54 protein-coding genes and 2 tRNA genes (1 of these 56 running past the window's edge) are annotated in these 57,671 nt (G+C 57.6%); 26 read left to right on the top strand and 30 right to left on the bottom strand.

Going from position 1 to position 57,671, the window contains the following annotated elements; translation table 11 throughout:
* Both H7B90_RS06580 and H7B90_RS06575 read left to right on the top strand, forming a co-directional pair.
* A protein-coding gene (locus H7B90_RS06580) for a ParA family protein (RefSeq protein WP_185135066.1) crosses the window boundary here: on the top strand, window positions 1-758 show its 3' portion. It extends 307 nt beyond the left edge of the window; 758 of the gene's 1,065 nt are visible here — the last part of the coding sequence; its start codon lies beyond the left edge, outside the window; its stop codon occupies window positions 756-758.
* On the top strand, window positions 758-1,438 hold the full coding sequence (locus H7B90_RS06575) for a hypothetical protein (RefSeq protein WP_185135065.1): 681 nt from the start codon (window positions 758-760) through the stop codon (window positions 1,436-1,438). The genes H7B90_RS06580 and H7B90_RS06575 overlap by 1 nt, the downstream gene beginning before the upstream one ends.
* A gap of 780 nt (window positions 1,439-2,218) precedes the next feature.
* Here H7B90_RS06575 and H7B90_RS06570 read toward each other — a convergent pair.
* Together H7B90_RS06570 and H7B90_RS06565 are read right to left on the bottom strand one after the other, a co-directional pair.
* A complete protein-coding gene (locus H7B90_RS06570) occupies window positions 2,219-3,055 on the bottom strand; it encodes a sulfurtransferase (protein ID WP_185135064.1) in 837 nt (278 codons plus the stop codon).
* 46 nt (window positions 3,056-3,101) lie between these two features.
* Complete coding sequence (locus tag H7B90_RS06565; protein WP_185135063.1) at window positions 3,102-4,301, bottom strand: MFS transporter; 1,200 nt, start codon at window positions 4,299-4,301, stop codon at window positions 3,102-3,104.
* A gap of 186 nt (window positions 4,302-4,487) precedes the next feature.
* Here H7B90_RS06565 and H7B90_RS06560 point away from each other — a divergent pair, with 186 nt between their 5' ends.
* Window positions 4,488-4,934 carry a GNAT family N-acetyltransferase gene (locus tag H7B90_RS06560; protein ID WP_185135115.1) on the top strand — a complete coding sequence of 149 codons (447 nt, stop codon included), beginning with the start codon at window positions 4,488-4,490 and terminating at the stop codon, window positions 4,932-4,934.
* 38 nt (window positions 4,935-4,972) lie between these two features.
* Here the strand turns inward: H7B90_RS06560 and H7B90_RS06555 are convergent, their stop codons facing one another.
* Both H7B90_RS06555 and H7B90_RS06550 read right to left on the bottom strand, forming a co-directional pair.
* Window positions 4,973-5,299, bottom strand: a complete 327-nt coding sequence (locus tag H7B90_RS06555; protein WP_185135062.1) for a TFIIB-type zinc ribbon-containing protein — start codon at window positions 5,297-5,299, stop codon at window positions 4,973-4,975.
* Between the two features lie 84 nt (window positions 5,300-5,383).
* Window positions 5,384-5,677, bottom strand: a complete 294-nt coding sequence (locus H7B90_RS06550) for a 4a-hydroxytetrahydrobiopterin dehydratase (RefSeq protein WP_185135061.1) — start codon at window positions 5,675-5,677, stop codon at window positions 5,384-5,386.
* A 153-nt stretch (window positions 5,678-5,830) separates the two neighbouring features.
* Between H7B90_RS06550 and motA the strand changes: the two genes are divergently transcribed.
* A complete protein-coding gene (gene motA / locus H7B90_RS06545; protein WP_185135060.1) occupies window positions 5,831-6,640 on the top strand; it encodes a flagellar motor stator protein MotA in 810 nt (269 codons plus the stop codon).
* Window positions 6,641-6,735: 95 nt separating this feature from the next.
* Here the strand turns inward: motA and H7B90_RS06540 are convergent, their stop codons facing one another.
* Window positions 6,736-7,332, bottom strand: coding sequence for a glucosaminidase domain-containing protein (locus H7B90_RS06540; protein ID WP_185135059.1), 597 nt, complete (start codon window positions 7,330-7,332; stop codon window positions 6,736-6,738).
* Between the two features lie 425 nt (window positions 7,333-7,757).
* On the opposite strand from H7B90_RS06540, the gene tadA reads away from it, so the two are divergent.
* Window positions 7,758-8,216: a tRNA adenosine(34) deaminase TadA gene (gene tadA / locus H7B90_RS06535; RefSeq protein WP_373315988.1), complete on the top strand. Its 459-nt coding sequence runs from the start codon at window positions 7,758-7,760 to the stop codon at window positions 8,214-8,216.
* Here the strand turns inward: tadA and H7B90_RS06530 are convergent.
* Window positions 8,178-8,417, bottom strand: coding sequence for an aspartyl-phosphate phosphatase Spo0E family protein (locus H7B90_RS06530; protein WP_185135057.1), 240 nt, complete (start codon window positions 8,415-8,417; stop codon window positions 8,178-8,180). The genes tadA and H7B90_RS06530 overlap by 39 nt on opposite strands.
* A gap of 221 nt (window positions 8,418-8,638) precedes the next feature.
* Between H7B90_RS06530 and H7B90_RS06525 the strand changes: the two genes are divergently transcribed.
* The 4 genes from H7B90_RS06525 (at window position 8,639) to H7B90_RS06510 (ending at window position 13,975) form a co-directional block, all read left to right on the top strand.
* Window positions 8,639-9,331: a response regulator transcription factor gene (locus H7B90_RS06525; RefSeq protein WP_185135056.1), complete on the top strand. Its 693-nt coding sequence runs from the start codon at window positions 8,639-8,641 to the stop codon at window positions 9,329-9,331.
* On the top strand, window positions 9,319-10,629 hold the full coding sequence (locus tag H7B90_RS06520) for a sensor histidine kinase (RefSeq protein ID WP_185135055.1): 1,311 nt from the start codon (window positions 9,319-9,321) through the stop codon (window positions 10,627-10,629). Before H7B90_RS06525 ends, H7B90_RS06520 begins: the two co-directional genes overlap by 13 nt.
* 74 nt (window positions 10,630-10,703) lie before the next feature.
* A complete protein-coding gene (locus tag H7B90_RS06515; protein ID WP_185135054.1) occupies window positions 10,704-11,393 on the top strand; it encodes an ABC transporter ATP-binding protein in 690 nt (229 codons plus the stop codon).
* Window positions 11,390-13,975 (top strand): FtsX-like permease family protein, encoded by a 2,586-nt coding sequence (locus H7B90_RS06510; RefSeq protein ID WP_185135053.1) that lies wholly within the window; start codon window positions 11,390-11,392, stop codon window positions 13,973-13,975. Before H7B90_RS06515 ends, H7B90_RS06510 begins: the two co-directional genes overlap by 4 nt.
* Window positions 13,976-14,185: 210 nt before the next feature.
* Here the strand turns inward: H7B90_RS06510 and H7B90_RS06505 are convergent, their stop codons facing one another.
* Window positions 14,186-15,208, bottom strand: a complete 1,023-nt coding sequence (locus H7B90_RS06505; protein ID WP_185135052.1) for a LacI family DNA-binding transcriptional regulator — start codon at window positions 15,206-15,208, stop codon at window positions 14,186-14,188.
* A 125-nt stretch (window positions 15,209-15,333) separates the two neighbouring features.
* On the opposite strand from H7B90_RS06505, the gene H7B90_RS06500 reads away from it, so the two are divergent.
* Together H7B90_RS06500 and H7B90_RS06495 are read left to right on the top strand one after the other, a co-directional pair.
* Window positions 15,334-15,410 (top strand) — tRNA-Arg (locus tag H7B90_RS06500).
* 180 nt (window positions 15,411-15,590) lie between these two features.
* Window positions 15,591-15,917 carry a hypothetical protein gene (locus H7B90_RS06495; RefSeq protein WP_185135051.1) on the top strand — a complete coding sequence of 109 codons (327 nt, stop codon included), beginning with the start codon at window positions 15,591-15,593 and terminating at the stop codon, window positions 15,915-15,917.
* 63 nt (window positions 15,918-15,980) lie between these two features.
* On the opposite strand, the gene H7B90_RS06490 is transcribed toward H7B90_RS06495, so the two are convergent.
* From H7B90_RS06490 to H7B90_RS06460, 7 genes are all read right to left on the bottom strand, one after another.
* Window positions 15,981-17,390, bottom strand: coding sequence for a hypothetical protein (locus H7B90_RS06490; RefSeq protein ID WP_185135050.1), 1,410 nt, complete (start codon window positions 17,388-17,390; stop codon window positions 15,981-15,983).
* 1,652 nt (window positions 17,391-19,042) lie between these two features.
* Window positions 19,043-20,026: a DUF4238 domain-containing protein gene (locus H7B90_RS06485; protein WP_185135049.1), complete on the bottom strand. Its 984-nt coding sequence runs from the start codon at window positions 20,024-20,026 to the stop codon at window positions 19,043-19,045.
* A 65-nt stretch (window positions 20,027-20,091) separates the two neighbouring features.
* On the bottom strand, window positions 20,092-20,535 hold the full coding sequence (locus H7B90_RS06480) for a hypothetical protein (RefSeq protein WP_185135048.1): 444 nt from the start codon (window positions 20,533-20,535) through the stop codon (window positions 20,092-20,094).
* 25 nt (window positions 20,536-20,560) lie between these two features.
* Complete coding sequence (locus H7B90_RS06475; protein WP_185135047.1) at window positions 20,561-21,376, bottom strand: hypothetical protein; 816 nt, start codon at window positions 21,374-21,376, stop codon at window positions 20,561-20,563.
* Window positions 21,377-21,462: 86 nt separating this feature from the next.
* On the bottom strand, window positions 21,463-21,855 hold the full coding sequence (locus tag H7B90_RS06470; RefSeq protein ID WP_185135046.1) for a hypothetical protein: 393 nt from the start codon (window positions 21,853-21,855) through the stop codon (window positions 21,463-21,465).
* A 48-nt stretch (window positions 21,856-21,903) separates the two neighbouring features.
* Window positions 21,904-22,185 (bottom strand): hypothetical protein, encoded by a 282-nt coding sequence (locus H7B90_RS06465; RefSeq protein ID WP_185135045.1) that lies wholly within the window; start codon window positions 22,183-22,185, stop codon window positions 21,904-21,906.
* 38 nt (window positions 22,186-22,223) lie between these two features.
* Window positions 22,224-23,312: a hypothetical protein gene (locus H7B90_RS06460; RefSeq protein WP_185135044.1), complete on the bottom strand. Its 1,089-nt coding sequence runs from the start codon at window positions 23,310-23,312 to the stop codon at window positions 22,224-22,226.
* A gap of 73 nt (window positions 23,313-23,385) precedes the next feature.
* Here H7B90_RS06460 and H7B90_RS06455 point away from each other — a divergent pair, with 73 nt between their 5' ends.
* On the top strand, window positions 23,386-24,117 hold the full coding sequence (locus tag H7B90_RS06455) for a M48 family metallopeptidase (protein ID WP_185135043.1): 732 nt from the start codon (window positions 23,386-23,388) through the stop codon (window positions 24,115-24,117).
* A gap of 1 nt (window position 24,118) precedes the next feature.
* Here the strand turns inward: H7B90_RS06455 and H7B90_RS06450 are convergent, their stop codons facing one another.
* The 6 genes from H7B90_RS06450 to H7B90_RS06425 all read right to left on the bottom strand — a co-directional run bounded on the left by H7B90_RS06450 (window position 24,119) and on the right by H7B90_RS06425 (window position 33,683).
* Entirely contained in the window at window positions 24,119-24,673 is a 555-nt protein-coding gene (locus H7B90_RS06450) for a DUF6438 domain-containing protein (protein WP_185135042.1), read from the bottom strand.
* Window positions 24,670-27,606, bottom strand: a complete 2,937-nt coding sequence (locus tag H7B90_RS06445; protein WP_185135041.1) for a type I restriction endonuclease subunit R — start codon at window positions 27,604-27,606, stop codon at window positions 24,670-24,672. Before H7B90_RS06445 ends, H7B90_RS06450 begins: the two co-directional genes overlap by 4 nt.
* Complete coding sequence (locus H7B90_RS06440) at window positions 27,603-28,928, bottom strand: restriction endonuclease subunit S (RefSeq protein ID WP_185135040.1); 1,326 nt, start codon at window positions 28,926-28,928, stop codon at window positions 27,603-27,605. Before H7B90_RS06440 ends, H7B90_RS06445 begins: the two co-directional genes overlap by 4 nt.
* The gene (locus tag H7B90_RS06435; protein ID WP_185135039.1) at window positions 28,921-30,408 is read right to left on the bottom strand and encodes a type I restriction-modification system subunit M; all 1,488 of its coding nucleotides are present in this window, start codon (window positions 30,406-30,408) and stop codon (window positions 28,921-28,923) included. The genes H7B90_RS06440 and H7B90_RS06435 overlap by 8 nt, the downstream gene beginning before the upstream one ends.
* 186 nt (window positions 30,409-30,594) lie before the next feature.
* On the bottom strand, window positions 30,595-30,999 hold the full coding sequence (locus tag H7B90_RS06430) for a hypothetical protein (RefSeq protein WP_185135038.1): 405 nt from the start codon (window positions 30,997-30,999) through the stop codon (window positions 30,595-30,597).
* Between the two features lie 593 nt (window positions 31,000-31,592).
* The gene (locus tag H7B90_RS06425) at window positions 31,593-33,683 is read right to left on the bottom strand and encodes a phage/plasmid primase, P4 family (protein WP_185135037.1); all 2,091 of its coding nucleotides are present in this window, start codon (window positions 33,681-33,683) and stop codon (window positions 31,593-31,595) included.
* Between the two features lie 64 nt (window positions 33,684-33,747).
* Between H7B90_RS06425 and H7B90_RS06420 the strand changes: the two genes are divergently transcribed.
* Window positions 33,748-34,062: a hypothetical protein gene (locus H7B90_RS06420; protein ID WP_185135036.1), complete on the top strand. Its 315-nt coding sequence runs from the start codon at window positions 33,748-33,750 to the stop codon at window positions 34,060-34,062.
* A 305-nt stretch (window positions 34,063-34,367) separates the two neighbouring features.
* Here H7B90_RS06420 and H7B90_RS06415 read toward each other — a convergent pair whose 3' ends face one another.
* From H7B90_RS06415 to H7B90_RS06390, 6 genes are all read right to left on the bottom strand, one after another.
* Window positions 34,368-34,817, bottom strand: a complete 450-nt coding sequence (locus tag H7B90_RS06415; protein WP_185135035.1) for a toxin-antitoxin system TumE family protein — start codon at window positions 34,815-34,817, stop codon at window positions 34,368-34,370.
* Window positions 34,804-35,427: a MerR family transcriptional regulator gene (locus H7B90_RS06410; RefSeq protein ID WP_185135034.1), complete on the bottom strand. Its 624-nt coding sequence runs from the start codon at window positions 35,425-35,427 to the stop codon at window positions 34,804-34,806. The genes H7B90_RS06415 and H7B90_RS06410 overlap by 14 nt, the downstream gene beginning before the upstream one ends.
* A 440-nt stretch (window positions 35,428-35,867) precedes the next feature.
* The gene (locus H7B90_RS06405; protein ID WP_185135033.1) at window positions 35,868-36,704 is read right to left on the bottom strand and encodes a hypothetical protein; all 837 of its coding nucleotides are present in this window, start codon (window positions 36,702-36,704) and stop codon (window positions 35,868-35,870) included.
* Between the two features lie 86 nt (window positions 36,705-36,790).
* Entirely contained in the window at window positions 36,791-39,637 is a 2,847-nt protein-coding gene (locus tag H7B90_RS06400; protein ID WP_260410815.1) for a DUF8487 domain-containing protein, read from the bottom strand.
* 165 nt (window positions 39,638-39,802) lie between these two features.
* Window positions 39,803-40,996 (bottom strand): MFS transporter, encoded by a 1,194-nt coding sequence (locus tag H7B90_RS06395; protein ID WP_185135032.1) that lies wholly within the window; start codon window positions 40,994-40,996, stop codon window positions 39,803-39,805.
* 221 nt (window positions 40,997-41,217) lie between these two features.
* Complete coding sequence (locus H7B90_RS06390) at window positions 41,218-41,805, bottom strand: TetR/AcrR family transcriptional regulator (protein ID WP_185135031.1); 588 nt, start codon at window positions 41,803-41,805, stop codon at window positions 41,218-41,220.
* Between the two features lie 153 nt (window positions 41,806-41,958).
* Between H7B90_RS06390 and H7B90_RS06385 the strand changes: the two genes are divergently transcribed.
* Window positions 41,959-43,008 carry a M4 family metallopeptidase gene (locus H7B90_RS06385; protein ID WP_185135030.1) on the top strand — a complete coding sequence of 350 codons (1,050 nt, stop codon included), beginning with the start codon at window positions 41,959-41,961 and terminating at the stop codon, window positions 43,006-43,008.
* 281 nt (window positions 43,009-43,289) lie between these two features.
* On the opposite strand, the gene H7B90_RS06380 is transcribed toward H7B90_RS06385, so the two are convergent.
* The gene (locus H7B90_RS06380; RefSeq protein ID WP_185135029.1) at window positions 43,290-43,601 is read right to left on the bottom strand and encodes a hypothetical protein; all 312 of its coding nucleotides are present in this window, start codon (window positions 43,599-43,601) and stop codon (window positions 43,290-43,292) included.
* Window positions 43,602-43,820: 219 nt separating this feature from the next.
* Here H7B90_RS06380 and H7B90_RS06375 point away from each other — a divergent pair, with 219 nt between their 5' ends.
* Both H7B90_RS06375 and H7B90_RS32765 read left to right on the top strand, forming a co-directional pair.
* Complete coding sequence (locus H7B90_RS06375) at window positions 43,821-44,234, top strand: pentapeptide repeat-containing protein (protein WP_185135028.1); 414 nt, start codon at window positions 43,821-43,823, stop codon at window positions 44,232-44,234.
* A 139-nt stretch (window positions 44,235-44,373) separates the two neighbouring features.
* The gene (locus H7B90_RS32765) at window positions 44,374-44,505 is read left to right on the top strand and encodes a hypothetical protein (RefSeq protein ID WP_260410811.1); all 132 of its coding nucleotides are present in this window, start codon (window positions 44,374-44,376) and stop codon (window positions 44,503-44,505) included.
* A gap of 455 nt (window positions 44,506-44,960) precedes the next feature.
* Here H7B90_RS32765 and H7B90_RS06370 read toward each other — a convergent pair whose 3' ends face one another.
* On the bottom strand, window positions 44,961-45,404 hold the full coding sequence (locus H7B90_RS06370) for an Hsp20/alpha crystallin family protein (RefSeq protein ID WP_185135027.1): 444 nt from the start codon (window positions 45,402-45,404) through the stop codon (window positions 44,961-44,963).
* 60 nt (window positions 45,405-45,464) lie between these two features.
* Window positions 45,465-45,881, bottom strand: a complete 417-nt coding sequence (locus H7B90_RS06365) for a DUF2203 domain-containing protein (RefSeq protein ID WP_185135026.1) — start codon at window positions 45,879-45,881, stop codon at window positions 45,465-45,467.
* A 419-nt stretch (window positions 45,882-46,300) separates the two neighbouring features.
* Between H7B90_RS06365 and H7B90_RS06360 the strand changes: the two genes are divergently transcribed.
* The 10 genes from H7B90_RS06360 (at window position 46,301) to H7B90_RS06315 (ending at window position 56,852) form a co-directional block, all read left to right on the top strand.
* Window positions 46,301-48,001, top strand: a complete 1,701-nt coding sequence (locus tag H7B90_RS06360; RefSeq protein WP_311772693.1) for a CocE/NonD family hydrolase — start codon at window positions 46,301-46,303, stop codon at window positions 47,999-48,001.
* Between the two features lie 21 nt (window positions 48,002-48,022).
* Window positions 48,023-48,781 carry an HAD family hydrolase gene (locus H7B90_RS06355; RefSeq protein WP_185135024.1) on the top strand — a complete coding sequence of 253 codons (759 nt, stop codon included), beginning with the start codon at window positions 48,023-48,025 and terminating at the stop codon, window positions 48,779-48,781.
* Window positions 48,778-50,421 carry an ABC transporter substrate-binding protein gene (locus H7B90_RS06350; RefSeq protein WP_185135023.1) on the top strand — a complete coding sequence of 548 codons (1,644 nt, stop codon included), beginning with the start codon at window positions 48,778-48,780 and terminating at the stop codon, window positions 50,419-50,421. Before H7B90_RS06355 ends, H7B90_RS06350 begins: the two co-directional genes overlap by 4 nt.
* Before the next feature lie 70 nt (window positions 50,422-50,491).
* On the top strand, window positions 50,492-51,439 hold the full coding sequence (locus H7B90_RS06345; RefSeq protein WP_185135022.1) for an ABC transporter permease: 948 nt from the start codon (window positions 50,492-50,494) through the stop codon (window positions 51,437-51,439).
* Window positions 51,440-51,454: 15 nt separating this feature from the next.
* On the top strand, window positions 51,455-52,264 hold the full coding sequence (locus tag H7B90_RS06340) for an ABC transporter permease (protein WP_185135021.1): 810 nt from the start codon (window positions 51,455-51,457) through the stop codon (window positions 52,262-52,264).
* Between the two features lie 39 nt (window positions 52,265-52,303).
* Entirely contained in the window at window positions 52,304-53,371 is a 1,068-nt protein-coding gene (locus tag H7B90_RS06335; protein ID WP_185135020.1) for an ABC transporter ATP-binding protein, read from the top strand.
* Window positions 53,358-54,509 (top strand): ABC transporter ATP-binding protein, encoded by a 1,152-nt coding sequence (locus tag H7B90_RS06330; protein ID WP_185135019.1) that lies wholly within the window; start codon window positions 53,358-53,360, stop codon window positions 54,507-54,509. Before H7B90_RS06335 ends, H7B90_RS06330 begins: the two co-directional genes overlap by 14 nt.
* Before the next feature lie 18 nt (window positions 54,510-54,527).
* Window positions 54,528-55,364, top strand: a complete 837-nt coding sequence (locus tag H7B90_RS06325) for a putative phosphoesterase (protein ID WP_185135018.1) — start codon at window positions 54,528-54,530, stop codon at window positions 55,362-55,364.
* Between the two features lie 147 nt (window positions 55,365-55,511).
* Window positions 55,512-56,666: a glycerate kinase gene (locus H7B90_RS06320; protein ID WP_185135017.1), complete on the top strand. Its 1,155-nt coding sequence runs from the start codon at window positions 55,512-55,514 to the stop codon at window positions 56,664-56,666.
* Window positions 56,667-56,775: 109 nt separating this feature from the next.
* A tRNA-Pro gene (locus H7B90_RS06315) sits at window positions 56,776-56,852 on the top strand.
* 96 nt (window positions 56,853-56,948) lie between these two features.
* Here H7B90_RS06315 and H7B90_RS06310 read toward each other — a convergent pair.
* A complete protein-coding gene (locus H7B90_RS06310) occupies window positions 56,949-57,500 on the bottom strand; it encodes a hypothetical protein (protein WP_185135016.1) in 552 nt (183 codons plus the stop codon).
* Window positions 57,501-57,671 lie beyond the last annotated feature (171 nt).

Here is a 57,671-nt window from a genome sequence, read left to right as displayed (position 1 = left end):
ATTTAGATCTGATTCGTGGCGACGTTGCTTTAAATAGTATCGAGGATGCGCTTGCTGAAGCCCATGGTCAAAGGACATCTAATAAAATTCATGAAAAAAGAACTTATGTAGCAATAGGAGATTTCGTTACACGTTTTGGTGAGAGGCATAACTATGATTATATCCTATTTGATGTGGGTCCAAGTTCTGGTGCTTTAACGAGAAGTTGCTTCCTTGCTTGCGATGCCTTTTTTATTCCAACATCACCTGACAGATTCAATGTGCAAGCAATCGGCTCGCTATCATCAATTTTAGATCGATGGGTCTCGGAGCATGCTCAAATATACCAAGATTTCAAAAGCATTGGACTACCAGTTAAATTAGGTAAACCAATATTCTTAGGGGTTACGATTCAAAACTTCAAGACAAGAAATGGTCGTCCAAAACCAGGGTATCAATTATGGATGGATAGGATTCCTTTAACCATTGACAGCAACTTATTTCCGGTACTGAGAAAGCATTCAAATGACTCAATTGACTTAACGGCAGGTTTAACTCGGGAAACAATAGCTGTTACAACAATACCTGACTTTGGAAGTTTCGCTCCACTGATGCAGGAATATGGAAAAGCAGTATTCAATATATCACGAGACGAAACGGCCATTATTACGGATTCGAGCCAACCTTGGGGAGGAGCTACTTGGAGGGACGCTGAAAGAAGAGCCCTGGATTTTAAGTCTAAATATAAAGATATCAGCGACAGGTTGGTGCAGCAATAGTGCAGAATGAAATTCAACAATTTGAATATTATTTTGTTGCTTTTATTGATCTACTTGGATTTTCTGCTATGGTGAAAAGTGACTTGGAATCAATTAGTAATGGGGAGAAATACATAAATAAACTATACAAAATACATCAACAAACAACCAAACTAAACGAGACAGGACTACAGCTTCAACTAGTTCAGTTCTCAGACTCAATTGTTCTTGCTACAAAGTACGATAAACAAAACTTTAATGACTTTCTAAATAAAATAGGCAAATATCAATACGACTTGTTTTCCGAGGGAATTTTATCACGAGGCGGTATAGCCTTTGGAAAACATTTTTATAGAGACGGTTTTATGTTTAGTCTCGGTTTAATAGAAGCATATAATATCGAAACGAGCTTAGCCAGATACCCAAGAATTATCATATCGAACGATCTGCTCGATATTGTTACTACTGGCACTGATATATTAACAGAATTACCAATAATACGAGAAAATGATGGTCTATGTTTTGTCGACTATTTTAGGTTTTCAAATGCCGAGAGAATCGACACGGATAGGGAATTTATTACTACTAATATCAATTCAAAAAATCCATCCATTCGTGAAAAATATATCTGGCTTGCAGAGTACTTGAACTTTAAGCACCCCACTATAACACCATTAACTACTCGGTTTAAAACAGTATAGCTCTTTGTCACCATAAGCAGCACACCACCAAAATTCGTGGCAGTCACTTGGGCGTACCTTGCCCCGGTTGACTGCCACTTGTTGTCACGGCGGTGGCAGTGAACGAGAGTCGTAGCGAAGGTGCGGCAGAGCAAGTTTTGTCACGTTGCCACCCGAAGATATCGATGTGAACCCAAGGACAACATGGCAACACAACGACAGATTGTCCGGAATTGAGACTTGAAGGTGACAAAGTGACAAAAGTGAAGCTCGGAACCGCAGAAAAGGAGCGAGCGGAAGTGCTACCACGGTGACAGAAGGTAACCAAGGGTGACAGAACAGAACAAGAGAAGAGCAAATATATATTTCTATGTTAAAGCCTAGCGCTCCTCCTTCGACCCTACCGGGGTTGTGGCTGAATCATTCTTTTGATCTTGACCGCCAGCAACAAACGGAACGCCTCCGGCTCCGTTGCGACCACTCCCCCGAAAAAATCCGTTCCGTTGCTCCCGAACCGGGAGATGCCAACCACGCCAAGGAAGTGAAGCGAAAGTGCTCCCAAAGGTGATTAAGCTCCTGCGACGAGCCAGCTTATGGATGACCGCAAGCGAAGTCTCCGAGCGTTCAACGGCAACCTGATCCGACCACCCCGCTGTGGCTGGCTCCGGATCCCATGTAATCATTTACAGCCGACGATTATTTGCAAGCTGTTGGACGAAAAGCAAAAGAGGGCTGCAACAGCCTGCCTCCCGGCAACCTGTCACAGCCCCCTAACCCGCGTTCGACGCGGCTTCTCGGCTCTTATTCTTCTCCCTTGGCAATCGGATTCTCGTCGTACGAGATCCAATCGCTCCAGCTGCCCGCGTACAGCTTCACGTTCTCGAAGCCCGCTTCGCTCAGGGCGAGAACGTTCGGCGTCGCGGTGACGCCGGAGCCGCAGTAGACGACGAGCTCGCGGTCGCGCGGAAGGTCGGCGAAGTGCTCCGCCAGCGCCTCGGCCGACTTGAAGCGGCCTTGCTCGTCCAGCGCACCCTTCCAGAACTTGTTGCGCGCGCCCGGGATGTGCCCGGCCTTCTTGTCGAGCGGCTCCGCCTCGCCGCGGAAGCGCGGCGCTTCGCGCGAGTCAACCAGCACGATGCCGTCATCCCCGAGCGACTCGCGCACCTCGTCCATCTCGACGAGCATGTTGTGCTGCACGGTCGCGAGGAACGTCGCCGGGATGAGCACCTTCTGCTCGGCGTTCACCGGGAACCCTTCCCGCTTCCACGCCGCGAAGCCCTCGTCCAGCACGAAGACGTTCTCGTGGCCCAGGTAGCGAAGCAGCCACCACAGGCGCGAAGCCATCGCCCCGCCTTGGTCGTCGTACGCGACGACCCGCGTGTCGTTGCCGATGCCGACGCGGCTCAGCCGGCCGGCCAGCTCCGCCGCGTCCGGCAGCGGATGGCGGCCGCCGTGCTCCCCGACCGGGTCGGACAGGTCCCGCTCCAGATCGAGATAGACCGCGCCGGGAATATGGGCCTCTTCGTACGCCGCGCGTCCGGCGTCCGGCTGCCCCATCGCGAACCGGCAGTCGACGATAACCAGGTCCGGCTCGTACAGCCGGGCCAGCAGCCATTTGAGAGATACTACGTGCTTCATCTCGCTTCCGTCCTCCTTATCCTCTTTTCCACCATTATTGCTATCCTCACTTGGCGACAATCGCCGGCCTCTCCGAAGAACGCTTCGAATAGGCGAGAGCGACCCCGATGATGACGACCATCAACACGGCGACGGCCGTGAACAGCCAGCGGGTCATGCCGACCTCGAAGCGGTCGAGCGACCAGCCCGCCAGCTTCGGCAGGATCGCCCCGCCCAGCAGGCCGCTGGCGATGAGCAGGCTCGTCGTCCGCTCCGTCATGCCGGGCACGGCCCGGTTCGTGAAGACGAGCGCGACGGCGAAGATGCCCGATAGAGCCAGACCCGCGAAGAAGGTGAGCACGAACATGGCCGTCACGCCGCCGGTCAGGCTCATCAGAGCGAAGCAGATCGCGGCGGCGAAGCAGGTGCCGAGCAGGTACGGACCGCCGCCGAAGCGGTCGGCGATCGCGCCGGCGAACATGCGGCCGATCGTCATCGCGCCCCAGAACACGCTGAGCGCGAGCGTCGCGGTCGCTTCGGTCAGCCCTTCGTCGGAATTAACGAGCACGGAAGGAAGGTAGTGAACGAAGCTCATCTCCAGCCCGACGTACACGACGAAGAACAGAATGCAAGCGCCCATGACGACGGCGGCGTTCCTTCCCAGCCGACTGCCCGACGACGACGGCGCATCTCCCGCGCCATGAGCCCCCGCCGCTCCTTGACCGATCCCGGCCGGCCAGAACCTCCACCAGCAGAACAGCGAAGCGACCGACAGCAGCCCGACGACGCCGAACGCCATCCGCCACTGGCCGAGCTCGATGAGCGCGGCTCCGGCGAACGGGATGATGAGCGCCCCGATACCGAAGAACGTCTCGACCCGAGTCATCGCCACATTGGCCTTCTCCCCGGCCCCGCCGATGATGAGCGAGCCGACCAGCGCCTCGACGATCCCGAAGCCGAAGCCGGTGACCGGAGCGATCGACAGCATGACGCCCCACGGAGGCAGGGCCATATAGAGGAACTCGATGACGGCCATAATGCCGAACGCGGCGAGCAGCAGCGACTTGCGGCCGATCCGGTTGATCAGCCACGGCGAGCACAGCGTCCCGACCAAGCCGCCGAGGAACTGGTGCATGACCAGCTGCCCGCCGTCCCCGTATTGAATTCCGTAAGCGTGAACCATGGGCTCCATGACGGCGCCCAACACCAATTGGCCCAACCCGATCGTTAAATAAGCCAGGCAACCCAAGAAGATAAGCCGGGACATGAAGACGGGAATCCCCTTTCCACTGCATAGATGGGCGGCGATCCGCCCGAACGAACCGTTCTATTATACCATGAACGCGGGAGTATGATATCTTGGAAGGAGAGAATCCGGTCGTCGAGGCGGCCGTGAAGCGAAGGGGAGAAAATCGTGAAAAAAACGCCGCCGCCCGAATTCCGCATCGGCCCTATGACGGAAGAGGACGCGGAGGAGATCTGCGCTTGGCGGTACCCGCCGCCTTACGACTCGTACCAATGGCCGTCCTGGGAGCGGATGAAGGCCGAGGAACGGGAATTCGGCGATCCCCGCATCAGGCGGGAGCAGTACGCATCGGTGCGCGACGAAGAAGGGCGCCTGGTCGGGTACGCGCAGTTCTTCCCGATGGTCGGGGTCGTGCGGCTCGGCGTCGGGCTGCGTCCGGACTGCTGCGATCGGGGCTGGGGACCCGCCTTCATCGGAGCGGTCGCCGCGGAAGCGGAGCGCAGGGCCCCGGACGCCGAGATCGATCTGGAGGTCGAGACGTGGAACAAGCGGGCGATCCGCGCCTACGAGCGGGCCGGCTTCGCCGCGACCGACCGGTACGACCGGAGAGCCTCCCACGGCATCGTCTCGATTCTGTGCATGGTGAAGCAATAAGACCGCCCCCGCGGGCGGTCTCTTGCGTTCGCGAGCCGTCAGTCGAACAGATCGCCGAACATGTCCATGACGCTTTTCTTCTTCTTGTGCTTGTAGCCCCCGTGTCCGTGCCCGCCGTATTGGTGGGAATCGTAGGACGGCCGGTGCGAATCGTTCGGATACGAAGGCGGCCGCCGGTGCTTGTCGTCATCGTCGTCGTAGTACCACCGGTTGTAATCGTCCCGCACCTCGCGGACTTCCGTCATCAGCTTATCCAGCTCCCCGCGGTCCAGCCAGACTCCCTTGCAGCTCGGGCAGATGTCGATCAGAACGCCGTTCTTCTCGACTTCCCTCATTCTCGTATCGTGACATACCGGACAATTCATGCTTAACCCAGCCTCCTTATCCTTATTATGCTTATCTACGTCCGGAAGTATGGATGGTTTCGGCCGGCGGCGCGCCGATCCCCGTTACGGAGCCAGCCGATCGTAAGCCTCCGCGGAAGCCAGGTCGAGCGCCGTGAGCCCTCCCGCGCGCCAAGTGGTGAGCCGCAGCGTAACCTTCCGGTAATCGATCGCGATAAAAGGGTGGTGATTATGCTCCTCCGCCAGCTCGGCCACCCGGTCGACGAACCGGATCGCATCCGGGAACGTCGGGAACAGGTACTTCTTGACGATGCGCTTCCCCTCCTCGACCGTCCATCCCGGAAGCGCCCGCAGCCCTTCCGCCAGCTCCTCTTCCGTCAACCGCTTCTTCCCGTCCATGCTTCGTCCCTCTCTCCGCCCAAGGGCTTTTTTGCGAAAAATACGGCCATCATCTCTAAACCTTTCGCTCGAACCTGTCGATAAAGCTAGTAATAGTGTCGGCGAACGTCCGTCCGGCCGCGCCAATCATTACTCTCAAGCTGGGGTGTACGAATGAAGAATTCAACGATTATCGGTCTAATATTGGGGTTTGCCGCCCTGGTTGTGGGTATGATCCTCAAAGGCGCCCCGCTCGTCTCCCTCATCAACAACCCGGCGGCCTACGTCATCATCCTCGTCGGCACGTGCGCTTCGGTGTTCATGGCGTTCCCGATGAGCGAGATCGCCAGGGTCCCGAAGCTGTTCAAGCTGATCTTCGTCGAGCAGAAGCTCATCTCCAAGAAGGAAGTCATCGCCCTGTTCATGGAATGGGCGTCCATCACCCGCCGCGAAGGCCTTCTCGCCCTCGAAGCGAGAGTCGAGGAGATCGAAGACCAGTTCCTCAAGAACGGAATGCGGATGATCATCGACGGCAACGACCAGGAGTTCGTGCGCGACGTTCTGCTCGAGGACATCTCGGCGACGGAAGAACGCCATAAGGCGGGAGCGCTCATCTTCTCCCAGGCCGGCATGTACGCTCCTACGCTCGGGGTTCTCGGCGCCGTTATCGGTCTGATCGCCGCCCTCGGCAACCTGGCCGAGATGGAGCTGCTCGCCCACGCGGTCGCCGCCGCGTTCGTCGCGACCCTGCTCGGTATCTTCACCGGGTACGTGCTGTGGCACCCGATCTCCAACAAGCTGAAGCGCTTGTCCAAGCGCGAAGTCGAGCTTCGGCTCATGATGGTCGAAGGGCTGCTGTCCATTCAATCCGGCGTCTCCACGACGGCCATCCAGCAGAAGCTCTCGGTATTCCTGACCCCGACCGAGCGCCTCGCGATGGCGGAGAAGGAAGAGACGGAACGGGACCAAGCCGCCACGGCCTAATGCGTGGTGAAGAAATTAACGTCCGCCCCGCCCCAGAACCGCAGGCGGAGCCCGATAACCGCAAGCCCGCCCTCTCCGGCGGGCTTGTTCTCGTTCTACGGCGCTTGTCTATTCCGTTCTTCGCGCCGCTTCCGTTCTCCTGCCCACTCCAGCAGATTGCGCCAGATCGCGACGATATCCTCGCCGTACTTCGCCCCCGGATAGGACCACTTGCCGTTCAGATCCTCCCAATGCGGCGCGGCCCCTCTCCACTGCTTCCTCGCGATCGTCCGCAGCCCCGCGTCCGTCTCCGGATCCGGCGCCGGCACGCCATCCGGGAACGGCTCCCGGCTCGCGAAGGCGAAGAGCTGCCGAATCTGCCGTTCGGCGAGAGCCTCCGACAGCGGCCCGTCTCTTCCCGGCAATCCCCACAGGTCCGTCGGCCGGGCTTCCCCGATCGGGCGAACGCGGCCGTCCGCCAGCGCCCGCGTCTCGTACAGCGCTTGGCAGAACGCCAAGTCGCCGCGCACTCCGTACCGTTCGCCGAGCCGAATGTACGCCTCGGCCAGCTGCGCCGCCGCGGGCTGGCGCCGCCGCGCCGCGAACCCCGCCAGTTCGCCCGCCGCGCACGCGGCCGCGCCCCGAATCGAAGTCTTGCCCGACGGCTCCGCGCCAGGACGCTCCCGGAACAAGCTCCTTACGTTCGGTCCCATCTCCCGGCTTCCCCTCCAGCACTCTCTCTTCGATAGGACGGACTCCCAAGTTGTCCACCCTCCTTCTTCATCTATATTCATCTTCCCTCGCACATTTGAACTTCATTTCCGCTCTGTTACAATGATTACGGAATATTCCGCTTGTCCGGGAGCGGCTCCTAGCATTCGACATTCCCGCCTGGAGGCGATCTCGGGACTTCCGCAGGGGAGCCGCGCCGGAATTGTGGATAACTCCTGGACAACCGGCAGATTTAAGCAATCGGCCCCTAATTAGGCCTTGAATTTGGAAGTTCCGGTTACTTATACCCACAGCTTATAATAAAATGTGCACAATTCTGTGGATAAACCGAAACTTGTCCACAGATTTGTACACAGCATGTTAACGACGAATGCACGTTCGCGGGAAAAAGAAAGGGGAATCCGTCGTGTCGGAAGATGAAGCATGGATGCAAGAAGCGATACGCCAGGCGAAGCTCGCCGAGCAGATCGGGGAAGTGCCGATCGGGGCGGTCGTCGTCCGGGACGGCGTCGTCGTCGGCGCCGGCTACAACGTGCGGGAGACGACCCGCGATCCGACCGCGCACGCGGAGATGGTCGCGATCCGCCAAGCCAGCGAGGCTCTCGGGGCCTGGCGCCTGCTGGGGTGCACGCTGTACGTGACGCTGGAGCCTTGCCCGATGTGCGCGGGAGCCATCCTGCAATCCCGGGTGGAGCGCGTCGTCTACGGGACGAGCGATCCGAAGGCCGGCTGCGTGGGCACGCTCATGGATCTATTGCAGGACCGGAGATTCAATCATGTGACCGAGTGGACTTCCGGGGTGCTTCGGGAGGAATGCGCCGCTTTGTTAACCGACTTTTTCCGGCGCTTGCGGGTCCGTAAATAGGGTTCCGGCCGCCGCGTCGCCTTCCCGTCCCTTTCTTCCGTGCTCGTTCATATGGTGCTTCTGCAGTTGCACGATCAAACGGTCCGCCTCCTCGCTGACTGCCACAATCTCGGGATCGGTCAGATTGCCCAGGACGTTCGCCATATCGTACAGCTTGTTCTGCAACAATTGGAGACGATGGATAAGAAGTTGGGTATCCATGTAGGTCTTCTGGCCGCTCCTTCCGAATAGGGTTTGTCATCCGAGCGTTAACATCCGTGATCTAATCCCATTATAGGATAAAAACATCGGGGATGATGTAGAACAGTGTCGAGGTAATTGGCGATATTTCCATCAATTTCCGACATCTCTGGTACCGTCGAACTATTACTACGGTCATTCCGCATACGCCTGATGCGGGTCGAAAAGGAGTCGAAGAACCGATGACGCCTCATTTATTGCTTGTCGAAGACGATGAAGCCCTGCACCGGGGCATCGAGTTCACCCTTCGCCAGGAAGGGTTCGAGGTCACCGGCGTCCGGCGGATCGCCGATGCCGAGGAAGCGCTGCGGCGGCGGCCGTTCGATCTGATCGTCCTGGACGTCCAGCTGCCGGACGGCAACGGGTTCGACTTCTGCGCCCGGCTGAGGCAGACGTCCGATACGCCCGTCGTCTTCCTGACCGCGAGCGACAGCGAGATCGACATCGTTCGCGGTCTGGACCTGGGCGGAGACGATTACATTACGAAGCCGTTCCGGCTGCGCGAGTTCCTGTCCCGGATCCAGGCGGTTCTTCGCCGCCACCTGGCCGCCCGTCCGGCCGCGGCCTCCCCCTCCGTGCTGCAGTCGGAAGACCTCGTCCTGCACATGGCCGAGATGCGGCTCGCGAAGCAGGGCCGCGACATCCCGCTCAGCGTGACCGAGTTCCGGCTGCTCGCCCTGTTGATGAGCCACCCGCGGGCGGTCCTGTCGAAGGACCAGATCCTGCAGCACCTGTGGCAGGACGGCGGCGAGTACCTGGACGACAACACGGTCGCGGTCAACATCCGCCGGCTGCGGGAGAAGATCGAGGACGTGCCGAACGATCCCCGGCTGATCACGACGGTGCGAGGAGCCGGATACCGATGGAACGGCTGAACGAAGGCCGGCGGAGGGCCGCCCGCCTGTGGCGCAATCCCGGCGTTCGCCGGCTGGCGCTGCTCGGTCTCGCCTCGCTGCTCGCGGCGCTCGCGCTCGCCTGGGCGTACGTGGCGTATGAGACCCACCGGCTCAAGCAGGATTGGCTGGACCGCGACGTCCGGCTGATCGGCGAGCTGGCCGCGGCCCATCCGGAGCTGGCGGACGAGCTGCCCGCCTTGTTCGCCTCCGGCGGCGCCGACGGCGACCCGGAAGCGCCGGCTCGGGGGCGCGAGCTGGCCGCGAAGTACGGGCTCGACGGCGATCTGGACAACGCCCTGCTGCCGGTCGTCTCCGCCTTCGAGTCGCGGGGCCGGGCCGTCCTGCTGGGCGGCATCGGCGTGTTCGCGCTGGCGCTTGCCGTCCTCGTCATCCTGGAGTTCAACCGCCCCTTCCGGGAGATCCGGAGATTGGCCCTCTCTCTGGAGAAGGCCGTCAAGATGAACCGGCCGATGGACTACCGCCTCTACGGCGAAGGCGAGCTCGGTCTCCTCGCGCACGGCGTGCAGGAGCTGTCGCTGCGGCTGCAGGAGACGATCTCCCAGCTGCACCGGGAGAAGGACTTCCTGAAGGAGACGGTCGCCGACATCTCCCACCAGCTCAAGACTCCTCTCGCCTCGCTGATGATCTACGTCGAGCTGCTGCAGGACGCGCGGACGAGCCCGTCCGACGCCCGCGAGTTCCTCGAGACGTGCCGCCGCGAGCTGGAGCGGATGGAATGGCTGACGCTGACGCTTCTGAAGATCGCGCGGCTGGAAGCCGACGCCCTGGAGCTCCATCCGGCCGTCTCGGCGCTGGCCGACACGGTCGAGCAGGCCGTGGACCCGCTGCGCAGGCTGGCCGATGAGCATGAAGTCCGCATCGTCGTCGAGGAACGGGAGCGGATCGTGTTCTCCCATGACGAGAGGTGGCTCGCGGAAGCGATCGGCAACCTGGTCAAGAACGCGATCGAGCACAGTCCGCCCGGCGGCACGGTCCGGATCCGTTCCGAGCAGACGCCGATCTTCGTCCGTCTGACGGTGAGCGACGAGGGAGAAGGGATCGAGGAGCGTCATCTCCCCCATATTTTCAAGAAATTCTACAGCGCCTCCTCGGGAGGAAGCGGCGTCGGCCTCGGGCTGCCGCTGGCCAAGTCGATCGTGGAACGGCACGAAGGCGTCCTGTCCGCTTCGCGGGGCGAGTCGGGCGGAACCCGCTTCGTCATCGCGATTCCGAACAGCCGGGCCTCCTACCGCCCTCCTTCCCTTACAGAACTGTAAGCTGAGGCCCCGTCCCTTGTAAGGTTGACGGTCTATACTTGCCCTATATCATACAGGGGAAGGATGAACAGGAAATGAACGTAATCGAAGCCTCCGGGTTGGGGAAGCGATACGGGCACGACAGCACGATGGTCGAAGCGTTGAAGGACGTCAGCTTCAGCGTTCCCCAAGGGGAGTTCGTGGCCATCGTCGGATCGAGCGGCTCCGGCAAGAGCACGCTGCTCCACCTGCTCGGCGGATTGGATCGCCCTACGTCGGGCACGGTGCATATCGACGGGGAGGATCTGTACGCACTGAAGGAGAAGGAGCGCGCCGTGTTCCGGCGGCGGAAGATCGGCTTCATCTTCCAATCGTTCAACCTGATCCCGGTGCTGAACGTCGAAGAGAACATTCAGCTGCCTCTTCTGCTCGACCATCGGCAGCCCGATAAAGTTTACATTAACGATCTGATCCGCACGCTGGGCCTCGACGAACGGCGCAACCACCTGCCGTCGGAGCTGTCCGGCGGCCAGCAGCAACGCGTCGCCATCGGCCGCGCCCTCGCGTACCGGCCCGCGATCGTGCTCGCGGACGAGCCGACGGGCAACCTCGACAGCGTCAACGGACGGGAGGTTCTGGAGCTGCTGAAGCTCGCGGTGCGGCAATACCATCAGACGGTCGTCGTCATCTCCCACGACATGAACGTCGCCGCGGAAGCCGACCGGGTGCTGCGCATGCAGGACGGCCGGCTGATCAGCGACACGCGCGGGGGGAACGGCGCATGAAGAGCTACGTCGCGCTATCCGGGCGGTATCTGAAGCAGCAGCGCAAGCGCTCCGTTCTGACGGTCATCGGCATCGTCCTGTCGGTGGCGCTCATCAGCGCGATCGGCACGATGGGCCAGAGCATGCTCGACAATATGCTCCGGCAGGCCATCTACGAGCAGGGCTCGTACCACTTCGCCTATCCTTCCGCGGACAAGAAGCTGTATGACGAGCTGAAGAACAACGTGCTCGTGAACGAAGTCGGCGTCTACAAGGAAGGTCCCGAGACGACGCTGGACGGAGCGTTCAAGCTGACGCTCGCCGAGGCTTCCCCGGAGCTGTTCCGGCTCGGCCCGATCCACCTGCAGGAAGGCCGGCTGCCGCAGAATCCGGACGAGCTGGCGGTGGAGCAGTGGATGCTGGCGCACCTGCCGGGCACTCCCAAGGTCGGGGACAAGACGGAGCTGACCGGCCCGGACGGCAACAAGCATACGTACGCGATCACCGGCGTCGTCATCAACTCCAGGTACGGCCAGCAAGAGGCCGAATCGACGGCGTATACGCTGCTGGGCGGCCAATCGGCCTCTACCGGGAAGCTCGCGCTGTTCGTCACGCTGAAGCCGGGCGTCGACATTAGCGACCATCTGGACCAATTCCGGAAAATGAGCGAAAACGCGTTCGCGCCCAACAACCGGGTGCTGACTTATATGGGCGAGTCGTCGAGCGACGACGTCAACCGCGTGCTCGGCATCATCTTCGGAACGCTGATCGGGCTGGTCGTTCTGTCCACCGCCGCGGTTATTTATAACATTTTCCACATCTCGGTTCTGGAACGCATTCGGCAGTTCGGCCTTCTTCGTACGCTGGGAGCGACGCCGTCGCAGATTCGGGCGCTCGTGTTCCGGGAGGCGACGACGCTGGCCGTCATCGGCATTCCGCTCGGGCTGCTCGTCGGGTGGGGAGCGCTGTGGGGCGTCATCCGGCTTATGCTGTCCGCGGGCTTCCAGGTTCTCCAGATGGAGGACTTCCAGCTGACGTGGCACGGCTGGATCATCGGCGGAAGCGTCCTGATCGGCCTGCTCTCGGTCTATCTCGCCGCTTGGCTGCCCGCGCGCAAGGCCGCTCGCGTCTCTCCCGTGGAAGCGGTCCGCGGGGCCGGCAGCATCGTACGGGAATCGATCCGGCGCGGCCGCATTCCTTCCCCGCTGCAGGGCTTCGGGGTAGGCGGCAAGATGGCGGCTAAGAACATTCGACGCAACCGCAGCAAGTTCCGGATCACGACGTTCTCGATTATTATCAGCGTCGCCCTGTTTATCGTGTTCCACTATTTTACCCAGGAGACGCTGACGCTGACGGCCGATACCAACGAAGAGAACCGGGTCGCCTTCTCGATCTACAAGAACTACAGCGCGCCGGAAGTAGGCGAGGACGGGAAGACGCAGCCCCCCAAGCCGAAGAACGACTTCTTGACCAAGGAGCAGATCGACCGGATCGCGGCCGCGCCGGGCGTCCAAGGCGTCTACGGCAACTACGATCCGCTGGGGGAAGTGTACGCCTGGATACCGGATTCCTTGTACAACAAGGACTACTTGAAGGTTACCCGGCAGGAATCGTCCGAGGTTCGGAAGCTCGACGGGGCCGATTATCGGACGGCCTACGCCTACGTGCGGAAGTACGACGAGGCCCGGCTGAAGGAAGCCGCCAAGTACCTGGTGTCGGGCACGGCGGATCCGGCGAAGCTGGAGGCGCAGAACGCGGTGCTTATCGTGGAAGCGATCAAGCCGCAGGATCCGCAGACCGGCAAGCGGACTCTGCTCGATCTCGTTCATTACAAGGTCGGGGACAAAATCAAGCTTGACCTGACGGGAACGAGCGGAGATCCGGAGAATGAGGCCGTGCCGGCGAAGTTCGGGGAAGTGACGGTCGGCGGCATCCTGTCGCAATCCCCGTTCGATGGGACCTACCTGGAGCACGATCTGGCCGTGATGGCCCCTGTCGCCGTGTTCGACAAGCTGGTCGAAGTGATGACCGCGGACGGCGGGTGGCAGAGCACGGAGATGACCGGAATCGACGTCGCCCTGAAGGACGGGGCCGACGCCGGAGCCGTGCGGCAAGTGCTGCAGGATACGGTGAACTCGCTGCCGAACGCCCGGCTCAGCGACTATGTCGCCGAGCAGAAGAACGAACGCCAGTTCATTCTGCAGATGCGGATCTTCGTCTATGGCTTCCTCGCGGTCATCGGGCTAATCGGCAGCCTCAACATCGTCAACACCGTGCAGACGAACCTGCTGCTGCGGCGCCGGGAGTTCGGGCTGCTGCAGGCGGTCGGCATGACGATGGGGCAGCTCAAGCGGATGGCCTCGCTGGAAGGCGCCTGGTACGGTGTGCTCGGAAGCTTCTGGGGCCTGCTGTTCGGAGCCGGGCTCAGCTACTTCCTGTTCGCCGAGCTGTCGAACCTGCAGGGGATGCCGTTCCGCTTCCCGTGGGGTGGGGCGCTTATCGCCTGCGGCGCCGCCTTGGCCGTCGGCCTTATCTCGGTGCAGGGCCCGCTGCGGCGCCTGTCGAAGATGAACCTGATCGAATCGTTGCGCGAAGAGACCTAGAGAGACAGAAAGAGGCAGAGAGAGGCAGAGAGAGGCAGAGAGAGAGATAGAGAGAGACGCGCATGGATTGGATGGCAGCGGAAAGCCGGACCCAAGGGTCCGGCTTGTCGTCGTTCAGTTGATGTAGAAAAAATAAGGGCCATGGCGTCCGTTACATTTCGGAAGGGGCCGGTTTTGCCGAATTAGCGGCGCTGGTGTCCGTTAACGCGTTTAGGACCGCCCTGCCGCGTCCTTGGCCGGTGCGCAGGAATCGCGGGACACCCATTCGGTCGGAAGGATGATCCTCTTGGACGGAACCTCGACGCCTCGGATGAGGTCGTCGAGCAGGGCGACCGCGCGGAAGCCGATCGCCTCCATGTCCTGGCGGACGGTCGTCAGGGCGGGCCTCACGCTGCGCGCCGCTTCGACGTCGTCGAAGCCGACGACCGAGAGGTCGTCCGGCACGGTCAAGCCTTGCTCCGCCGCGGCGGTCATCGCCCCGACGGCGCTGACGTCCGAGCAGCAGACGACCGCCGTCGGAGGCTCGGGCAGGGCGAGCAGCCGCTTCATCGATTCGTAGCCGCCCTCGCGCGTGAAGTCGCTGATCGCGATATATTCGGGAGGGTACGACAGGCCGTTCTCCTCCATTCCCTGGCGGAAGCCTTCGTACCGCAGATTGCCCGAATACGAGCCGGGAATGCCCGAGATGAACGCGATCCTGCGGTGGTTCAGTTCGGCCAGATGCCGGACCGCCTTGCGGATCGCTTCCTCGTTGTCGGACGAGATCATGCCGATATGCTCCCCGCTCATCTCCATGTCGATGAAGACCGCGGGCAGGCCCGAGTCGATCAGCTCGCTAAAGTCCATGTCCGCCTCCTGCAAGCCGAACACGAGCACGCCTTCCACGTTCCGGCTGCGGCAGTGCCGCACCAAGCTGTACTCCTGGCGGATCGTGGCCTGCGCGAGGTAGATCAGGTCGTAGCCCCTCGCCTTGAGCGCCTCGTCGATGCCGCCGAGCACGCTGCCGAAGAACGGGTGCGACAGCCCCGTCGTCAGGAAGACGCCTAGCGTCATCGAGCGCTGCCCGACGAGGGATCTCGCCGCCGCGTTCGGATGGTACTGCATCTCTTCCACGAGCCGCATGATCTTCTCGCGGGTCGCGGCGTTCACGGTCGTATAGCCGTTCAGCGCTTTGGATACCGTCGCGACCGACACTCCCGCGGCCTTGGCGATATCGCGTATATTCACCGGCATAAGCCAACCCGCCTTGCCTTCGCATTTTTGACAATCGCTATGTTAAAAATACCGTGATTCGGGCGGCTTGGCAATGCGTTGCCTTTGCGTTTGGCCGATTATTTGTTATAATGGAATCGCTTCGCGCGCCCGTAGCTCAGCAGGATAGAGCGACAGTTTCCTAAACTGCAGGTCGTACGTTCGAATCGTATCGGGCGCGCCAGTTTCTCTAAAGCCTTGTCCCATATGGGTTCGCAGATTATCCGTTCCAACTCTGTGCTGGTGAAAGACCGACAGTCTTGGGGGTAAAAAATGCGTGAACTGTAAGGATTAACTCGGACTGTTGGCCTGAATGGCAATGACAACCCTCCCGCACAATTTTTCGTGCAGGAGGGTTTTTGTTATGCAGGTCGATCCGCGAAGTGGGCGAAAAGTCATTCGAGGCACAAGAGGTGCCGCTGATCCTGTTGTGGATAAGGATCGAGCAACCTTACTGGATCAAGCGTTCCAGACCTTTTATGCATCCAAGAAGGCGGAAGGGATGCGGGAGAGGACGTTGGAGGAGTATATCTCGAACTGGAGATACTTCCGAGAATGGTTGGCACATGAGGTGACCGGGGTTCGATATATCCAACAAATATCTGCGGACACCATTCGGTCATATGTGAACAAGAAATCCGTCTATAATGCGCCCAAACCGTGCGTAATCGCCGATACTTGCGATTTTTGAACAAAACAGCAAATGACCTTCGACTCTTTTCAAGTCGAAGGACACCTCTGTGCCCGATCCGACTTACTTGCCCCCAACCCTCAAAACAAGGGCTCTGAAGCGCCCTTTCTTCTCTTGAGAAGGCTCCGAATAATCCTGCCACGCTATCGAGTAAGTCCCTTCGAGATGGATCGGTTCTTCCCGGTTATCCATCGTGCCTTTCCCTGCGTGTTCAGACCAGGCAAGGGTCCCCGAAGCGATCCGTCCCTCGTGAAGCAAGAAAGCCGTATCAACGCTTCGATGCTTGGTCGGCTTGTCCCAGTACAGATGCTCATTGGTGATCAGGATCGCATATCCAATGGTGCCGGGCCGACTGGCGACGATCTGCTCCAATTTCTCTACGTCCCGCCAATAGTCATATCTCGAAATGTCTTGCGCCGCTTGGTTTTTCAACGTGAACGTTTCACCTTGAACGTTGCACGTCAAAAGCGAAGTCTTATAACGTATCTCGATCGCAATATTATGCTCACCCTGCTTCTCCGCCCAAATGTCTGTCTTCAGCCCGCCACCCATTTCTCGATTCGTCGTGACTCGCCAACCTTGGGATTGTAGCAGGGCAGCGAGTGCATCTCGAAAATCAAATTGGGAGCGAAAAACAGGACGGAAAGAAGCAAGATCGGAGAGCATTCCCGCCGCACCGTTCGACCCCAAAGATGAACGAACTGGTGCGTGATTACCTTTGGATTCTGAAGGTATTGCCGGCAGTGGAACAACGTTCTTGACTCGTTCTACGCGTTCGACAGGCGAGACATTTACAAGCATGTACTGAAACTCGCCATACGGTGTCTCAATGCCGCTATAAGGCATCCAATTCACTTGATACTGTCCGGATAGCCGAATAGGCTCCTCGCGCCCTCTGGTCGTTCCTGCGCCGGCTTCTGTGCTCCATTTGAGTTCTCCCGTCAGGATCCGTCCTTGCGTCAATCGGAATTGTTCGTCTATTGTTTGTTTCCCTTCCCCACGGCTTGCAAAATAGTGCGGATCATTGGTGAGGAAGATCATGTAGCCCTCATGGAATTGCTCTCCGTCCACCACATGCTCAAGCCGTTCGATGTCGCAGAGCACGTCATACTTGCCGCAGTCTTGCGCACCATGATTGGCAAGCCAATATGATTCACCGTTTACAGTGGCCTCTAATCGGCGCGTCTTGTACTTGAGTTCGATAGCCGTTCTCTTATTCTCTGATTCAACGACAATATCCAGATAGATACGAGTAGCCTGCGGCCGATACTCCAAGCGAATTTTCGTCGACGGCTCTGCAAGATGCAACTGCCAGGCAAGCGCATGCTGAAAGTCGGCTTCGCTTGAGAAAATCGGTCGTTCCACTGATAAAACTTGTAGGACTCTCGATATGTCCATCATAATCCCCTTCTGGTTTCCGACATCCCTTGTTTTCTTCGACAACGCAACGGTTTTTCCTGTTACTGGTTTCAACTGAATCTCTTGATCTGAAGTTATGATGTAATTCCATGAAATGTCCGGAGCAATCTGGTGATACGTGTGTTCTTCGCTTCACATGTCCGGAAAAAACGGGCGACATGTCCGGTCGGATAGGGTTCTATGTCCCTTCCATATCCGGGCGACCGGACATATCCATTGAAAAAGCCTCCCACTTTTGTCTGAATATTCGTGCAGCATTCCGAAATACCGATATTGTTCCTCATCATGCCGAGTCGCCACCCGAAATTCCCGGACATTAGACGCGGCCTCACCAGATTCGACCGGACATATCGTCATGCTCGCCCCTTTTTTCCGGACATATTGAGCCCAGCCCTATGATCCAACCATGAAGTTTGTCTCTCGAGTTGATATCAATACTTGATATCAACAGATAATTTTCATATCAAGCATTGGCATCAGAAATTGAAATCAACTGCTGATAGATGTTTTTACCGGGAAGAATCAGAACCAAGCGGATCTATCAACTACACCGTGCGGCCTGCTTGGGATTGCTACGACTGAAGTACCCTGCGGGGACTGATGTGAGAAGAGCACAAACTTGGCTTGTATTGTTTCGGAGGGGATCTGCGTAAAAACTCGGGGGCATTCGAAAAGTCGTGGATAAGTCTAACCCTATCTATAATGTCCGGAAAAACGGGGTTGCCCGATCTTTATCAACTTTGATTGGCGGATATTATTGAATCACGATTACAGAGGATCATGCCCACGGTGTGCAAGGGACTATTCAAACGGAGGCATGAGGGTGAAAATTAGAGCCCAGGAAATACTGGGCTTGATTTCGAATACGCCCAAAAAGTCGAATCAGCCGCACTTCCTCGAAGGAAATGCGGCTGATTCCGTTCCGCGACGGAAGTCGTCCACGCGGAGACGTCGGTAACCACCTTTATTATAACGAAGGTATGTAGATCTCACCAATTCCAAGTTGGCATTATGTGATCAAGCATACCTTCACTTTACTTGAACATCGTTACAAACAATCCTACATGGAGATCGATCGTCGCAGGTAGTTTTTTTCTTCTCCCCACAATCATACTTCTCCTTCTATAGAAAAAACAAAAAAAGAAACGGGGCCCCGGGCCGGATTCATGAATGTGTACACTTTCCCGAAAAGATTCCTGTATGCCAAATCCCTTGTCCCACAAGGGATTTAAGCATTTCATACAGTTATACAGGAATCTCCTCACATATTAACCGGCAAAACTTTAGCCGCGCAAAGCGCGGGGCCGCCCTGGCGGCCGATTGGCATCGGTGGAGGAGAAGGAGGAGGAGGAGGAGTATTTTTACGAGAAGAGAGGACAAACAAGAAAGATTTCTGTATGACTGTATGACCGCGTAAAACCAACGATTTCAGATTTTGTTTTATGTATGGGGTTCCTGTATGAGATTTCTGTATGCAAATACTTTCCGTATTGCTTTCTCACTGTGTCCCCCATTGCCATCGATTCCAGGCCGACTTCTCGCGGTCCAGATTCACACAGCAAGCAATCACGAACGCCACTGAAATGCTGCGGGCTTCCCCTCGCAAAGCCAGAGTACTGACTTCACCCATGCTTAACAGCCGGGGGTCTTTCGCGACAATCACTTTGCGATTGTGCTTGTGGACGCGGTTTGCGGTCAGCAGTCAATCATGGCTTCTTCGAGCGATTGCGGTCTTCCGCAATTATACGCCGGAAGTCGCTTACATCGGCAACTTTGTTCTCACGAGAAAACCAAACAAAGTCTTCTTTCCTTGAGAAGATAAACCGCTCGCAATTCATACTGCTATAACTGTTCAGATAAGCCAGGTGGAGCCGGCTCTTGAGGACAATTCTCTTCGGCATGAAGGGTTGAAACCGGCCGAGCAGCAGCACGCGACTGGTGAGGGGAACAGTTACTTCCGTATCCAATCGTCCATGCCCGGGGGACGAGAAAAACCCCCGTTCCTTCTCTTCAAGCCAGTGAAGGCTGACCGGATGATCCGAACAGATGAAGTCGCCTAGCGTTTCGGGACTGTAGATGACCGACCAGTTCCTCGCCCCGAGCGGGTGAAGCACGGCGTCCATGGTATCGAGCACGTTTCGGACATGCGTATTGTTATCGAAGGAAACGGTGTAGCGCTCTTCGAACGCAAAGTCACGCAAATCCTGATACGAGACCTTCGGGACCTCCTGCCCGTCAGCCGCCATCCGTTGCCGTGTTCCTTCAAATCGTTCTTCCGTAGCCACGACTTCCTGCAGCGTTATTTTCGCGACCTGTTCCATAAAGTCAGCAAATATCCTGCGCCTTATCGGGGTACGGACTTCAAGAAGAGCGATGTAGTTCATCAAGAAATTGTAATCGTCACCGTCCGGCAGTTGAAGCGTCTCACAGAGCGTTCGCACAACGGGGGCCGTCTTATCTTCCAGATCGGCAAAGACATCTTCGATTGCGTCAGGCTGAACGTCGGGAAGGTCAACCGTGTATAAATTTCTTTCAAATCCAATCCGCTCCGGCTTGCTCTCAAACTGGCTGCCCGTTTCGGTGTTGAAAACGAAGAGCGGGCTTTCCCGATTGCCCTTCTTTGTGAAACCGGACAGATGAAAAACCGGAACGTAATGATGTCTACGCTTTTCGTTTTGTCCCCCGCTCACGCTTAATCCCCCCGACTTTTTCACTTTATTTCCGTTGGCGAAGTCTACAGTGTTTTAGTGCTCCCTTATCGTTCTACTTCCCGGATTATCGGCTCATCGGTTGAGATGACATCCACGATATGGTCTAGGCAGGACATGCCGTAATGTTTGAACGGCCCGGGATAGTCATCGGAAGCAATTGTGCCGGTACCGATGTAATCCAAATATCTCGACTTCGTATAAACGCGAAAGATTTTCCCCGTGAAAATCTCGTAATCGTCCCAGACCGTAAATGATTCGTTTCGGATCGAGTAATCGATATAATGCTCGAAGTCAATTTGAATGACAGGTGAATCAGCATCGATGTTGATCGAATAACTGTCCCCAAGATTCCTACCTCCGACCATGAGTGGTTCAGGAGTGTTACCCGCTTTGCTTCTGCTAAAGAACAACCGTAATGAATTCACCGACGGCTCCGTCAGGCCGAGAAAAAAGATATCGGTTATATCCATCAGATCTTCGTATCTCACAACGTTCCTCCCTTGGATAACGATATCAATAAGTGCCCAGTCGCCACCGGTTCCACGCAGGCTTCTCGCGGTCCGGATCCACACAGCAATCAATCACGGTATCCTCTTCGACCATGTATGATTCCGGCTCCTCGCTCCCATGAATAAACTGCTGGATCCACCGGCGGCTCGATTGTATGCCATTACCGTTTGCAAACAAGCGATGCACCGGGGCATTAGGTTGCACCACATCAACCGTATAAACGCCCATTCGCTTATTGCCGGTAATTATGAAGTATGGCTCGTCCAATCTCGCCTTTCGTCCGCTAATCACCTGCTTCGGCATTCGCGAGGCTGGCCGCGGCGACTCCAGTTCCGCGATGACCTCACAGAACTGCTCAATCAGCCACTTCTCTGTTCCTCTCGCTGGCAGCCTGCGTAGCGCTTCGCCCACCTGTTTCCAGGTGACTTCGATTTCCCGCGCGTTTGGCGATAGTTTCACACGGTGTGCCGCAAACTGTGCAGCGTTCAGCGTGCCAGTAACCTTGAACTCAAATAGAAGCGTAAAATTCTCACCTACAATCCATGCGTCGGGAATCGAGCCAGGATTCGGGGCCGTATCCTCTGTTTCCTTCCGGGGGAAAGGGGCGACGCCGACAATAACCTCGAACGGTTTCGTTTCGGCTGGCGGGTGCTCGGCAAACAGCAGGAAGCGAACATCGCCGTAATCCAGTTCCGCGGCGCCCGGGATCAGTTGCTCCAAAAACGGCCAAAGCAGGGCCGCTTCGTTCATGGCGAGCAGGCTCATGAGGATATTGGTGCAATGATTTTCGCGTTGCTTATAGTGGTTGAAAAGATTCATGCGAGTTTATCTCTCCGTTATCAGAGATACCCGAACCCCTCGCGAAATGTAAGTAAAGTCGTGTGAGGTTCTCTACGTCTCTCGTATTATTTGCAAACTTTTTCCTCTTCCTTCGCCAACTGTTGGATTCGGGCCATCACCTTGAGCAGGCTCGCCGGCCCCTCGGCTATGACAAAGGAATTCACCTCGGTTACACCATTGACTGAACAGGTGAGCGTATCCGTCCAACCGTCGCAGACCATACCGGCATCCAGACGGGGATCCGGTTCTTGCTCCCACGGGCGGGAGAGAATGACCTTCGCGAGGTTCTGGAAGACCCGTTGGGAAGCGACCCAGCGATTGCCGTTCGGTAAAGCAAATGGCAAGTCTTCCCCATCACATTGATACTCGACTGTACCATCCGGGAGAAAACGCAACTTGTAGTACCCAAACGGATAGCCGGCGAAGAACTCCGTTTGAATCCATTCGACGTAGGACAATTTCATCCCCCCATCCAATTCAACGCATAATCTTCCAATGGAACACCCTCAACTTCGAAGTAAAACCCTCGCCTTGTCTCGTGCAGCCGGGTCAACACGCGGAGAATTGGCTATAACCTTTAACGCTTCACGTTGAAGCCCGCTCTCCGCAATTCTGCGGGCCGCTTGAATGCACATTCTGATGCCGCCCTCGTCTTTTCCGGTCTGTCTCATCTGCTCTCTAACCGGTCTGTCGTTAAACCCTGGCTTGTCCCAGAGTTCAAAGTAAGTGACGTATACCTTCTTTCCGCACATCTTCAACTCAAAGTCCAGGTCTGCTGTTCCCGACATCTCTTCAAACTCCTTTGGGAGACATGTAATTCCCAAGATCACTGCATTACATTCCAAGGGATCAACTCAATCAGAGTCTTCACCCCTGACGTGCCGAATGGATAAATATTTTCTCTCCGAATGGATGATAGATTCACATATCCAATCGGATCCAGTTCCTCGGGCCAATGATCTCCGGGACGCTTGTACATAAACAACCTGCAGCCATCCGTTGTAATGATCCGGGTGCAGTTTGGAAGCGGCAATTTATCGATATAGTTCTTGGCTTGCACATAAGCAGGCTCAAGGGCTGACCCGCTGCCTTTGCATTCGCATATCATCACACAGTTCTGATAGTCTTTCTCCGAGGATGGCGGACGGTTGAAGAAAGCAATATCTGTCCGGTTCCATTCGATCGGCATGAGTTGCTCTGACCATCCGAGGCCAAGCATGAGAGGGGCAATCATATGAGCCACAATTTCATGCTCCGACGGTCGTTTCCGATCGGCTTGTTTCTCATACCACTTTGATAAACGCCGTATCCGCTCCATCGTCTGAACCACTCGTTCGACCGAGTCATTCGCCAAACCGGCTGCGAATAATTCCTCGCCCAGTTCCCGAGAGGATAATTCTTTCGAATCCACAGTTGGGAGAGGCCTCAATGAACGTTTTGGAAAAGAGACCCCCTGAAGTAACTTACTGATACGATCCTCATGAACCATCGTGATCGTTCTTTGCTGCTTGTAATTGGCAAAGAGTGGTTTCAACGCGGTTTGTTCCGAGTCCAAGTGATTGATCAAACCGGTCTCCCACTGAACCCGTCTACAATGCTGTGAATCCCAACCAAGTACGTCGCCAAAAGCGTCGGACCAAAAGTATTGGTCGTCCGGGTGATCAGGAATTCGACCGATGGCTAGGACACGTTTTCCGGTTCGAAGTAACACGTAATCTCCTGTTTTAGGTTCTGAACAAAAATTTGCAATCTGCTGTACCATTTCTTTTGATACATTGTTTGCGTAATAGCGATCCTTGTTCTCGCCAATTGGACCAAAACTGCCAGGGCTCATGAACATGATGTCATGTTCCAAAAACACCTTCGAATAGTCGCGGGCCCCATCACCTGCCGCAATTTGCCATATTCTCAACATGCCCACCGCCCTTATGATCGTAACGTATAAATGGTATAATAGATCAAACAAACGTTCCCCTGAAGGAGGAGCCATGCCCTTCTTTACATACGGCAACTCAACATTTGATTACGACCTCATCACGACCGAAGCAGCCGACGACGTGAAGATCTCGGTCGAGTGGATGGAAGGCATCACCGTAACTGCACCGATCCATGTTACACCGGAACAGTTGACGCCTGTTCTACGCAAGAAGGCGCCTTGGATCATTAAGAAGTGGAGCGAATTGAACGAAATCGCCAGCCCTCCTGTCCCGAAGGAGTTCGTAAGCGGCGAGAAGTTCCCGTATATCGGGCGCCAGTATCGGTTGAAAGTGCTTACAGGGCGCGATATAGAGCAACCGGACTTTACTTTCCGTCAGAACGCCTTCATTGCCACGATACCGCAACACTGGGACAAGCAAACTCGCCGCAAATGGCTGCGAAATGCTTTCCAGGAGTGGTACATTTCATTCGGATCGGTGAAACTGAAGGAACGGCTGATCCGTTTCGCCAAATTGCTCGGCGTCCAGCCAACAGGGCTTACGCTGAAAGAACAAAAAATGCGCTGGGGCTCCTGCACGAAAACCGGCGATATCTTGATCAACTGGCGGCTCGTGATGGCCCCTGCGCGGGTCATCGACTATGTACTTGTCCATGAACTGGCTCATATGAAAGTCCCCGACCATTCCGCCGACTTCTGGCGACTGGTTCGAGGGATATTGCCGGATTACGAGGAACGTAAAGAGTGGCTGCGGGTGAACGGACCGACGTTGACGCTGGAATAGGTCACTTTCGCCTCTTGGTTGTGCCCCCGCCCAGTACAAGCCGCTGAAACTGTTCGACCGGCAAGCGGTACTGACCAATCCCACTTTCCTCGATGATGTATGCTCGAAGTCTTCCAGCGCGAACGGCCTCAACGATAGCGGTCTCCGATACACCCAGGAAAGATGCTACTACGGCGACAGTGCGTGTTTGCTCTATATCGTGTTCCCGGCTGACGCTGTATACCAATCTCTGGATCCAGCGAACCACACGCTGAAGGGCTTCCGGCCCCTCGCCGATGTCGCAAGAAATTGTACGTTTCTGGCCGTTCTCAAGGATGGTCAGCCGCACGCTTGGAATGTCTGTCACGTTCGCCTCGTAGCGGTCATTCCAAGCCTGATACGGGGCATGCTGCAGTACGGTGGATAAGTCTTCATACTCCCGAGGAGGTAAAGGAACCATCCTGCCGCCGGGGAAAAGACTTGAGTCATTCAAAAAGATCCCGCGCGGCATCAACCGTGCCTCCAAATAACCGCCCGCCTGCGCTCCATAATAAACCAATTGGACTTCCTCGATCATTTCCGGAAATGAACCTCCGCCAACTTCACGATCTCCCCAGGGAGCCATTCCACCTTTTCGCGATCGCATCGACTGATCCGCAGTTTCTTCTTCAGGCGGGAGCGCATTTCACGTTTCACGTCTTCTTTCTGCGTCCACTCGATGACGAAGAGATTATCGATCTCGGCAAGTAGCGTGCGGGTCAGTTCCTTGATGTCGTCATTGTTCTCGTACTCGGACCACATCTCTTGCTTGATCAACTGGTAGAACGGATACTCGTGAGGCTCGAAGCCTTCGTCCTCGATCGTCTTCGAGCGGTTACGGAGTTCGTCGATCAACTTTTGCAGTTGCTCGGCTTTCTCCTTGTCATCGATACGGCGCTGCTTGTAGTTCGCCAGAATCTGCTCCAGACGTTCGCGAAGCGACGTGTAGTAGACGGGGTTCTCCTGCAGTTTTACCCGAATCTCGTGCTTGATGGCGTGCTCCATCTCGGACGCCTTGGCTTCGTCGGATTGGGCCTCGTCCAGTTTCTTTTTGAATTTGCTGGAGAGGATGTCCACCGGGTCATGCAAGATCTCGATCTTCTGGGCGATGAGGTGTTCCTTGATCAGTTGCTTGACCTTCTCGCCGCAGTCGGAAATGTCCATTTCGGGGTCGCGGAACCGCTGCTTGGCATATTGGCGCACTTTCCCCAGGAATTTGAGATCTTCTCGATACGGAATCGCCGCGGGATTGGGCATCACCATGTCCATGCTCTCCGCGAATTTCTTGAAGGCGACATCGAACTCATTGCGTACGTCCTCGGGCTCCAGCACTTTCATGCAGGCTTCGATATCATCCTTGCGGATATAATCGAAGAAGCGCATTGCCGACCGATGCCGGGTCTGCAGCCGCGGCAGTTCGCTATCAATCGGCTTGAGGGCGCCCTGAACGTCCGTATCGGTGAAGATCGACAGCGCTTGTTTCAGGAAGCCGGACACGCCGTAGTAATCGATAATGAGGCCGTACGATTTGCCGTCATACGTCCGGTTGGTTCGCGCTATCGCCTGGAGCAGATTGTGCTCTTTGAGCGGCTTGTCCAGGTACATCGCCTGAAGGATCGGCGCGTCAAATCCAGTGAGCAGCATGTCAACGCAGATAAGAAACGCCAGTTTGTCTTCTTTGAGCGGCTTCTTGAACCGTTCAATGTATAACTTTTGCTGCTCCTTGGACAAATGGTATTTTTTCATCCGGTCCTCATCATCGTTACCGCCCGAGAAGATAATGACCGACTCCGGGCCATTCAGTTCATCCAGAATCTCTTTATAAAGTACCGCCGCTTCCCGGTTGATGGCAACGATTTGTGCCTTGAAGCCGTTCGGCGCGATGTGGGTCTCGTAATGGTCAATGATATCCATACAGATCTTGCGAATCCGCTGCGGCGCCCCGGTGATTGCTTCTTCGGTCGCGTAACGCTTCTTGATTCGTTCCCGGTCATCTTCGGAGTATTCCTGGAACATGCGGTCGAACAGTTTGTCCAGCGACTCGCCCTGTACGTGCATGTCCGTCAGCCGGCCTTGGTAGAAGATCGGCACCGTTGCCCCGTCATCTACGGCCTGCTGAATCGTGTACTTGTCGATGTAAGGCCCGAACGTCGCGACCGTGGACTTATCTTCCTTGTCGATCGGCGTACCGGTGAAGGCCAAGAAACAGGCATTGGGAAGCGCCGCCCGCATGTTCGCGGCAAGACCCCCATAATTTGTGCGGTGCGATTCATCAACGAGTGCATAGATGTTGTGCGCCTCATTAAGCACCCTGGAACCGCTCTCGTCCACATACTCCTCGAACTTCTGGATCGTCGTCATGATCGTGCGGCCCGATCCGGCTTGAAGCAGTTCCCGAAGTTCCTTGACCGTCTTCGCCTGTTGCGGGTTGGGAAAGCCGCAGCGAAGGAATGTCTTCGAGATCTGCGTATCAAGGTCCGTCCGGTCGGTTACGACGATGATCGTCGGATTCTCCAGTTGCTCGATGCGGCGCAGTTTAACCGATAGATAAACCATCGTGATCGACTTGCCCGAGCCCTGCGTTGCCCAGACGACACCCCCGCGTTCTCGGGGAGTCTTGGCCGAGAGAATGCGGTCAATTGCCTTGTTCGTCGCCCGGAACTGCTGGTAACGCGCCAACTTCTTGATCGTCCGGCCGCCTTCCGGCTCATATACGACGAAGTTTCGCAGCAGGTCCAGTAAGTTGGCTTTGCTGAACATACCTGCAACGAGCACATCCTGTCTTGTAGGGGATTCGCCGACGTCGGCGATCTTCAACGGATAAGGATCCTTCCACTCCCCAAAGTGCCGCGACCGGGCCCCAATCGTCGCGTACTGGGACTGTTCGTTGCAGGTCGCAATGACGCAGAGGTTATAGTGAAAGAGCCGCTCTGCCTGTTCCCAATAACGGATCAGTTGCTTGATCGCCTGCGCCTGTGGGTTCGTGATCGTCGGGCTCTTGCACTCGATCACCGCCAAGGGAATACCATTTACGAATACAACAATATCCGGGATGATCGTCCCGGTCGGCGTATTTACTCTGAACTGGTTGGTGACAACGAACTCGTTGCTCGTCGGATCGTCGAAGTCGATGATTTTAACGGTCTGGTTCTTCTTACCCTTCCCGAGATCCTGCTGGACAGAGAGGTAGTTGACGACCTTATCATGGAACTGCTCGTTGGCTTCCATGAGACTCGCGGCTTCCAAGTGTGTTACCTCACGCAATACTTTGCGTAGGTTGTTCTCGTCCAGCCATGGATTGAGCCGCTGGAGGGCAGCCCGCAGGCGGTCCTCCAAAATGACTTCACGCTGGCTCTCGCGTTCCTTGTCCAGTTCCGAGGCGGGCACATAGGCGAACCCAAGCCCGACTAACTGCTCGATCAATCGCTCTTCAACCGGGCTCTCGTACGCCCAGTCCAATCGTTCGGTCATGTTTTCACCACCTCGGCCTCTTCTTTGACTTTCACCCGGACTTTGCCGGTGAGAAGGACTTGCATGAGGGCATTCTTTGAACGAAGCAATTTATCATACTTATCTCTTTCAACCCTAAGTTTCGAGTCAACAGACCCCAAAATTTCAGCGATTTTCTTCTGTTCCTGTAAGGACGGGATCCCAAATGGGAGTTTTGCAAACTCACTGTTCTTGATGAATGGTTGGTCAGAGCCAACAAATGTTATTTCAAGTTGCTTGAGAAATTGTGGGCTTTGTAAGTACAGAAAGATATATTCCGGGTGGTACTTCGTAGTATCGAATACCAACTTACCAATTCTTTGATACAGTATTGAAGGTACATGTTTATTTTTTATAATGGCTATTTTGAGTTTACCGTTTGTAATTGGTCTATTTAATGCCATTATTATGTCATTTTCTTTGAGAAGAAACTTTTGATATTCGGTTGCGAACGGTGTGGGAAGATATATAAAATCGTCCTCAAGCATCTCGCCATACCCGATATTATTAATTCTTACAAGAGGGATTCCTTTCTCCACGTAATCACTTGCCTGAAACCCGTAGCCTGAGACAATCTTTATAAAACCATGATTTATTTTCCACTCCTCCGGTATCTCCCCGATATCCGTCTGCTGGAACCGCGTATGCCCGATTCCTTTCGTGAGCAGCCGCTGCATGAGCCCCTTCTTCACTTTCTCGGTCTGCTCGATGATCGCCTCTGTTTTCTCGATGGCTTCATCAACGGACGAGAGGATGGATGCGATTTTACGCTGTTCGGAGAGGGGAGGGACCAACACATTTATTTTTTTTATATTTGCTTTTGAAATACCGTACACAGTTGCTCCGGTAGCAATTCGAATAAATTGATTCCTCACAAAAGGAGGAGAAAGAAAGTACCTCTTAAAATTGAGATCAAGTTCTTTACTGCTTCCTTTGGCAATAATAGTGTGTAGTCCCGAGACAAAAGTTTCGCCGCTCTTATTTTCAATTACAACACTTTTCCCTATACCGTCATAGTCTTCCGATGCATCTGCAAATACAAGGTCCCCATCATGTAGAAGAGCATTTTCTTTCACTTCTTCGATTGATATATCGACTCTTGGCAACCAAGCAGAATCTTTGGCAACATCAAATTTCCCATTTCCTCTTTTATGAATGTCGCCGTAGTGCAAGTAAAGGAATCCGCTATCTCCTAACGCAGACCGTGAAAACGGCATCCCCCCATAAAACTCAAACAAATTCCCCAGGCTTTCTACCTTCCACTCATTTGGGATTTCAACTTTACCTCGATCATCCTTACTCACCAAAACCCAACTCCCTCAAGTATCCGTTCATTACCGCCTCTACCTCTTCGCGTTCCTTCTCCAACCGCCGCAGTTCGGAAAGCGCCTCGGCCACATCGATTTGCTCCTCTTCTTCGGCCGTATCAACATAACGGGCAATGTTCAGGTTGAAGTCGTTATCGCGGATCTCCTTCAGATCCACGACCCGGGCATACTTCTCCACGTCCTGCCATGCATCATAAGTCGCTTCGATCTTCTCTATGTCCTGATCTCGCAGCGTGTTCTGATTTTTACCTTCCTGATATTCTCGGGAAGCATCAATAAACAGAACCTTGCCTGCCTTGGCCGGATCATTCTTCTTGTCGCGATTGATGATGACAATACAAGCCGGAATGCCCGTGCCATAAAAGAGGTTGGACGGCAAGCCGACAATCGCTTCAATCAGATCCTCATCGAGAATCTCTTTGCGGATCGCGCCTTCTGCCCCGCCACGGAAAAGCACACCGTGGGGCATCACGACGCCGGCCTTGCCCTTGTGGTTGAGCGAAGCGATCATATGCTGGACGAATGCCAGATCACCTTTGTCCTTTGGGGGAATTCCAAAGCGAAAACGTCCGTAGCCGTCGGTCTCTGCTTCTTCGCGGCCCCAGTTGGCGAGCGAAAACGGCGGATTGGCGATAACGCGGTCGTAGAGCATCAGTTCGCCGTCTTCGACCAGTTTCGGGTCGCGAATCGTATCGCCGCGCTCGATGCGGTGGTCGCTCAATCCGTGCAAGAGCAAGTTCATCTTCGAAATCGACCAGGTGTTAAGGTTCTTCTCTTGCCCATGAAGAGTGAGGTTGCGCGGATTGCCACCCTTGGACTTGATGTAGTCAACCACTTGGACAAGCATACCGGCGCTGCCGCATGTCGGATCCATAACACGCATGCCTTCTTCAGGCTTGATAAGGTGAACGATCAGTTTCACCATTTGCGTGGGCGTGTAGAATTCGCCGCCCTTCTTGCCAGCGTCGTCCGCGAACATCTTGATCAAGTATTCATAGGCCCGGCCAAGCATGTCCGGCTCGGACAGTTCTTCATTGCCCAATCGTAACGAATCGAAATGCTGCACCAATTTCACAATCGTTGCATCGGACAACCGCCCCTTGTCGTTGAAGTCGATGGGGGTCAATACCCCTTCAAGGGAACTGTTCTCTTCTTCAAGCGCCTCGAACGCCTTGTTAATCGCATCCCCGACGTCTACGGTAATCTTCTTGAGACTTTCCCAACGCGCCCGTTCGGGTACGAAGAACTGGTGCTCGTCTCGATCCGTCCAACCGTAGTCCTCGCCTTCTTCACGCTGAATCATTTCGGCTTTCTCCACAAACACGTCATTGAGCCGCTTGAGGAAAAGCATGCCGAAGATGTACTGCTTATAATCACTACTATCAATAGAACCGCGCAGGATATCCGCGGCTGCCCATAAATGCGATTCGAGTTGCTGCTGCGTCAGTTTTGCCATAAGGACCTCCAAGTATGGTATTGATTTGATCATAACGTCAGCACGCGACAACACCTCGTCAGCAAACGGATGTTCGCAACGCGCTGTTTCACTTTCCCATCCTTTCAAATTCTACGGAATCCGACAAAAGTCCTGCTATGGCGGCATGATTCCATAACTGCCCGAATAAATAGTGCAGCCGCGGCATCAACCGCGGCTCTGTAAGTCCTTGTACCGACGAAGGTAGAAGTGCCACCTGGAGGCATCACTTTCTGCCTCGGGGGTCTGTACGGTGGCGTAGACTTCCTCAAATTCACTTTGGTACTTATCTCTTAGTGCTTGAATCTCGATTTCGAGGAGCGCCTTCTCATCGTCATCTGCAAAGGATCGGCCTGATTCCGAATACTGCCTCACCAACTCCAAAAGGGAGATGACGCTTCCGTCTTGCAATCGAAAAGCCGTATTTGCGGGCATCACATTGCACGTTTCACGCTGAACGCCGAGAAACCGCCCCTCATGGATCCATTGTTGGATTGCTGTGGTCGAAACATCGAGTGCCTCGGCAACTTCATCGAGTGAAAATACACGCGAATTCTGAACTTCTTCCTCCACAATCTAACCCTCCCGGTCGTTACGAACTTGCAAAAACGAGCGCTATACAGTCACCGAAATATTTTCCCACTTCGGAAAGAGTATAAATCGTTGCCAAACTAAATCACCTCACAAGGAAATCATACCATGCGCCGAGTCGATAGTGAAGGATTTCACAATGTCTGGTTATTCGGGAATTGTTCCGATATTCAATCCGCTCATACAGAAAACACATTCAGGAATCTCATACAGTAAACAATCCCGAAAAGCCTTGCGGCACAAGGCCATACAGTCATACAGAAAACTCTCCAAGTTGCTTATCCCCTGCAATATTCTTCTCCTCCTTCTCCATCCTATCTGTCACTTGCGACTTATCCGGCGACTCACGCCGGCCAAGACTTTTTGCCAGTTTTAGATGTGAAGAGTTTTCTGTATAACCTGTATGGAACCTGTAATCCCTTGTCCCGCAAGGGATTACACATACAGAAAACTCCAAAGGAGTTGGTTCACATTCATGAATCTGGCGCCGGCCCCCCTTTCTTTTTCTTTCTCTGTAGAAGGAGGAGGAACGACGATAAAGAGAAAGCGCCCCTGTCGGGGCGCTTAACTCCAGATCATGAGGCAACATAGGTGATGCCGAGCCACAATTCAGGGCCAAGATACTTCCGTCCCGTCGAGAGATCGGGCACCTTCTCCAGGAGACGCTGATTGAACTTTTTCTTCGTAGTTGCTTTCACGCCATTTTCCTGGCACCATTCCACGTATTTATGATAGAACTCCTTCCGGGGGTAGTTCTCTTTCGCATCTATTTTGCAGCATTCGGCGAGGAATCCGGCGATGTTGTCGGCCTCCTGCATGTACTTCGTCAGCGCTTTCTCCAGCGACGGCCCCGTCGTAAAGCCCTTCTGCTGATCCAGTCTCCGCAAGGCTTCAAGAGCGAGATTGAGGAGTCCGCTCAACTCTTCACCGCTCGTCAGGCGATCCAGCAAATGGGGATCCTGTCTCCCCTCGAATGAGTACGGAAAGGGAATGACGATCCAGCGACGGAAGAAGCCGTTCGATACATCGCTGCTGGTCGGCGGAACGTTGGCGGAGAAGATGAGGCGGGCGAACGGCCGGAAGTCGAAACCGTCCTTTCCCTTGTACTCGGCGTTAATCCGGTCTTCACCGGTGAGCGCTTTGAACGTCGAAGACGTATCCAAGCCTTTATGCGAAATATCCGCGAATACGTTGATCAGTTTGCCTTTCAACTGTACGACCTTGAATTTATCTCGCTCCAGTTGGTGCAGCGGGACGTTGGACACATTGGAGAGACCGACAAACTGTTCGAGCAACTTCAGTAACGTGCTCTTGCCGTTGGCGCCAGTACCGTGAAGCATGAACGCCTTCTGAAAACGGTTTGTCGGAAGCAGGCTATACCCGAACAATTCATATAGGGTCGCTACGACATCCGCGGGGACGATCTCGGAGAAAAACTTTTTGACTTCGGGGCACTTTGCATCCGGGTTGTAGGTGACAGGAATCTGAATCGAGGAAAAGCGATTCGGGGTGTGCGGCAACAACTCGCCGGTGCGCCAGTTGAGCAGGCCATTCTGGACGTTGATATAGTCATCCACTTCGTTGAAGGCTTGGATGGGCTCGCCGAACAACTTCGTACGAATCCAGTCCATCGTTTCGTTTACATAGGCTTGCCGGTACTTACTTCCCAGGAGGTCCAACGCTTTCTTGCGGAGTTTGGCATCCCCGCGGGCCTGGTAAACGCCCCCGTCGTATGTGTAGAAGTCGGAACCGTTGACGCAGGAGGGCATCAGTTCAAGCAACTTCCGGCCAAGTAGGACAGGTTGGAACCTTCCGTTTTCGAAGAAAGTCTCCGGATCCATGGCTGGCTCTTGTTCCTTGGGAGCGACCTGTTCGACAGGGGCTTCACCGACAATGCGCTTCAATTCATCAATGGTCCTGCCAGAAGCAAGCCAATCTGATACATCCCCGCTTTCCGTCAACCCCGGCAACGGGACAATCTTGATCGTCTTCGCCAGATTGCGGAGCAAGGCGGCGACTTTATCGGCGTGCTCACGTCCGGGCTCATCGTTGTCCGGAAGAATGACAATTGTGGCGTCTTTGAACGGCTGATTGAATTCTTTGTGATTAGGCCAACTACCAGCGCCGCACGGATTGGTGGTCGCCGTCAGTCCATGTTCATGAAGGGTGTCGGCATCCTTCTCTCCTTCTACGATGAACACCGTCTCCTGCGCCTGAACAGCGCGGATGACATCCGGTAGCCGGTACGGTATCTTCGTTTTAGGGCCACCCATGTACCATTTCCCATCCTGCCAATGATACTGATATACCTTTTTGTTCTTACCCGAGCCGTCAATTCCAATCAGGTGAACAGGATTCCCATCTGCATCCGTATAGACATGTTCTCTCTCGTGTTCCCGATACTTTTCACGCCGACTGTTCATGACCTTCGTATCTTGGTTGTTCTTCTGCTCCATCCGCGGGACATGAAGTCCCAGCCGCTTGGCAAACGCTTGGGCATTTCCTGAAGCGCCACAGCCAAAGCAATGAAACGTTCCGTTATCCCGATTGACCGAGAGGGAGGGATTTTTGTCATCATGGAAGGGAAAATTTGTTTTACCTTCGTTGCCATTCCAACGAATCGGTGACTCCAGCGCATCTTCGTAGAATTGTGAATAGTCATTCATGGTGTAGTTACCTCCATCTTATGAATGGACCGCTGGGCCCTGGCGGTCATAAGAAGAGGCTGGAGTGGATAAGGGCGGCATCTGGGCCGCCCCTCCCCAATTACGCGGCTTGTTTAACGAGGTTATCCCATTCGTCTTTCATCTGCTTTACAAAGCAGCACATACAGATGCCTTGATCATCCATATGAATGATTTCCGAGTAGGCAAACGTCATGAAGCCATGAATGCAGCGGTCAATATATGCCTTATCCTTGCCGAGCCGCTTGGCCAACTGACGGAACTTCAAGAACTTGACTGTGGAAACTCTCTCTTCGTCATGGATCCAAGTTACCTTGACACAAACGTCACATTTCACATTTCTCCTTTATTGAGGGGATGAATGTTGGGCTCACTTGCGAAACCCAATAAAGGAGTTTGAAGACACAACAAAGAAAACTGCGCGGGTCAAGTATTTACTGAATCGTGCAGGTAGTGAGAACCTCCTTGTTTCGGAATTCAATGCAGCCAAAGGCTGGCTGCCATAATATAATAGGAATTTAACGGCCGAAATGCCGAGGGTGGGTCAGTTAGAGGGTATTCGGAGGACATCTTACAATTTCGATTATAAGGAGGCCACCCACCAAAAATCCAATGTTATCACATAAAAATTTATCGACAGTATTCGACAAGCCACAACCTCAGTATTCACCTTGGCCGTGGCTTGTCCGTTTGTTTCTGCTTTGATATCTCGATATGCATTTGAATGGTTTCCATTATCGTATACAAGTCGTGATGACCATAATTGGGTAACCGCCGCTCTTCCGTTACCCCGACGGGCTTATGATGCATATGATCGGGTTCCGTTACTGTCTGGTGCTGTTTCTGTTCATGAGGTTCGTTATGCCATTTCCATTGATGGCCCCGTTGATATTCCCAATCATACTGGTACTTCTTCTTTTTCCCTGTCTTGGTATCGACAAGTTCAAACACCGTCATATAAGTGTCATCGACGAATTTAATCGTTTTGTGTACAATTGCCCCTCTGCTGGGTTCTTCACCAAAAAACCCATCTTCTATGGAGTCGATTATGTCAGGAAAAGAACGCTTCAAGAAATCAAAATTTGTTCCGTAAATGTCCTGGTTACTTCGCTTCATTCATATCCCTCAACTCATCAAGCAAGGCCAGCCAGATTGATGCATCCCGCTCTTCTTGTGCGGTGCGTTCCGTTTTGGCTCCAAGTGTCATCTCGTACGTGCCTCCGTGCTTCTTCATGAGCCGGGAGATCTCATCCAGCACTGCGTCACGATGGTCAACCGCATCGTCAACTTGCTGCTCCTGCAATTGATGCTCATACATGGCAACCACTTCTTCAAGTGGAAGTACCTCTCCAGTCCTCATCACGAATGAAACGGTCTCGGGGATGCGGTTGTGCCGATGGTTGCCCTCCCGCTTATAACCCAAAAATCTTCCTTCATCAATCCATTTATTTATCGCCTGGACGGATACCCCGAAGATACGAGCCAATTCCCCGGTCGAGAATGTCCGTACAGGTTTTGCTTGGTTAACGGTTTCTGCCATGAGGCGAATTAGACCTCGAAGGTCTTTCCGAAATGCAATTTGCTTGCGTGGATTGGTTATGACGATGTAATCGTGCAGCACGTTGCTTAAGGCACGATAAAATTCCGGGTCGGCTTGTTTGATCGTATGCTCCAATACCTGATCGCTCTTCTCGATGACCAGTTCGACTTCCTGCTTTGTAGACATGAACATCACCTCTTGCCTCCATTCTACCAAACTTAAACCAAAACTTCAACATAAGTTAAACCGAAACTTAAACTATTGTATGCCCCATTGTTTCCAACCATAACGGTTTTTATCCCTACAAATGAAAAAAAGCACAAGAGCACTCGTGCTTTACGTTCCACTCGGACACGAGCCCGAGCGACAATGACCAAGCCCTTGAACCTCGGTTTACCGTCTGCTATGATATTGATGACTGTGGGAGCCGGCATAAGACTGTCCGTCATCTCATGCGTCAACATTCCAGTCATATCAAGGCTTTTCGGGTTTTCGCAGGGGAGCGACAGTTTCCTAAACTGCAGGTCGTACGTTCGAATCGTATCGGGCGCGCCAGTCCAATAAAATGTTCAAGAACCGCACTCGTGTGCGGTTCTTTTTGCAGCTCGCAGCGATTCCATTCGGCGCTAATGGTTTGTCTGTCGCTCAACGGAACGTCGGGCCAGGTAACAGAGGCCGATGACGATGCAGCAGCACGCGGAGTAAATCGCAACGTAGAGCCATAGCGGAATAAAGACCTTAAGAATACCGAACCGAATCAGAAAATAATGGGAGGTCGCGATCACGGCGGCTGCGGCAATCAGCCAGCGCCAATTCCTCAGCCAGAAGATCGAGGCTGTTATCAGCGCGGTTTTCATAAGTCCATACAGGGTCGTAAAAAACGTATCGTCGCGATAGATATCCTTGAATATCCCCGGCTCGAACAGCCGAAGCCCGCTCAACATAGGGAAAAAGACAAAGGTATACACCAAGGCCAGCGTATAGACGAAGAAGGAGACGGCTCGAATCGGCCGGCTTCCTGCATAGAACCGCCGTATCCACCACCTCGTTAACGAGAAGTAAAAAAGCAAGGAGGCTATCGTATACGGGATTCTCCACCAATGATGCTCGTAAATGCCCAACCGCAAAAAACAAAATTCGATTCCCCCGAACAGCAAAGAGAAGAACGCGATCCAGCGGAAGCGGAGCTGGAAAACGGCGATCAAGGCAGCGATCGTCGGGATCGTGAAGGTATTGGAGACGGACGCCCCGATCATGTTGTCCAGATAGCGGATCGGGGTAATCCGCGGTTTGTATTCATAGGCGGCGAGTACGACGACGATAACGATCTCGAAGATGTAGATCATGCCGGCGAACGACAGGTAGGCGACGAAGGTCCGATATTGCTTCGTTCGCGCGAGCATCCAGACGAGGACCGCCGTGGAGAGGATAATCAGAATGAGATAAGGGACATAGTTAGGCACAGGTCTAAACCTCCTGAACCTTACTATGTCCCTTTACAGTTGCTGCCATGCCGCAGCGGATATCCCTTCCGCCGCATCGGCCATCGCTAGAACAGCCTTCGCAGCTCCTCCGCTTCTACCTCGACCTGCGGCTTGAATGCCTCGGATCGCATATAGCGGCTGAGGCCGAATAGGAACTGCCGTCCTTCCGGCGTCTCCCGAACCCGATCGGCGTCGAGCGCGCACGCGAGCAGCTTGCCCTTCAGAACCCGGCACTCGAACAGGAAGCCCAGCTTGTGGTTCCGCTCGAAGTTGTCGATGGTCCGGACGATCGGCGCAAGTTCCGGCGGAAGGTCGTCCAGGATGAACGACCGGGAATGCATAACGAGGCTCCACCACGGGTAGGTAGAGTGCGTCTCGCTGGGGAAGTCGGCGAGAGCCGGGTGCCCGTTCTCGATCAAGAGGCCCATCGTTCCGATCGGAGTCGGCTTGCCCATGCTCTCCGAGATCGAACGGAACATCGGATAGCACCAGAAGTCGGTGCAGTACGTCCCTTCGATCGCCCGCGACACGCGATTCGGCTTGGGCATGAGCAGCACGTTGGCCCCCCGCTCCAGAAGCCGGAGCACGTCGTCGCTAAGCTCCTCCGCCCAGTGGATGCCTGCCCAATCGGCCGCAACGGCCGTCTCCTTCGGATAGATCCACAGATCGTAGGTCTTGCGTATGTCCGTGTTCGCCACTTCAAGGGCGAAGACCGCCTTCGTCATCGCGTCCACGGAAGGCAGCTCGAAGCCGAGATCGGCGATATCGATATAAGCCTCGCCGTCAGGCGCCGACGCCCGAGCATGCCCGCTCGCGATTGCGCCCTCGGAGGTTCGCATCTCCCAATGAAGCTCGATAGGCCCAAGCGGCTTCCGGCGATAGTAGGCGAGCTCGACATGCGCGTCGAAGCGCTCGCCCGACGCGTAGTTGAACTTCTCGAACCGGGCGAGCAGCACCGCATCAGAGCAGTAAGTTCGCCATTCCTCCGGCGTTACGAGCCCTTTGCTGTCCATGAAGGCGTCCAGGATGCCGACCAGCGCGGTGCCCTGGCCGCTGAAGTCCTGCAGATCGAGCAGTTGGAAGCCCGCGAGCTTCCGGGATCGGAAGGCGGCCTCCAATTCTTCCTTGTAACAAGCGACGGCCAGTTGGCCGGAGTTGATAAAATATCGTTCTGCGAGAGGACCCATCCCCTTAGCTTCCAGCCGGTCCCGGAACGCCTCCAGGTTCCGCGCCTTGAGCGAACCCGTATACTTCTCGATCTCGGCGAACCTGGGGAACGTGGCGTACTGCCCGATCTCGTGCGAGATGACCGGGATGCGGGGAATGAGCTCTTCTTCGGCTGCCTCTGCCCGCACGGTCCGGGTCTCGGTGCCGTATTGAATCTGAATGGCGCTTCCCTTGCGCTCTTGATCTTGGTCCTGCTCTTGCTCTCCCTCTCCCGCTTCCGTTCCGCCGCCGGAAGGCCGAATCTGCTCGTCGTAGTCCTTGAGGGTGCCGGGCCGATCGGTCTGGACGTGGCCGAGAGGCGCGTCGCACATCGCATACGAGCCTCGGAACAGGCGGTCCCGGGAGAAGCGGACGCCGCAGTAGAAGTCCTCATGGGGCGATATATACGGCGCGAACTGGAAGTTGTTCGAGCCTTGCGTATACAGACGGCGATCGTCATGCGACTTGTACGCTTGAAGAATGGCATCGATCCGGCTTTTGCTGCCCCATAGCTCGTTGCCCAGCGACATCATGACGAACGATGGATGATTGCCATAAGCCTCCAGCATGGCGAAGCCCTCGCGGATCAGATAATCCTGTTCGGCCGGATGATGCCTCTCGTCGGACTCGTCCGTGACGGTGCCCCAGAACGGGAGTTCCGGCTCCATGTAGATGCCGAGCATGTCGGCGGCGATGAACGCGGCCTCCGGCGGGCAGCACGTATGGAAGCGGTAATGATTGATCCCGTAGGATCGGGCGATGCCGAGAATGCGCAGCCACTCCTCCACGGAGGTCGGCGCGAACCCGGTCAATGGGAAAATCAACCCGTCATGCTTGCCCCGCAGAAAAGTGCGGACGCCGTTGACGGCGAATTTGTCCCCGTCCGCCTTGAACTCCCGCAGCCCGACGATCGTCTCTTGCGAGTCCAGCGTCTCGCCGTCCGCGTTCTTCAAGCGGACGGTCATCCGATAGAGATAAGGCTCCGCATCGCTCCACAGCCGGGCTTCCTCTCCGAAGTCGAATCGAACGGATACGTCGCCCGAGCCGGAGTCGAAGTCGGACAACGCGTATTCCCGCTTCCCCACGGCATGCTCGTGGCCGTTGAAGCCCGCCGCCGAGACGGTGAGGAGGCTCCCGCCGCCTCCAACCCGCCGAGCTTTAACGACGACCGACCGGTCCGCTGCGTTCGGATAAACCTGCACGTCCCGCAGGTACGTCTCGCCGGCGAACTGCAGCTCGATTCGGCCCGTAATTCCGTTCCAGTTGGTCTGGGTATCCGGAGACGTTAAATGGCCGCCCTTGGTCGGATAGCCGGTATTGTCGACCCGGATCGTAATCGTATGCCTGCCCGGGGCTAGCAGACCGGTCGCCTCATACAGATGGGGCGTGCTCAGACTATTCCGCGTTCCCGCCTCCCGGCCGTCGATCCAGACGGTGGTCACTCGCGTCCGTTCCAAGTACAGATGAGCCGTCATACCCGCCAGTTCCTCGGGAATGTCCACCTCTCTCGAGAACCAGGCCCAGCCCTCGAACCGGTATTCGTCCGTCAAGTGCCCAATCTCGACCGCATCGTTCCGCGCGCCCTTCCGCGCATGCGAAGTCGTTCCGGGCAGCTCCATCTCATCGTCGAACGGCAGCCGCAGTCCGCTCTTATGCTCATCAAGCTGAACCTTCCATGGTCCCGATAAGTCGATCTTCGTAAGCAACGATCTCCCCCGCCTTCTCCTTCATAATCTCGCTTCGGATCCGCACTCCATCTTTCTATCATATAGGAGGTTGAAAAGCGTATCCATGAGACGGCGATTGGATTTCTATCGTTCTCGTTTGGAGCTGCGGGGTCATCTTCGAAGATGGACGATTGGCCTGCCGATTTACGCGCAGGATTTGCCCGTCTCGGCCGCGGGCGGGGTCTCCGTCGCAGTCGCCTTGCCCTTGTTCAAGTAGGGAAGCAAGGAGAGCAGTCCGATTGCGGCCAATCCCGCTCCGACCCAGAGCGGCGACGCCAGCCCCATGCCGCGGTCGATGGTCATTCCCCCGATCGCGGAGCCGACGACGATGCCGAAGTTGACGACGGACACGTGGAACGTGCTGACGAGCGGGCCGCTGTTCGACACGCGCGATACTCGCGTCACCATGGCGGGATTCATCGTGACCCCGGACAGCCCGATGACGACGACGGCCGCGACGGCGATAACCGGAGAGGCGGCGAACACGCCGAACAGGACCAAGGCGGCGGCCAGCACCGTCAAGCCGATGATCAGAATCGGCATCATATACCGGTCGGCCAGCCGGCCGGTGACCGTATTGCCGACGACGGTCGCGACGCCGTATATACCGAGCAGAAGGGGCACCATTCCGGCGTCGAAGCCGGCTAGGTCGGTCAGAATGGGCGAGAAGTAGCTGAAGGCGGCGAACGTCGCGCCGATGATCAGCATGCTGGTCGCATAGGCCGCCCATAGATGCCGGTTCTTGAACGCGGCCAGTTCGCCGCGGATGCTGACCGAAGCCGAGTCCTCCTTGGGCGAGCTCGGGATGAGGAACAGCCCCATCAGCCCGGATACGAGCACGAGGACGTCCACCGCCCAGAAGCTGGAGCGCCAGCCCCAGTGCTGGTCGAACAGCATCGCGGCCGGCAGCCCGACGGCCGTCGCCACCATCAGCCCGCCGAGCACGATCGAAGCGGCGCGGCCACTCTGCTCCGGACGGACGAGCGTCAGCGCGATGGCGATCGATACGCCGAAGCAGGCCGACGAGGCGATCCCCGTGAGGATCCGCGCCGCCATCATGAGCTCGTAGCTCGGAGCGAGCGCTCCCAGCGTTTGGCCGGCCAGGAAGAGGAAGGCCAGGGTCAGGAACGCTTTTTTGCGAGGAACCTTCAGCAGTCCGATCGTCAGCAGCGGCCCTCCGACGATCATTCCGGCCGCATAGGCCGAGATCAAGTAGCCGATCGCCGCGACCGACACGCCGAACTCCTCGGACAACGACGGCATGATGCCCGCCACCATAAATTCGGACGTGGTCATCGAGAAGATCATCAAACCCAGCACATAAATCGCGAGAGGCAAAGCCAACAACTCCTTTATAGGTTTTGATTTTTTTGTAATAAACAGTACAAAAATAGGCGCGCCATCCCCTCCTTGCCTTAGTTATGCCAGACTCGGATTTGTAACGAATAGTACAAAATTGGCCCCGAAAAAGCCGCGTCCCTCCGGCAGCATTCCGCTTCCGACTGCTTCCGAAGTAAGCGCAGCCCCAAGTCCCCGACACGGCTTGCTTCCCCATGCCTCTAGAAGATGGCGGCCAAAATTCCGTCGACGATCCGCGCGGTCAGCTCGCGATTCATCGTTCCCGAATGCAGCACCCGAAGGCCGTAGTAACTGCTCAGATAAAGGGCGGTGAGCTCGCCCGCGTCGCGGTCCGCGGGAATCTCCCCGTTCGACTGCCCCTCGGTCATCGCTTCTTCGATCGCCCGCTCCAGCAGGTTCACGTGTTGGTTGAAAATCCGCTCCACGGACGGGTCGGACTTGCCCCGCTCGGCCGAGGCGTTGATCAGCAGGCATCCCCGGTCCTTCGCCGCGGAATTCTCCCGGATCTCCCATTCCAACAGCTCTCTCAGCCGTTCCTTCACCGGCTTGTCGGCCTTCAAAATATCCAGTTGGGTCGAGATCCCCACCTGATGATAGCGGGCAAGCGCCTGCTCATACAGCTCGTGCTTGCTTCCGAACGCATTGTACAAGCTGCCCCGGCCCAGTCCCGTCTCCTTGCACAGATCGTCCGTCGAGCAGGCTTCGTACCCGCGGGACCAGAACACCTCGATAGCGGCGTCGATCACGGCGGTATCTTTGAATTCGCGGGGCCTTCCGCTTTTGCTCATCGGGGACGCCTCCTCTTATCCGTTCATTGCTCGTTGCCTCTAGGATATGAATTTTGTATCGATCTGTCAAATATTCTCGCCGTTCCGAGTACGCGATTCCGATTACGCTCATACTCTCTACTGGAGATTAGGCTATCGAAGGAGGAGTGGGCAATGAACGGGAGTTCTCGCAAAGACGGCTTCGTGCCGACGTATCTGTTGGAACGATGGTCGGAGGAAGGGAGCAGGGAAGCGGCGGAGACGCTGGACGAGAGGAGGGTCCTGCGCGAAGAGATCGATTCGTTCGCCCGATCCGGCGCCGGGCCCGAGCGCGACCGGGACGATGACGGCCGCGCGGAACGTATGATTTTCGATTGTCGGAACGTGCCGAAGATCCGGAACAACCTCGTACGCGGCGAAGGGCAGCCGCCGACGCACGACGAGGACGTGAACGCGGCGTACGACAACGCCGGGCATACTCTCGGTTACTTCAAGCACGTGCTCGGCCGCAATTCCGTGGACGATCGGGGCCATGACCTGCGCTTCTACGTGAACTACGGAAGACATTACGGGAACGCCGAATGGATCCCCGAGACGAAGATCATGATCTTCGGAGACGCGGACGGGCGCCAGCTCACCGGATTCGTCAAGAGCCTCGAAGTGGTCGCGCACGAGCTGACGCACGGAATCACGCAGCACGTGAACGGACTGCGTTATACGTTCCAATCGGGCGCGTTGGACGAGCACTTCTCCGACGCGATCGGCAGCGCCGTCAAGCAGCGCGCGAAGGGCCAAACCGCCGAGACGGCCGATTGGCTCATCGGGGACGAGATCGTAGGTCCGGAATTCAAAGGCGTGGCTCTGCGATCGCTGAAAGCGCCGGGAACCGCCATGGAAGACGATCCCCAGCCGAGCCATATGGACGGATTCAAGGACACGGGGAAGTTGGACAACCGCGGCGTGCACATCAACTGCGGCATCCCGAACAAAGCCTTCTACCTGACCGCGCTCGAGATCGGCACCGACTCCGCCGCTGTTCTGTGGTACACGGCTTGGAAAGACAAAACCATCATGAAGCCCGACGCCGCCTTCAGCGACGCCTTCGAGAGCATTCTGAAGGCAGCCGGGCTGTTGACGAACCAAGGCAAACTTCCCGAGATTGCCGTTAAGGCGGTCAAGGAATCGTTCCGCGCGGTAGGCGTCTACAGCTTGGCAAGCGTTTAGACAATGGGCCGATCCGGATTCCTTACGGGTCGGCTTTTTATGTAGGCGTAGCGCCTTGAACAACTCCCGGGAGCGTGATAAGATCGGTTTGTTTTTTTGCCAAAAATTGTTTGAGTCGCCGCGTGGGGAGTGCTTGCATGTCGTTCGCGCCACCGTCGATGTTCCGATCTAATTGGTCTAGCTCCCGTCATACGGCTTCGTCGACCTTGCCGTTCCCGGCGATGAGGCGCTATGAATCACAGCGCGATATTCCGGAGAGGCATAGGGACCTTCTTCCAGCTCTACACGCCGGACGGAGGGCTCTCGGGACCGCTCTTCTTCTTCGAGCATTTCCGGATGTACGCGAATTCGGCCCACCGGAAGAGTAGATGCCCGGCGGAGAAGACGATTCCGAACACCACTCCTTGCCACAGCTTGCCCCATCCTTCCAGCAGCCCGAACAACAAGCCGATTACGATCGGCATCCACAGCGGAATCCACAAGTCCCGCTTGTCCCAGATCGGGGAAGATAGACGGTCGACGAAGTAGTCTTCCTTGCGCAGACGGCGGTTATAGTCGACTATCCAAACGGCCAGGAAGCCAATGCCGTCCAAGTAATCATGATCGCCATCTAGAAGGTTCAGCGGGACAAAATACAAACCTCCAAATACAACCGCATGAATGATATTCAAAAGATAAACGTCCGCACGCCGATGCACGTTCCTTCGCCCTCTCCGTATACATTCTCTTCCATACATGGTACATTTATTTTAGCAAAATGAGTAGATAATCCGCCTAAAAAGAAAGATTTTGGGACCGGAGGAGGATGAATGGTGGAAACGCTTCAATTCGCCGATACCGCGAAGAGACTGGACGTGCGCAACGCTTGCCTGGACGATTCCACGCTCGATAACGTCAGCCTGCAGCGCTGGCGCGTGAACAACGTGACGCTGGCCGGCACGAAGATCACGGACGCGAACCTGAGCGATCTGGAGATCGACGGGGCCCAGCTTGGAGGCGCCTATATCCGCAATATCGGCTTGCCGCCCGAAGGGCATCCGAACCATGTGCCGAACGCCGTGCAGCGGCCGCTCCGATTCGAGAATTGTTACTTGGCCGGCAGCCGGATCGAGGATTGCAACCTGAGCGGAGTGTCGATCAGCATGTGCAACCTGTCGGGCATGACCATCAACGGCATCCTGGTAGAGGATCTGCTGAAGGAGTACGAGAAGGCGCAAGCCAAGTAATATCGACGGCGAAGAACCCTTACCCCATCGGGCAAGGGTTCTCTTCATGATCGCAACGCGATCCCCGCGGTGAACGTATTTATCGAAAAAAGCTTCGGGGAGCGGATAAGTGGAGACTTTCGGAAGAGGCTGCTTGTACATGATCATCGGTATCGTCGTGGTTTCGGCGTTGGCTGTCATCGTAGGCGGCACGATCAACATCCCGTGGATCATCGCCATCCCTCTCGTCATCCTCGCCTTCTGGATCGCATCGAAGAAGAGCAAGCGATGAAGGGGACCGAGCCCGCTCGATAAGACGGATTTTTCCGCTTGTTGGGCGGGTTCGCGGTGCGGATGAGCCGAACAAGACGGGTTTTTCCGCTTGTTGGGCGGGTTCGCGGTGCGGATGAGCCGAACAAGACGGTTTTTTCTGCTTGTTGGACGGGCTTGCGGTGTGGATGGGGCCAACAAGACGGGTTTTTCCGCTTGTTGGGCGGGCTCGCGGCGCGGATGAGCCGAACAAGACGGGTTTTTCCGCTTGTTGGACGGGCTCGCGGTGCGGATGAGCCGAACAAGACGGGTTTTTCCGCTTGTTGGGCGGGTTCGCGGCGCGTTTGAGCCGAACAAGACGGTTTTTTCCGCTTGTTGGGAAACGGCGCCGCGAAGGTAACAAGCGAAAACCCGGAGGGGGCGCCCTCCGGGTCCGATCCATTCGCTTTTCCATCGCTTATCCATCGCTATCCCGGGTCAGTGGAACTCCACGTCGATGCGGCGCTTTGAGTCGCCCTTCAGCTTCGGCATCCGCACTTCGAGCACGCCGTTCTTGTAGCTCGCCTTCACGCCTTCCGGCGACACGTTCGCGGGCAGGCCGACCGAGCGCTGGAAGCGCCCGACGTACCGCTCGCGGCGATGCATGTGCTCTTCCTTCACTTCGTTCACCCGGTTCAGCGTGCCGCTGATCGAGAGGATGTTGTTGTCGATGTCGATGTTCACGTCTTCCTTCTTCTCCAAGCCCGGAATGTCGCAGGAAGCGACGACTTCGTTCTCGGTCTCGTAGACGTCGATGTCGATGCGGCCGAGCCCCTGGCCCCAGCCTGACTTGAACAGGGAATTCTCGTCGGAGAAGAGGCGATCGATCTCCCTCCGGAAATGATCCAGATGGCGGAACGGCTCGTACGGTACCAATGCCATAGGACAATCCCTCCTTGGTCTCTTGCGATCCAAGTATGTATTGCCCGAATCGCACCGAGCTTATTCGGACGGCAGCGGCCTTCTCCCCGCGAACCCGTCCTGCCAGCCGTGGTAATGGGTCGCGCGCTCCTCGCCTTCCTTCCAGCAGATCAGCGCCGCCTCCCCGTTCACCAGGGCCGGGAAGTCGATGAGCCCCGGGTGGATCATCTTGAGCAGCACGCCGTGGCGGCCGAAGTTCCCGATCGCCATCTCGATCTCCATCCGCATGAAGTCGAGCCGCCCTTCTTCCTCGAAGAACGGGTCGCCGCCGCCGGCGGCTCCTCCCCCGGTCCGCGTTCCCGCTTCCGCTTTCTTCTTCCGCAGCGCGATCATCCGCTCCTCGTACTCGTCGGTCATCTCCTGCAGCCCGCGCAGCTCCTCCCGAAGCCGCGGCAGCAAGGCATTGGCTTCCTCCGGCGTAAAAATCCGGTCGCTCATACGTTCCACTCCCCCTCGTTCCGATGAATATCCGCTAGTTCTATCATACCGGAGAGAACAGCGGCGAGCCAAACCCGACCCATCTTTCGCGTAGAGGCGTCCGGGGCGGCGTAGGCTTTGAAGGTTGAAGGTGGAAGGTGGCTGATGGATAACGGTTGAAGGATAACGGTTGACGGTCGCGAAGCACCTGTGCTAGAATCAAACTCATCTTAATTCATATTATTGTACTAGGAATTCTTGTATTGACCGGTCGACCGGAGATGCACGAAGCGGACGCTTCTGTGGCATCTCCTTTTTTTATACCCCGCGATGGAGATGATGAGATGTCCGCAACCTCGACGACAAACGGAGCCCCACCCACAACCGGAACCGGAAGCCCCGGCTCCTCGAGAACCCGAACCGCTCTGGCGAACCTGATCGTGGAGAAAAACGTCTCGGTCCCGATGCGCGACGGAACGCTTCTCAAGGCCGACGTCTACCGCCCGGAAGGGACCGCCAAGCATCCGGTTCTCGTCATGAGAACCCCCTACAACAAAGACGACGCCCAGACGATGAACTACGCGCACCCGACCTGGTACGCCGCCCACGGCTATGTGGTCGTCGTCCAGGATACGCGCGGAAGATGGACGTCGGACGGCGAGTTCCGCCCGTACTCGGCCGAAGGCGAAGACGGCTACGACACGGTGGAGTGGGCCGCCTCCCTGCCCTACGCGATCCCCAAGGTCGGCATGTACGGCTTCTCCTACGTCGGAGCGACCCAATGGCTCGCCGCCGCCGAGCGGCCGCCGCACCTGGCCTGCATCGCCCCCGGCATGATCGGCTCCGACTCGTTCCAGGGCCGCGCCTACCGCAACGGCGCGTTCTCCTTGGCCAGCTCGCTCTCGTGGGCGCTGTTCGCCAGCCAGGACTCCGCCATCCGGCGGAAGCGGCTCGACTGGCTGGCCGAGATCAACGCGAGCTACGCCGGCATCCACGGCCTCTACAAGCATCTGCCGCTAAGCCGCACGCCCGGCGTGAAGAGCGAGCTGTTCCCGTTCTACAAGGAATGGCTGGACCACCCGACGCGGGACGAATTCTGGCAGGGGCAGTCGCTCAAGGACGCCTACGACCGGATCGAAGTGCCCGCGCTCCATCTGGCCGGCTGGTACGACCTGTTCCTGGACGGCACGATCGAGAACTTCCTCGGCGTCCGGGCCCGGGGAGCGACCAAGCTGGCCAGGGAGAACCAGTACCTGCTCGTCGAGCCGTGGTTCCATATGCCGTGGTCGAGGTACGTCGGCGAGCTCGACTTCGGCCCGGAAGCGGCGAACCGGATCGACGAGCTCCAGCTGCGCTGGTTCGACCGGTGGCTCAAGGATGACGAAGACGCCTGGCGCGAAGAACCGCCCATCCGCTACTTCGTCATGGGCGACAACAACTGGGAGCAGGTCGGACAGTGGCCGCCGCTTAAAGCCGTAGATACGCCGTTCTACCTCCGCAGCGAGAGCCGCGCCAACTCGATCAACGGAGACGGCCGGCTGTCCGCCGAGCCGCCCGGGGAGGAGCATCCCGACGTCTACGTCTACCACCCTTCCATTCCGGTTCCCGCCTTGGGCGGGCGTTCCGGCGCGGTGCCGGACCTGACGCCGATGGGGCCGCGCAACCAGCTGCCGATCGAGGTGCGCAACGACGTGCTCGTCTACACCTCCGACGTCCTGACGGAGGACGTCAAGGTCGTCGGCGACCTGCGCGTCGTCTTGTACGCGGCGACGAGCGCGGAGGACACCGACTTCGTCGCCAAGCTCGTCGACGTGCACCCGGGAGGCGCCGCCTACAACGTGGCGGAGGGCATCTTCCGGGCGAGCTACCGCGAGTCGCTCGAACGCCGGGAGCCGGTGCCGCCCGGCGAGGTGATCCGCTACGAGCTCTCTCTCGGAAGCACGGCGATCGTTTTCAAACGCGGCCATTCCATTCGCATCGACGTCACGAGCTCGCTGTTCCCGACCTACGACCGCAGCCCGAACGTCATCGCGAACCCGGGGGACGTCACCGAAGCGGACTTCGCGACGGCGACGCAGACGATCTACCACGACTCGCGTTATCCGTCCCATGTCGTGCTGCCGGTCGTCCCCGCTACATAAACGCCCATCATCGGAGGATTCATGCGCACATCGCTATCGTTCAACAAATCGTTCAACAAGTCGTTCAACAAATCGTTCATCTGGTTCGACCTGGGCTACACGCTGGTGTACCGGCCCAGAGAGCAAGTGTTCCGCCGGTTCCTGGAGGAGAACGGCGCGAGCCGGTCGCTGCGGGACATCGAGATCGCCTACCACCTGACGGATAAGCTGTTCATGCGGGACTATCCGGGCGCCCTCGCCAAGGGAGACGCGAGCTTCTTCCCCTGGTATCTCGGAGTGCTGAACTACAAGCTGGGCCTCGCCTTCGACCTGTTCGAGCAGCACCGGCGGCTCCGCGAGCTTCAAGAGAGCTTCCGCGCGGAGTGGGCGCCCTACCCGTTCGCCGAATCGGTCCTCCGCTCCCTGAAGGAAGGGGACGTCGGCGTAGGACTCATCAGCAATTGGGACGGCACCGCCCGCCAAGTGCTCAAGGAAGGCCATCTGGCCGACTACTTCGACCACATCGTCATCTCCTCGGAGGTCGGCTGCGAGAAGCCCGCGAAGCAGATCTTCCAGCATTCCTTCCGGCTCGCCGGGGTGTCGCCCGAGGAGTGCCTGTACGTAGGCGACAACTATTACGACGACGTCGTCGGCAGCTCGGCCGTCGGCATGGACGCCGTTCTGGTCAACCGGTTCGGCCGGCTCGGAATCGAAGAGATCGCCCACGAGCCGACGATTCCGTCGATTCAGGCTTTGCCCGCCCTATTAGATCTGCCATTCAAGGAGGAGTTATCCCGATGAGAAAATCGTTCAAGCTCTACCCGTCGGCCGCCAAGCTGCTGGCCGTGCTGTTCGCCGCGACGGCCTTCCTGTCCGCGTGCGGCGGCAACAACGCCAACAACAACGGAGCGGCCAGCCCCTCCGGCTCGAACTCGCCGTCCGCCCCTGCATCCGAATCCGCTTCCGCGTCCGGAGAATCGGCTTCGCCGTCGTCCGGAGCCGCGACGGATTCGGCCGGCGGCAAGGACGGCGGGCAAGTCGTCGTCGTCATCCCGCAGGACATCGACTACCTCGACCCGCATCTCGCGGTCGCCGCGGGGACTTCGGAGGTTCTTTTCAATATTTTCGAAGGGCTCCTGAAGCCGAACAGCAAGGGCGAGCTGCAGCCCGCCATCGCCGAATCGTACGAGATCTCGCCGGACGGCTTGACCTATACGTTCAAGTTGCGCGACGGGGTGAAGTTCCATAACGGCAACCCGGTCACCTCCGCCGACGTGAAGTATTCGTACGACCGCCTCGCGGGCAAGGACACAGGCAAGCCGCTTCTCTCCTCCTTCGCCAGCGTCGATACGATCGAGACGCCGGACGACAAGACCGTCGTCATCAAGCTCAAGGAGAACAACACGTCGTTCCTGACCGCCCTGACGTCCGCCGTCATTCCGAAGGATTACCAGGACAGCAACAAGAAGCCGATCGGCACCGGTCCGTTCAAATTCAAGGAGTATGCCGCCGGCCAGAAGATCGTGCTCGAGAAAAATCCGGATTACTACGTCAAGGGCCTCCCCCATCTCGACCAGGTCGAATTCCGCATCATCACCGACGCCGAAGCCGCCTACCTCGCCTTCAAGTCCGGGGAGATCGACCTGTATCCGCGGATCGGCACGGAGAAGCTGGCGGAGCTCGGCGACGAATTCGGCCAGCAGAGCGGTCCGCAGAACCTCGTGCAGGAGCTCGTGCTCAACAACGCGAAGAAGCCGTTCGACGACATCCGCGTCCGCCAGGCGATCAACTACGCGATCGACAAGGACGAGATCATTCAAGGCGTCGCCCTCGGCCAAGGCCTCAAGGTCGGCTCCCATCTCAGCTCCGTCCTGAAGCAGTATTACCAGGAAGGCCTTGAAGACCTGTACAAGACGGACGTCGAGAAGGCGAAGAGCCTGCTGGCGGAAGCCGGCTACAAGGACGGGCTCAACATCACCATCTCCGTGCCGTCCGTCTATCCGTTCCACGTGAACACCGCCCAAGTCATCGCGCAGCAGCTGGAGAAGGCCGGCATCAAGGCGAAGATCGAATCGGTCGAATGGGCCGTCTGGCTGGACCGCATTTACAAGGGCCGCGACTACGAGTCGACGATCATCGCCTTCGACGGCAAGCTGAATCCGTACGACATCCTGAACAAGTTCCTGTCCGACGCGCCGAACGACTTCTTCAACTACAAGAACCCGGAGTACGACAAGACGCTGAAGAGCGCCCTGACCGAAGTCGACGAGACGAAGCGCGCGGACCTGTACAAGAAGGCCCAGACGATTCTCGCGCAGGACGCCGCCGCCGTCTTCATCCAGGACATCTACGCCTCCGTCGCGTACAAGAAGAACCTGGCCGGCTACCAGCTGTACCCGATCTACGTGCAGGACCTGTCGACATTGTACTGGGAGAAGTAAGAGCGCTGGACATTAAGAAAAGCGCAGAACTAACGGGGCCGCCACCCGCGGCCTCCGGGGGAGAGGGAAGATGAATCTCGCATACGCCGCCCGGCGCTTCGTCACCTTGCTGCTCACCGTCTTCTTCGTCATCCTGGTCACGTTCTTCGCCTTCCGGATCATCCCGGGCAATCCGGCGCTCGCCATCCTGGGCACGGAGGCGACGCCGGAGCAGATCCAGGAGCTTGAGGCGAAGCTCGGCACCGACCTTCCGCTCGGGGAGCAATTCCTGCATTGGATCGGAGGAGCCGCCGCGTTCGACTTCGGAGATTCGCTCCGCTATTCGGAGCCGGTGCTGGATCTCATCGGCGCCCGGCTCCCCGTCACCTTCTCGCTGGCGCTGCTGGCGCTGGCGATCACCGTCCTGGTCGCGGTCCCGCTCGGGATCGCGGCCGCCCGGCGGCGGGGCAAGGCGCTGGACCTGATCATATCGGCCGTCACGCAGATCGGCCTCGCGATTCCCTCCTTCTGGTCGGGAATCGTTCTTGTTCTTGTTTTCGGCGTCATGCTCAAGTGGTTCTCGGTCAGCCACTACGTCCCGTGGTCCGAGAACGCCTGGCTGTCGCTCCGCTCCCTGCTGCTGCCCGCCGTCGCGCTGTCCATTCCGCAGATCGCGATCGTCGTCCGGTACCTTCGGACCACGATGCTGGAGCAGCTTCACCTGGAATACGTGCGGACGGCCCGCAGCAAGGGGCTGAGGCCTTCGACCGTCTACTACAAGCACGTGCTCAAAAACGCGCTCATCCCCGTCGTCACGGTCGTCGGGATGAACTTCGGGGAGATTCTGGCGGGCAGCCTCGTCATCGAGCAGGTATTCACGCTGCCCGGCCTGGGCCGCCTGCTCATCACGGCGATCGGCAACCGCGACTACCCGCTCGTGCAGGGGCTCGTGCTGCTCGTCGCGTCCATCGTCATCTTCGTCAACTTCGTCGTCGACCTGAGCTACGCCTGGTTGAATCCCAAAATCCGATTAAGGTAGAGGCGAGAAGAAGCCATGAACTCGGGCAAGAAAATTACGCTATGGATCGGGCTGACGCTTGTCGCCCTGCTGTTCGTCCTGATGGCGGTCAGCCTGTTCTACGTGCCGTACGGCGCGAACGAGATGAATATCGCCGGACGGTTGCAAGCTCCGGGAGCGGCCCATTGGCTCGGCACCGACAACTTCGGCCGGGACATTCTGAGCCGGATTATGGAGGGGACGCAGACGGCGTTTTCCGTCGGCTTTTTTTCGGTTTGCATAGGCTTGGCCGGAGGCTTCCTGCTCGGAGCCGCCGCCGGGTACCTCGGTCGCTGGGCCGACGAGCTTCTGATGAGGGCCGTGGACGCTTTGATGGCTTTTCCCGGTATTCTGCTCGCCCTTATCCTCGTTACGATCTTCAAGCCGAGCCTGGGGCAGACGATTATCGCCATCGGAATCCTGTTCATACCGAGCTTCGCCCGCGTCATCCGCGGCGGCTTCCTCCAGACGAAGGAGGCCGACTTCGTGAAGGCGGCCCGGGGCATGGGGGCCGGGCATGCGGCTTTGATTTTCCGCCACATCGTCCCTCATATCTTGTCCTCCGTCATCGTCACGGCATCGCTCTGCTTCTCGGCCGCCATTCTGGTCGAAGCGGCTCTCAGCTACCTCGGCCTCGGCGTGCAGCCGCCCGACCCGAGCTGGGGCCGGATGCTGAACGAGTCGCAGGCTTACATGAGCAAGGCGCCCTGGTACGCCCTCGCGCCGGGCCTGTTCATCACGCTGACGGTGCTCGGGTTCAACCTGCTCGGGGACGGCATCCGCGATCTGCGGGACCGGCGGGCGTAGGGGTTAGGGTTTATAACGGTTAACAAAGGAGGGATCGTCATGTTGTCAGCGCCAACCGAAGCGCCGCCGCTTCTCGACATCCGCGATCTGCGCGTCGAACTGACGACCGCCCGCGGGCGGTGGCCGGTGCTCGAAGGGATCGACCTGCGCGTGGAGCCGGGCGAGACGGTCGGCATCGTCGGGGAATCCGGCTGCGGGAAAAGCGTGCTGTCGCTCTCGCTGCTCGGCCTGCTTCCGCCGGCGATGCGGATCTCGGAGGGCGAGATCCGGTACGAGGCGGGGCGGCTGCCCCGCGAGGGAGAAGAAGCGTTCCGCCGCATTCGGGGGCGGGAGATCGCGATGATTTTCCAAGATCCGATGTCCTCGCTCAATCCCGCCCTGACGATCGGGGAGCAGGCGACGGAGATGACGCGCCTCCACCTGAAGCTGACGAAGCGGGAAGCCCGGGAGCACGCGGTCTCCCTGTTCCGCAAGGTCGGGCTGCCGCGTCCGGAGGCGCTGCTGAAGGAGTATCCGCATCAGCTGTCGGGAGGCATGCTGCAGCGCGTCATGATCGCGATCGCCCTCTCCTGCGCCCCCAAGCTGCTCATCGCCGACGAGCCGACGACCGCGCTCGACGTCACGATCCAGGCGCAGATTCTCGAGCTGCTGAAGACGATCCGGGAAGAGGACGGGACGGCGATTCTGCTCGTCTCCCACGATCTGGGCGTCATCGCGGACATGTGCGACCGCATAGCCGTCATGTACGCGGGGCAGGTCGTCGAGGTGGGAACGGCGGAGGAGCTGTTCGACTCGCCGCGGCATCCCTATACGCAGGGGCTGCTTCAGGCAGTCCCGACGCCCGCCAAGAAGCGGGAGAAGCTGCTCTCGATTCCCGGCACGGTGCCGGCTCTTCACGAGCGTGGCGCGGGCTGCCGCTTCCATTCGCGCTGCGCGTACGCGACGGAGCGGTGCCTGCTGAGCGCGCCGCCGGTCGTCCGGGTGTCGGGGGCTGGCGGGGGTGCAGGCGCAGGGACGGGGGCAGGCGCGTTGGCGGCGACGGGAGCGCATGCCGTTCGCTGCTGGCTGGCCGCCGAGGAAGGAGGGCTGCCCCATGCCGCAGGTTGAATGCGCCTCTGACGCGAGGGCGGGGGCGAGGGCGGATGCGGTTGCGGATGCATTGGCGGCTGCGGGGGCGGGTACGGGAACGGGGGCGGCACGGACCGATGGAGACGCGCCTTCTTCGGCCGAGTCCCGCTCCCCGTTCGCGGAGAAGCCGCAGGACCCTCCTCTCGTCGAGATCGAAGGGCTGACGAAGCATTACCGGACGGCCGCCGGATTCGGCGGGGCGAAGAGAACGCTGCGCGCGGTGGACGGCGTGTCGCTCGCGATCCGCCGGGGCGAGACGCTCGGCCTCGTCGGCGAGAGCGGCTGCGGCAAGTCGACGACCGGCCAGATGGCCGCGCGGCTGCTCGCGCCGACGGGCGGGCGAATCCTTTTCCGGGGAACCGACGTCGCCGGGCTTCGAGGGCGGTCCTCCAAGGAGCTTCGGAGGAGCATTCAATATGTTTTCCAAGATCCGTACGCTTCTCTCAACCCCCGGCTCCCCGTCTCCCGTCTGCTCGAGGAACCGCTGCTCATTCATCGGATCGGCGACAAGCGGGAGAGAGCCCGCCGCGTCGAAGAGATGCTGGAGCGGATCGGCCTTGGCGGCGGCACCTTCGGGAACCGGTACACGCACGAGCTGAGCGGCGGGCAGCGGCAGCGGATCGGCATCGCGAGGGCTCTTATGCTGGAGCCGGAATTTCTCATTCTCGACGAGCCGGTGTCCGCTCTCGACGTCAGCGTGCAGTCGCAAATTCTGAACCTGCTCAAGGAGCTGCAAGCGCGGCTCGGCCTGACGTATCTGTTCATCTCGCACGACCTGAACGTCGTCCATTATATGAGCGACCGGATCGCCGTCATGTATCTGGGCAAGGTGGTGGAGCTCGCGGAGGTGCGGGAGCTGTACGAGAAGCCGCTGCATCCGTACACGCAAGCGCTCGTCTCGGCCATTCCGGCGGAGAACCGCCGGGAGCGGCGCGAACGTATCGTACTGAAGGGAGACATTCCGAGCGCGTCGGCGGTGCCTTCGGGCTGCGCCTTCCATACGCGCTGTCCGTTCGCGTTCGACCGCTGCCGGGCCGAAGCGCCGGTACTGCGGCCGGCCGCGCCTCATGAGGGGGAGCGGCGGGTGAGCTGCCATTTGTACAGCGGACATCATTAAGGGGAGGTACCGATGAAGATGAGCGCAACGACGAAAATCGGCATCCTGTCGGACCTGCACGTCGATCATAACAACGCCGAGGGGGACCAGACCGTGCAGGAGGCGCTGGCCCGCGTCGCCCGCGAGCGGGATACGGACCTGCTCATCGTCGCCGGGGACGTCTCCAACGACTACGAGCTCACGCTCAACGTCCTGCGCGAGATCGAGGACAAGGCGGGCGTTCCGTGCCTGTTCGTGCCCGGCAACCACGACTTGTGGAACCTCTGGCACCCGGACCGGGATGCCTGGAAAATTCACGACGCGCTGCAGGCGTTCGAGCGGAATCTGTCGGCAGAGCCGTACGAGATCGGCACCGATTGGGTCGTCATCGGCGACTCCGGCTGGTACGACTTCTCGTTCGGCGACCCCCGCTTCGCCCCCGAGAAGTTCGCGGAGATGGAGCATGGCAAGCGGGTATGGAAGGATAAGCTGTACGCGAAGTGGGACCGCTCGCCCGGCGAAGTGAGCGAGTATTTCCGGCTGAAGCTGAAGGATCAGCTGGAGTGGTACCGGGACCGCAACGTCATCCTCGTGACGCACGTCGTTCCCGACGAGAGGCTGACCGTGCCGACTCCGAACGCCGAGTGGGAATACTTCAACGCCTTCCTGGGCAGCCGGAGCTACGGGGAGCTGATCCGCCAGTACGGCGGCTCGGTCAAATACGCGGTATCCGGCCACGTCCACTATCGGAAGAGGCTGCAGGCCGGCGACACGGAGCTGATCTGCAACTGCCTCGGCGACAAGCGGGAATGGCGGCATTCCGAGCGGGCTTACGAGGAGATCGACCGGGCCTTCGTGACGATTACGCTCGATTAGGCGGTCGATTGGCGGGTGCGGTTAGATGGGGCGGTTAGGCGAGGTGGGTTAGGCGAGGTGGGTTAGACGGCCGATCGGAATCCGGATACAATAAGAGACAACAGAGACGATTCGTGATCCGGACGAAAATCGGCGGAGGTGGCACGCGTGAAAATCGTGATCGCGCCGGACAAATTCAAGGGAAGCCTGACCGCGCAGGAAGCGGCTCGGGCGATGGCGCGCGGCGCCGCGAAGGCTTATCCCGGCGCGGAGCTGCGGCTCCTGCCGATGGCCGACGGCGGCGACGGCACGATGGAGTGCCTCGTCGAGGCGACGGGCGGCCGGTACTTGACGGCGCGGGTCCTCGACCCGCTCGGCCGCGAACGCGAGGCGCGGCTCGGACTGCTCGGCGAGGGCGGCGAGACTTGCGTCGCGGAACTCGCCGCTTCCTCGGGCCTGACGCTGCTGAAGCCCGAGGAGCTGGACCCGATGCGCGCGTCCACCTACGGCTTCGGCCAGCTCATTCGGGCCGGCCTCGACGCGGGCGCGCGGCGGTTCACGCTCTGCCTCGGCGGCAGCGCCACCGTCGACGGCGGCGCGGGCCTGCTGCAGGCGCTCGGCTTCCGCCTGCTGGACGGCGCGGGCGCGCCCATCGGCCCCGGCGGCGGGGCGCTGTCCGAGCTGAGGTCGATCGACCTCGGCTCGGCCGACGCCCGCCTGCGGGCGTGCGATTGGGTTGTCGCGTGCGACGTCGACAACCCGCTCACGGGGCCGAGCGGCGCTGCCGCCGTGTTCGGCCCGCAGAAGGGCGCGACGCCGGAGCAGGTGCGCCGGCTCGACGCGAACCTCGGGCATCTGGCGGACGTCGTCGCCGATGCCACGGGCTCGCGTGTGCGCGACCTGCCCGGCGCCGGAGCCGCCGGCGGCGTCGCCGCGGCCTTGCACGCGCTGCTGGGGGCGCGCCTCGTGCCCGGCGTCCGCCTCTGCGTCGAGGCGTCGGGCCTCGACCGCGAGCTGGCGGACGCGGATCTCGTCCTGACAGGCGAGGGCCGCGTCGACGCCCAGACGCTGCGCGGCAAGACCGCCTACGGCGTCGCGCAGGCGGCACAGGCCCGCCGCGTGCCCGTGCTCGTCTTCGGCGGCTCCGTCGCCTCCGACCTGGACCCCGCCGCTCTCGCCCCCTTGGGCGTCGCCGCGGTCGCTTCCGCGAGCGAGCCCGGCATGCCGCTCGCGGAAGCGTTCGCCCGCGCCGCCGAGCTGCTCGAGCGGCGCGTCCAGGAGACGCTCCGGCGCTATGCCGCCGGCGAATTCGGCCCGCGATAAGCCGCTTTCCCCCTGCCGCGTTTTCCCAGCAAAAAAATGCGGCAGACGCCTTTTCTTTTCGAATAGGCTGTGCTATACTATAACTCGTTCGCTATTGAACACAACTTATCGAGACGTGGCTCAGCTTGGTAGAGCGCTTGCTTCGGGAGCAAGAGGTCGCAGGTTCAAATCCTGTCGTCTCGACCATCTACGACATCAACGGTTGCGGGTCCTTTTGACCGCAACTTTTTTGCGTTCAGGGCGATAGTCACAAAGGCACCCAGCCGGGTGCCTTTGTTTGCATTACGACGATTTCTGCGCTTCAAACTCCTGAGCCGGCCCTTCTACATACCAATCCCGGGCTCCACCCTTATTTGTCTTGGAGAGAAGGTCGATCTTAACGACGTTCCCGTTATCCCTCTCCCAGAACAAGATCGCTCTGCCCTCCTCTTTGTTCAGAAGAAGAGCGGGCCAATAATCCCCGACCTGCAAGGCAGCCCGCCGCTCCTTGCTCATAAAAGCGGCATTAAACGAAAAGGCTTCTTGTTGGGCGAGCCCATTCGTGAACTCGATAGCGCCGTCCGCGCTATTGAGGAGTTGCCAACCGTCAGTCCCGCTTCTCTCGTTAGGGAATTTCGAGGCCAGCACGGCTTCCGCTCTAAGCCAGCTGTCTTGGATTTTCTGGACGACTGCTTTATCCTTCATCCGATCGAATATGGGCGTTTTATATTGGATATGGGCACTTCCTTGTTCCATTTTATCCGCCGAAGTGGGCTCTATAGATGCTTCTGTATACTTGGATGCGATCACAACGGCTCCCGTAACGGCAATAGCGATCGCTCCCGTCGCCGCCAATTTTTTGATCTTTATCAGGACCTCCGCCGTCTCTTTTATGGGGTGTATGTTACTTCACCGGCGTATTACCCACATCTTCCATGTATACCCTTATTCTAGACGATTATATCTTTAAAAGGAATTACACAAAGAGCCTAAAATCCGCTGCCTCGTTCTCTAAACATTCCTGTA

The sequence above is a fragment of the Cohnella xylanilytica genome (assembly GCF_014212175.1).
Classification (GTDB): Bacteria; Bacillota; Bacilli; order Paenibacillales; family Paenibacillaceae; genus Cohnella; species Cohnella xylanilytica.
This window is presented reverse-complemented; position numbering and strand designations above follow the sequence as displayed.

Excerpts from the sequence above, each read along its gene's own strand:
- H7B90_RS06510 (WP_185135053.1), top strand. The coding sequence starts at position 11,390 with ATGAAGAGCTACGTCGCGCTATCCGGGCGGTATCTGAAGCAGCAGCGC.
- H7B90_RS06455 (WP_185135043.1), top strand. The coding sequence starts at position 23,386 with ATGCCCTTCTTTACATACGGCAACTCAACATTTGATTACGACCTCATC.
- H7B90_RS06565 (WP_185135063.1), bottom strand. The coding sequence starts at position 4,301 with ATGTCCCGGCTTATCTTCTTGGGTTGCCTGGCTTATTTAACGATCGGG.
- H7B90_RS06495 (WP_185135051.1), top strand. The coding sequence starts at position 15,591 with ATGCAGGTCGATCCGCGAAGTGGGCGAAAAGTCATTCGAGGCACAAGA.
- H7B90_RS06385 (WP_185135030.1), top strand. The coding sequence starts at position 41,959 with ATGAACGGGAGTTCTCGCAAAGACGGCTTCGTGCCGACGTATCTGTTG.
- H7B90_RS06365 (WP_185135026.1), bottom strand. The coding sequence starts at position 45,881 with ATGAGCGACCGGATTTTTACGCCGGAGGAAGCCAATGCCTTGCTGCCG.
- H7B90_RS06370 (WP_185135027.1), bottom strand. The coding sequence starts at position 45,404 with ATGGCATTGGTACCGTACGAGCCGTTCCGCCATCTGGATCATTTCCGG.
- H7B90_RS06540 (WP_185135059.1), bottom strand. The coding sequence starts at position 7,332 with ATGGGACCGAACGTAAGGAGCTTGTTCCGGGAGCGTCCTGGCGCGGAG.
- H7B90_RS06560 (WP_185135115.1), top strand. The coding sequence starts at position 4,488 with ATGACGGAAGAGGACGCGGAGGAGATCTGCGCTTGGCGGTACCCGCCG.
- H7B90_RS06335 (WP_185135020.1), top strand. The coding sequence starts at position 52,304 with ATGTTGTCAGCGCCAACCGAAGCGCCGCCGCTTCTCGACATCCGCGAT.
- H7B90_RS06345 (WP_185135022.1), top strand. The coding sequence starts at position 50,492 with ATGAATCTCGCATACGCCGCCCGGCGCTTCGTCACCTTGCTGCTCACC.
- H7B90_RS06505 (WP_185135052.1), bottom strand. The coding sequence starts at position 15,208 with ATGCCGGTGAATATACGCGATATCGCCAAGGCCGCGGGAGTGTCGGTC.
- H7B90_RS06450 (WP_185135042.1), bottom strand. The coding sequence starts at position 24,673 with ATGATCGAGGAAGTCCAATTGGTTTATTATGGAGCGCAGGCGGGCGGT.
- H7B90_RS06435 (WP_185135039.1), bottom strand. The coding sequence starts at position 30,408 with ATGGCAAAACTGACGCAGCAGCAACTCGAATCGCATTTATGGGCAGCC.
- H7B90_RS06465 (WP_185135045.1), bottom strand. The coding sequence starts at position 22,185 with ATGTCGGGAACAGCAGACCTGGACTTTGAGTTGAAGATGTGCGGAAAG.
- H7B90_RS06550 (WP_185135061.1), bottom strand. The coding sequence starts at position 5,677 with ATGGACGGGAAGAAGCGGTTGACGGAAGAGGAGCTGGCGGAAGGGCTG.
- H7B90_RS06525 (WP_185135056.1), top strand. The coding sequence starts at position 8,639 with ATGACGCCTCATTTATTGCTTGTCGAAGACGATGAAGCCCTGCACCGG.
- H7B90_RS06460 (WP_185135044.1), bottom strand. The coding sequence starts at position 23,312 with ATGTTGAGAATATGGCAAATTGCGGCAGGTGATGGGGCCCGCGACTAT.
- H7B90_RS06520 (WP_185135055.1), top strand. The coding sequence starts at position 9,319 with ATGGAACGGCTGAACGAAGGCCGGCGGAGGGCCGCCCGCCTGTGGCGC.
- H7B90_RS06570 (WP_185135064.1), bottom strand. The coding sequence starts at position 3,055 with ATGAAGCACGTAGTATCTCTCAAATGGCTGCTGGCCCGGCTGTACGAG.
- H7B90_RS06410 (WP_185135034.1), bottom strand. The coding sequence starts at position 35,427 with ATGTCTACAAAGCAGGAAGTCGAACTGGTCATCGAGAAGAGCGATCAG.
- H7B90_RS06325 (WP_185135018.1), top strand. The coding sequence starts at position 54,528 with ATGAGCGCAACGACGAAAATCGGCATCCTGTCGGACCTGCACGTCGAT.
- H7B90_RS06530 (WP_185135057.1), bottom strand. The coding sequence starts at position 8,417 with ATGGATACCCAACTTCTTATCCATCGTCTCCAATTGTTGCAGAACAAG.
- H7B90_RS06555 (WP_185135062.1), bottom strand. The coding sequence starts at position 5,299 with ATGAATTGTCCGGTATGTCACGATACGAGAATGAGGGAAGTCGAGAAG.
- motA (WP_185135060.1), top strand. The coding sequence starts at position 5,831 with ATGAAGAATTCAACGATTATCGGTCTAATATTGGGGTTTGCCGCCCTG.
- H7B90_RS06415 (WP_185135035.1), bottom strand. The coding sequence starts at position 34,817 with ATGAAGCGAAGTAACCAGGACATTTACGGAACAAATTTTGATTTCTTG.
- H7B90_RS06475 (WP_185135047.1), bottom strand. The coding sequence starts at position 21,376 with ATGAATCTTTTCAACCACTATAAGCAACGCGAAAATCATTGCACCAAT.
- H7B90_RS06340 (WP_185135021.1), top strand. The coding sequence starts at position 51,455 with ATGAACTCGGGCAAGAAAATTACGCTATGGATCGGGCTGACGCTTGTC.
- H7B90_RS32765 (WP_260410811.1), top strand. The coding sequence starts at position 44,374 with ATGATCATCGGTATCGTCGTGGTTTCGGCGTTGGCTGTCATCGTAGGC.
- H7B90_RS06425 (WP_185135037.1), bottom strand. The coding sequence starts at position 33,683 with ATGAATGACTATTCACAATTCTACGAAGATGCGCTGGAGTCACCGATT.
- H7B90_RS06390 (WP_185135031.1), bottom strand. The coding sequence starts at position 41,805 with ATGAGCAAAAGCGGAAGGCCCCGCGAATTCAAAGATACCGCCGTGATC.
- H7B90_RS06330 (WP_185135019.1), top strand. The coding sequence starts at position 53,358 with ATGCCGCAGGTTGAATGCGCCTCTGACGCGAGGGCGGGGGCGAGGGCG.
- H7B90_RS06350 (WP_185135023.1), top strand. The coding sequence starts at position 48,778 with ATGAGAAAATCGTTCAAGCTCTACCCGTCGGCCGCCAAGCTGCTGGCC.
- H7B90_RS06445 (WP_185135041.1), bottom strand. The coding sequence starts at position 27,606 with ATGACCGAACGATTGGACTGGGCGTACGAGAGCCCGGTTGAAGAGCGA.
- H7B90_RS06355 (WP_185135024.1), top strand. The coding sequence starts at position 48,023 with ATGCGCACATCGCTATCGTTCAACAAATCGTTCAACAAGTCGTTCAAC.
- H7B90_RS06515 (WP_185135054.1), top strand. The coding sequence starts at position 10,704 with ATGAACGTAATCGAAGCCTCCGGGTTGGGGAAGCGATACGGGCACGAC.